Consider the following 57,671-nt stretch of genomic DNA (forward strand, 5'->3'; position numbering starts at 1 on the left):
ATGCTTAAATTATTTTACTCAAATCGTTATGAGGTGCTTACCACAGCGTTGCTCAGTGACCTGGAGCACATTGATCACGATCTATGGCGGCCGCAAACGATCATTGTACCGAATATGGCGGTACGCCGCCGACTTGAATTAGACTACGCCGACTGGTTTGGCTTATGCGCAAATATAGAATTTTGCTATCTTCCGCAGTGGTTATGGACACAGATCGCACGCGTTGAAGTAGTACACGCGCCGCAGGAATCTCCTTTCGTACCAGAGCGGCTCGTATGGATTCTTTACAAGCTACTTACCCAGCGCAGCACGATATGCAGCGGAGATAACCAAGATCTTTTATCTCGACTAGATCTATATTTAGCTTTAGCGGACCCAGTAATGATATTTGATCTAGCAAATCGTATATCTCATATTTTTAACCATTATATAATCTATCGCCCGTATTGGCTTTCCCAGTGGCTGACCGGAAAGTCTCTGTTTTCGCTAAATCAGCAGCTGAGCTGCGGTGAACAATGGATAGCCAGTGAAACTCCAATACAGCGCGCTGACGAATCCTGGCAAGCACAATTGTGGCGAGACATTCTGAAAGAGTTAGCGGGCGCCGGAGATGTTAGTCTCGATGTACTCGAACAGGTATCGCCACCTGCGCACCGCTTTTTAGAGATTATATCGAAATTAGATTTAGGTGATGTCGCACGAGCGAATTGGCCGGCGCAGGTCAGCCTATTTGCTTTACCGACAATACCATTATTACATGTGCAATTGCTAAGCGAATTATCGCGCTGGATCGACATACGGATTTATATACTTAATCCATGCCGAGAGCATTGGTTTAATATTATTAAGAATCAACATTCTAATAAGCTGCATGCAGTTGAGCAAATCGATTACCAGAGATTTAGGCACCCATTATTGACTGAGTGGGGGCGGCAGACACAGGCGCAACTCGCGTTGCTTCATGATCATATCGATTGTGCCGTAGCAAGCGTGCGTAGTAAATTCATTGAGGCTTCAGCTAACAGCTGGCTCTCCGTCCTACAGAATTCCATTCTGTCGCCTAAACATCCAGTGTCATTGTTCACCCGACCTGAGCTTGACGGTATTGAGGTGCACGTCTGCCATAGTCTAATGCGGCAGTTTGAGGTGCTCCATAATCGACTGTTAGCTGCATTTGACGCGGATCCAAGTTTGACGCCGGCTGACATACTGATCGTAGTACCCGACCTTATTGCTGCTGCGCCTATCGTGAGTGCAGTATTCGGTATGGTCACGCTGAATGACCCATGCCGGATCCCTTATCGCATCACCGGTTTGCCTCCGTACCATGCTAACGCACTTGCACGAACGCTACTGGATTGGTTGACCTTAGGTGACCGCACCGTTAACGCGTCTGCATTAATTGAATGGCTACGCGTAGATGAGATTGCGGCGCGGTATGATATCGACCCAGTGGCGCTAGAGACCGTGCAAAGGTGGTTAAAAAACGCCGGCGCTTTCCGGTCATTTTCGCCGAACGAACGGCGGGATGTCAATACACCTCGTACTTATCATACATTTTCGGACGCTTTGATGCGGTTATTTCTTGGATATGCTATGCCAGACAACGCACCACCTGTCGCCAATTGGCTTCCAATAGCAATACCCATCGGTTCTGCTGACGCTATGTTACTTGGTCGGCTAGCTCAATTTATTGACGAGCTCGATGCATTTGTGCTTGCATGCACAATACCTAAAACGATTACGCAATGGCGTAACCTGGTAAATAGCGCTATTAAGCAATTCTTTGGTTTTTGTAGCTCAAATTCTAACTCATTAAGTAAACTATTTGCCATACTTAATACTCTTTTCGTGCAAATAGAAGCGAGTGCACCGGACACACTATTACCTGCTGCCGTTTTGCATACGGCACTATTGTCCGCTATGTACGATCCCTCCGGCGGCGGAGTCCCATCTGGTGCCGTAACTATATCGTCGTTATCTAGCTTACGCGGCGTATCGTTTCGTATCATCTGTATAGCGGGCATCGATGACGGAGTGTTACCTACACGCGTGCGTTCGGACGAGTTCGATCTGATGGTTTTATTTGAGCAACTTGGTGACTGGAAATGTCGAGATGATGATCGCAACTTGTTTCTGGATCTCATATTGGCAGCACGCGATACTCTGCTGCTTAGCTATACTGGCCGCAATATCCGCGACAATAGCACGATGCTCCCATCAGCGTTATTAATTGAGTTGCTTGATTACCTCGCGTTATTGAAGTCTGGCAAAGCAGCAAGTGTCGAAGACATTGCATTGGCACATCGCAGCTTTATTACTGAACATCCACTACAGTCATTTGAGCCATCATATTTTTCGATCGCGGGTCCTTTATTAACCTACGACGAAGATCGTGCACAAACAGCTACGGCGATTGCCAATCATGCGTGCCAAAATCGCACTACATCACTGTTTTTTAGCGACGCTTTACCTCCTAATATGTGCGAGACGATAAGGTTAGAAAAATTAGTGCGATTTTGGCACCATCCGCAAAAAGTACTGCTACGTGAAAGACTGGGCATTGTCTTCCATCGCGCACAGACAAAACTGTCCGATATCGAGCCGTACGAGTTCAACTATGCAGCGCGTGATGCGCTTTCCAAGCGCATTTTGCCATTGCTGGTCGAGTCATCAGTATACATAGAGCGGGCATATGAGATTGCGCGCGCACTCCCAGAATTGCCTGGAGGCGCAACCGGACGCGCGATACAGGAGCGCGAGGTAATGACATTAAGTAGGCTAGCTAAAAAAATCCGAGATCGCTCCAGTAGCAAGCTGGAATCTGTTGAATTCTCATTTCGCGTTGCCCCACACTGGCCTAGACAACTTGAATCTGTATCGGAGCTGCTGGATCGGGTGCCGGCATGGAGTGAAACGGTGTTATTGCCGACAATATTGTCTGGCGTGCTAGATAATACAACACATAACGAATTGGTACTCTATCGCTATGCTAGGCCGACGGTCCGTGATTATCTTGATGCGTGGTTGCGCCATCTATGCTGGTGTGTCATAAATCCTCAAGCATCTCGACAGACACTATGGGTTGGACCCGATACACATTTCGTATTTACGATGCCGCAGAATCCGCACATATACTTAAGCGAGTTATGTGCGCTATATCGTGCTGGGTTGCGCGCACCATTGCGTTTTTTTCAAAAAAGTGGATGGTTATTCATGTCTAAGCATGTATCTGCTGCTAATCAAGCATGGTCGAATGACCGTACGGGTGGTGAGCTTGCTGATCCAGCAATCCGGCTCGCGTTGCGTGGCACTTCAATGACACTGGATAATATTTCTATAGTTATTGCTAAAACAGTATTCGAGCCACTGCTTGCACACCTACAGCTGGCAGAGGAACTTCATGACTTTCGACGCGCTTGAACTCGATGTCTTTACCTGCGAGCTTAATGGGGTAACCCAGATCGAAGCCTCTGCTGGTACTGGGAAAACCTGGAATATCTGTGCGCTTTATCTCCGCTTGCTACTCGAAAAGAACTTGCAAGTAGACCAAATCCTAGTTGTAACCTTTACGAAGGCAGCTACCACAGAGCTGCACGCGAGAATACGGTCGCACCTCATGCGGCTTGAAAAATCTCTCGTGCTAGGCGACCCATTTTTAACTGACCTCATCCGCCGTATAGTCGACACCAAAACACCGGAAATGTCTATACAGCAAGCACTAAAACAGATCCGGTGCGCATTGAATGGTTTTGATCAGGCTGCGATTTATACAATTCATTCATTCTGCCAACTTGCGCTTCAAGAATCTCCATTTGCTGCTGTAATGCCATTCGCGCTTGAGATTGAGACTGACGATACTGCGCTGAGATTCGATATCGCCGCACAGTTTTGGGGTGAGCGTGTCGAAACAGAGGCAGCGCGTTCGACGGGATTTGCATACTGGCTCGTTTCTCATGGCGCTGGACCCGCAGTTTTACAGGAGCTACTCGCTCAACGCTTGAGAAAGCCATTAGCCAAAATCATATGGACAGATCCAGTCTGTGATACAACGGTCGATATAACGATTGATTATTTTAAGCGGGCAGCTAATCTATGGCGCGCAGAGCGAAAGCAGATCGAACAGTGGCTTGTTGATTCCTCCGCTCAGTTAAACCAGCGTACACATAAACCCACTCAGATACAAGCTGCGCTAATGGCATGGGAACACTTTTTTGTTCGCGGCGATCGCTGGGCTCCGATTTCAAAGGACGCTTTAAAGTTAACCTCGTCTTCACTAATCGCCGCCACCAAGACTAAATGCAAGCCGCTTATACATGCTTTTTCAGACTATGCGAATGTATTAGTTGCTGCACTCCAGGCAGAGCATGCGATACATCTGCGTCTTTGGTTCTCCCTCGTTCGTGAGTGGTTACATATGGGGCCATTAATTATCGCTCAACGCAAGCGCACGGCACGCATCATGTCGTTCAATGATTTGCCGTCCAACTTGTATTATGCACTGCATGCCCGCAGTGGGCTCGTCGATGCCTTACGTGAACGCTATTCGGCAGCATTAATTGATGAATTTCAGGATACGGATCCATTGCAATTTGGCATCTTTAAAAAGATTTTTGCCCCGCAAGGTCCCTTGTTTCTTGTTGGCGATCCAAAGCAGGCGATTTATAGTTTTCGCGGTGCTGATTTGCATACATACTTAAATGCGCGTACTTATGCTAATGCTAGTTACACATTAGCTGTCAATCAACGATCCGATGCGACGATAGTTGCTGCATGTAACCGCTTATTCAGCAATAACTCGCGTGCTTTTGTGCTCGATGGACTGGACTATTGCCACGTGCGTGCCGGGATAAGGCGGCATCCAAAATTTTTGGATAGGCGAGATCCAATCTCTATAACTGATAGAACTAGAGCAGCTCTAAGAGTATGGTGGCTACCAGATCATCCTTTACTTAATAAGCGTGATGCGCAATACGCTGCCGCTGAGGTGTGCGCGGCAGAGATAGCACGGATAATATGTGACGCGCGTTCTGGAAATGCGACGATTGGCATCAGGTCTTTGACACCAGCTGACATCGCTGTACTCGTGCAGACGCATCGGCAGGGTATGTTAATGAAACAGGTATTCCGTAAATTTAATATCGGTAGCGTTGAATTTACTCAAACTTCCGTATTTAAGACGATTGACGCCGAGCAGTTCGAATACGTGCTTCTAGCAATCGATGCACCAGGTGACTTACAGCGGTTACATGCAGCTTTAGCCACAGACTGGATCGGTTTAGACGCTATGGCATTATGGGCCATGGAGCAAGCTGAGTCAGCTATGACAGAAGTTAATCAATATGATTCAACACACTTAAGTACAAATTCGTCAGCATGGGTGGAGCAGTTTTCTGGCTATCAGCGACTCTGGCAGGAGCATGGCTTTGCACCGATGTGGCGTATCGCGCTACGCGAGCTAAACGTCATAGCGCACCTAGCAAGCACGAACGATGGTGAGAGAAGGATAACCGACATAAATCATCTAACCGAACTAATTCAAGTGCGCGATAGAGAACATCCAGGCATTGCGCCAACTCTATGCTGGCTAAGCGCTAAACGATCGGACCCGGGTATCGGCGAAGATACACAATTGCGCCTCGCATCAGATCGCGATCTAGTCCAGATTGTCACGATTCATAAGTCTAAAGGGCTTGAATACCCCGTAGTGTTCTGTCCATTCCTCAACAATAGCGTATTAGGTGCAAGGCCTCTGTATACTAAATTTTCAGCAGCGCGCGAGTATTATTGCGATGATGGTCTTTCCATTTTGCACTTTGGTTGCGATGGTGAGGAAGCGAAGAGAATTGATTACAGCGTAATGCGCGAACAGGCTGCTGAGCGCGCGCGGTTGATCTACGTCGCAATCACGCGTGCGATATATCGGTGCTACCTTGTGGCCGGAATTTATACGAGCGGTGTTCATGGATCGACGAAGGAGTCGCGACAGAGCATTTTGAACTGGATCGTTGCTGGTGGAGAAATGCATTTTGATACATGGCTAAAGGAGCCTCCTAAGGCGGCTGTATTGGTGGAGTATTGGCAAGCATTGCAGAATGAGCAGGCTGCTAGTGTAATTATTATGCCGTTACCGACAATAGTCAGGCATGATCTACTGTTACCTCCAAGCGATATATCGCAAGTGCCAGTGCGCACGCGCGCGCTAAAGCGTCGTCTTTTTGAAACCTGGAAAACTGTGAGTTTTAGCTCACTCGCTATATCGCAACAGCAGTTATTACCGGATATTGAAAATATCTTGCATGTACGACCCGACCATGATGACCTAACTCAGGTTAATATACATACAATCACATCAGAGTCGGAGACAATGCTAGACAACAGTCAAATCGGACTGGATGCTGACGATATTCTGCGTTTTCCCCGGGGGGCGGCTGCGGGTAACTGTCTTCATCGACTAATGGAGCTCGCTAATCTGCGCGATCCTTTAAGCTGGCCTACTGCTATTGTACGTGCACTCACCGAGCGGCCGGTGAATTCGCATACTTTCAGTGACCCCCAGCTTACTGCTATGATGATGCGTCTTTTGCGGGATATTGCAAATACTCAGCTTGAATCAGACTTTATGCTTGGCGAGATGGATCCATCGCGTCGGTTAACTGAACTCGAATTTGTTTTTCCAATTACGTCGCTCGATATGCATCGGTTTTCAATAATGCTTAGGGAATACGGTATTGTCAGCGAGACTCTTGATCATGGCATGTTACATGGCTATCTGAGGGGATTCATTGATGCCGTGATTGAATTTCAGGGCCAGTTTTGGATTATTGACTGGAAATCAAATTATCTCGGTAACATAGCTAATAGCTATCGTACGCAAATGCTATCATCTTTAATGGATGCCCATGCATATCGACTGCAGGCACTAATTTATACGATTGCGCTGCACCGATATTTACGAGCACGATTGATAGACTACGATTATGAAATACATTTTGGTGCAAGTCTTTATCTATTCTTAAGAGGTGTTCGTCCGAATTGGCCTGGTTCTGGTATTGCTCGATTTAGACCGAGTTTTGCTGCTATTAAAGCGTTCGATGCATTGTTTACAACGAAGCCGAAGAATGCTTAGTTTCAGTAGGAACAAACGATATCTACCATCTCAAGGAGGAGTTAGTAATGTCTAGGACTATATTATCCCAGGCGTTTTCTCGTCGAGCAGCGGCGCTTGCTAAGCATTGCGGCAGCAGCTTCAGCGATGCACGTATCGCTGAAGCTGCTGCCGCAATGCTTAGTCAGGCGCTTTCTATTGGACATGTCTGCATCGAATTAATAGTGCTGGCGCAAAAATTTGGGCAACAGCTTGATATGATCCGTGCATCATTGATCGCAAGCGGTATTGCTATGTGTATTAATGATCATGATCTAATACCCCATTTACCTCTAGTGATTGACAACGATGATCGGTTATATCTTGGGCGTTACTACGAATTCGAGCGGAGACTTGCTAAAACACTGAGTATACGAGCGCGGGCGGAATTTGATAATACGTCGTCTCATGACTCGCATCGGTGGAATAACGTGCTATCTCGCTATTTCGGAAAAACGAGTGGTAGTAATATCAACTGGCAACGCGTTGCAGCAGCTATCGCCTGTTCTGGGCAGCTGACGATTATTAATGGGGGGCCGGGTACAGGCAAGACAACTACAGTCCTTGGAATTCTAGCGTGTTTGCTTAATGATCAACCGAATTTACGCATTGCGCTGGCTGCGCCCACTGGTAAGGCTGCACAGCATATGCTGGAATCATTGGCGCCCCGTAAAAACAGACTAGATAAAAATATGGCTGCTCAACTACCGACTATAGCATATACCCTACATCGGTTATTAGGTAGTACACCAGATGGGTGTTTCCGCTACCATCTACGCAACCCTTTGCCGTATGATGTTATTGTTGTCGATGAGGCTTCGATGATTGACATCGAACTAGCAAGCCGCTTAGTGGATGCCATTGCGCCACGTGCTCGATTAATTTTAATAGGTGATAAAGACCAATTATCTGCAGTTGATGCGGGATCGGTGTTTGCTGAACTGAATGCTTATCCATGCTACACGGGGGAGCGCTCTCAGCGTATTGCACGGATGGTAGGCTGTACAGCTAATAAATTACGAAACGAATTCTCCGAATATGTTTATTATAGCTCACTCAAATATGCTATTTCGTCATCTAATACAGTAGGTTACTGTGGTATGTCAGTCGATAGACGAAATCAATGGAATCGACCAACTACTTTACCAAACTCTAGTATCGCAGAAACGCTACCAATCAAGAAACCCATTAATAATCCGCAATATTGCCTGCCTACGCAAGCAATTAGCTTAATACAGTCTTCTGCGTCGGCGCAAGCTATTATCCCAGAGCAATTTACGGAATCCTCGAAAATTACTACATCGAGTCTGATTGAAGAGCCTAAACAGAGCAATCTATTTTTCGACGTCAACTTGACAGATAGAATAAACATCTATAAACCAGAACCAGATGCATCAAAATCAGTAGTCTGCTTACCGTCGCCCGTGCTTGCTAATTGCGTCGTCTGGTTGCAAACTAATTATCGGTTTAATCCGGACTCCTCAATTGGAAAACTATCCAGTGCAATTCGAAATGGTTTATCTGAAGATGTACTGGGTATGCTCGATAAGACAAATAATTGCGCAGGCTCATATTTTATTGAAGATAGTGGGCCAATACTCAGCCATAGGTCACGCGAATATATTATACAAAGTTTTACATGCTATATAGACTTGCTCATAGGAATGCTAAAAAGACAAAAAATAGAGGCAGAAGCTCTATTTAATTCGCTTAACGCATTTCGTGTTTTATGCGCTGTCCGCGCTGGCCCCTATGGTGTTGATGCTTTAAATAATTGGATTACTATAAAACTACTTCAGCTCGCTCGCTCATCTTTTTCATCGGATACTCAGTGGTTTACGGGCCGTCCGATTATCGTTACACGCAATAATTACGCACTTGGTTTGTTTAATGGAGATATTGGCCTTGCTCTTCCATCTAACGACGGTAGGCTACGAGTAGTCTTCGAACGAGGAGCTGGAAATTTCCAAAGCGTACCCCCGGAAATGCTATCATCACACGATACAGCATTTGCACTAACAGTTCACAAGTCGCAAGGTTCGGAATTTAAACGAGTTGCATTAGTGTTGCCACCTACATATAGCCAAACTTTATCGCGGGAATTAATTTATACAGCTGTGACCCGGGCGCGAACTCAAATAGCGATTATTGGTACGCGTTCTATTATAGAACGGGCTATTAGTACACCAACACGTCGTAATACTGGATTATCAGCTCGCTTGCGATACGCGGCTGTACATAACAATTAACCCCCCGTTATAACAACTTGTAATTTTATTATTTGCCTCAAGTAAATACTTCTTATTTTAATTCATAAAATCGAGCCAGAATACTAAGCTAGACTTTATATTAATACGCAAAAGTTGAATTAGCCTAGAACTAACTGAGATGATTAGTTAGATCGTATATTCTATAGCGTTTATTCTACAGAATATAGTCTGTATGACGACCTAATAAGTAATAAGAATAGAAAGAGTGACTAGTTACGTAGTGCAGTAAAATTAGGTTGATTGTCTTTTTTATGAAAATGAGTTATTTTAGTAGCCGGTTTCAGCGTAGATAAAAAGTTAACTTTAGAAATTTTATGCAATATGCAAGGCTTCTGGCAGCATTAATATTGTTATATATATAAAAATATAAGCAGAGCCTGTATAAGATACACAATTTTTATTACAAAACTTAGCGTAAGGTAGCTAATAACAGAAAAGTTTTAAGCATTTTTCATTATGCTGTTTTTCGCATGCTAACGAAAATATATACAACCGTCTTAAATAAAAGAACATTCTTAAATAAAAGAACATAAAAGAATGCTCACTATGTTAAAACATATTTGCTATAGCACCCCTTCGTAGAAGGGTGCTTAGTTTTTATTAAAATATCTCAATTATATTTGAGTAAATATAATTTACTTATAAAGTATATTTATACTTTATAAGTCGGAATCTATAAAACAGTAAATAATTTTTTGACAAGGAATCAAAAAAAGAGTAAGCCAACTACTTACTAGCCAAGTTAATTCGGGAGGTCTAAATAACCCCACCTAAAGCGCATAGTCTTTAAATAATAGACTTTTTAATATAATTAAACTTGTATACTGACTGTTACTAACATAGTAATATTATGCGGTAGAGTTTTTCATAGTTATTATATTTTTTAATAAACTATAGATTGAACATTTAGCACACAAAACCGAGCAGGATGGTACCTATTACTAGGCTCGTAGAATTGTTGATATCGGTCAATGTAGATTACTGTTTATGGTAAATCTTGGTACCCAAGTTTTTAAACTCATTCGCCTTGATTTCCATCCCTTTACGCAACGCCTCTGCTTCGTTAATACCTTGCTTTTTAGAAAAATCTCTTACATCTTGAGCAATCTTTATGGAACAGAAATGTGGACCACACATAGAGCAAAAATGTGCGACTTTGGAAGAGTCTTTAGGCAGCGTTTCATCTTGAAATTTTCGAGCTTTTTCTGGATCAAGCCCGAAATTAAATTGATTTCCTAGCGGAACTCAAAGCGCGCTCTTGATAATGTATTGTCACGCAACTGCGCACCAGGGTGTCTTTTTGCAGGATCAGCAGCATGTGCAGCTAGCTTATAAGTAATAATACCTTCTTTGACGTCATTTTTATTTGGCAACCCTAGGTGTTTTTTTGGTGTTACATAACATACATTGCCACTCCAATTCCTGAGGTAATATGATTATATCCTGGTGCAATATCGGTTGCTAATGGTCCGAGTGTATAGAATGATGCTTCGTTGCACCATTCTAGCTGCAAATCTATATTTTCCTTGATCAACTGCATCGGCACATGCCCTGGACCTTCTATCATAGTCTGTATGTTATGCTTCCACGTAATCTTTGTTAACTCGCCCAGTGTTTTAAGTTCGGCAAGCTGTGCTTCGTCGTTTGCATCGTAGATTGAACCCGGGCGTAATTCGTCACCCAGTGAAAAGCTTACGTCGTATGCCCCCCCATAATCTCACAGATATCTTCGAAATGTTCGCATAGAAAGCTCTCATGGTGATGAGCAAGACACCATTTAGCCATCATCGAACTACCCCGAGAAACAATTCCCGTCATCCTCTGGGCAGTCATCGGTATATAGCGTAGCAAGACACCCGCATGCACAGTAAAGTAGTTAACCCATTGTTCTGCTTGCTCAATCAGTGTATCATAGAATATTTTTCAGGTTAAATCTTCTGCCTTGCCACGCACCTTCTCTAGCGCTCGGTGAATAGTACAGTACCAATTGGTACTGTACTATTTCGGATTATCTACTCGCGTGTTTCTTACCCGTTGACAGGTCCATCACTGTATCGCCGCCCCAGCGAATTACCCATATCATCTTATCAACCTCTTCGCCGATTGATGATGTGACAACTGAGTTACCAATTTAGCATTAATCTTTATTAGAAAATAAAGTCCGATAATCATCGGCTCAGTTTCCGGATGATTAATATTAGCTGGAATAATTGCACGACTATGCGCAACCTCTTGGCGTACAAATTCTGGAGTGATTTCGAGAAGATAATCGATGCCAGATATCGACATGTCAAATCTTCTACCCCGATGTTGCTTTTCGATTAAATCAGCTAGTTTAACACCCTGTGGTCCGCTGGCATGTAAATTTTCTAGATATTCATAACGACGCTCGTTCTTGCGGATCGAAACAAACTCCATTTCTGGCGTGATAATTCCACGGCGCCCATAATGCATCTGGGTTATACTGACACTAGCTTTAGCTCGTCTAGGAGCGTGATGCAAGCCTGGAAAGCGAAGATAAGTGCTCCCTTAGTCAGCTATATAGTTTTGGAGATATTGGTTGAAGAATCCCTCTTTTAGCTGCTTAGTATCTCTACGCTCTTCAATCCATATCTTGCGTAGCTCCGGTAAGCTGCTACGAATATTAATATTCGCTTCTGGATCAGAATAGGGTCTAGAAGTATCATAGACCGCAATCGGTGGATTTTTTTCACCACCGAAAACAGCTAGTGTATCAGCCTGGCTAATTTCGCGCATCCGGAACCATCAGATCAAGTCGGGATCCCGTTACGTAAATCTTACGAGAATTTGGAAGCGGCATGACCGCCGCATTGTCCACATGTGCGGACTCAGATAAAAACTATGAGTTAGTGGCCATTGACTATCTCCTAGAGCAAGGGCTAAAGTAATATGAAAAATCGGGGAAATAGTAGTCTGGGACAGATTTAGTAACTATTATTAATTGACCTTAGACACTTGCTTGAGCTAGCATGATTTAGCCTAGGTTTAAAGGGTATTTTACCGATGATAAGTAAGTTACCTCTACACTGCAGAGGAGAGTAAAGGTATACCGATTTAAATGCATTTAGAAATCGACCTTCGTTATGCTATTAACTTATCCTTAATGTCTATCCTCTATAAAAAGGAGGGAATATTAATCTAAGTCAATTTCTCCTAAGCTATAGTAGCTAACTATATTGTTTCTTGTAATATCTGAATAATTTAAGACAGTAGCCTATAACATCACAGCTTGCTTTCTCAGGTGCATACAATATAAGTATATTAAATACTTTACTAACCGGGCACTATCCGTACTAGATAGTGATATGCTTATTCCCTTAGGGAGTGCCAAAAATAAGTTATTAATAACTTATTCTTAACTCAAATATAAATATAAGCCGAATTACAGATAAAAAGATGTATTTTATGCTAAAAAAATTATTTATTAAAATAATAAGTAATAAACACTAGAGTTTTTACTCTAAAATAGTATAAACTATAGTGTTTAAATTGCAAATTCACTTTTAAGTCTTAAAAATTTTTCAGGGTGGGCTAAATGTTTGTATTTCGAATACTACGATAGTATCGAAAAACAACCAACTATAATAATACGCAAGCTAAATAATCTAAAGTTAGTAGACTTTACTAGATGGAAAAGCCTCAAATCTTGATACAAGATACAAGAACTTAGAATCAATATTTACAGTTTATCTGCTATACAGTGGCATACATTTTTTATAAAAACCTCATACTTAGATAACATTTACGATTTTTGGCATTACTACTCTATAGTTAATGATAAATAATATATTTTTATTATTTATTGGAATTTATCTAGTTATTTAAAATAAATACACTGTGGCTATATTTTATATACAGCCGGCTTTGTAAGCTACTAATACGAAAGTATATAGTGGCGAGTCTGACTTTACTGTCGAAATATTTTAGTAGATTATCCTAGATAAATAAATTACCTGGTAATGCTATTTCTATACCTAACATCTGCACTAGACTTGCTCACTCGCCAGCCATATTTTTTAGTAAAACTTGCGAGGTGGTAAAGAGCGACGAATCTGTTTGCGCAACCTTGCTACAGCTGCTGCTTTTTTCCTTTTTCGCTCGGCAGTAGGCTTCTCATATGCTGTTCGAGCACGCAACTCTTTGATTAATCCAGTGCTCTCAATAGAGCGTCGGAAACGTCGCAGTGCAACTTCGACGGGCTCATTAGGCTTTGGGATGACAGTAGTCAAATTATTCCTTTAAATAAAATAAAAAGATGTTATATGCTTACAAGAAATATTAATTAAGGTAAGCAATAGCTTGTTTCTAAAACGCACGTTAACACTGCGCTATAACAACGAAAACCGCCAAACGCCCGGAAAACAAATATAAATCTAGAATAGCGTATTATACAGAAGTCATAGTAACAATTATCGTAATGATGTAGTTTTTACCTTTTTATAAAGCTTACACATTCTCCACTATATATGTAATATACTAGTATTACGCTATATCCTATGATCAATCGCAGTTAACTAACAATGTTTTTTATAACAGTGATCATATGTATCCGGTTTAATAGCGATATTAGCTAAATTTAAAGTAATACCTAATATTATAAGTCTTTATAATTTGCCCCACTCTTAATTTTTCCTGTATTTTATCTATTAAAATAGCGCTGTTGGTAAGTTAAATATTTTTAAATAGCTGTTTTAACTTTACTACTAAGTGAGATCTGTAATAGCATTCATATAAAATTTTTATAAAGTTGTACCCATTATAAATATTTAGGAAAAATGCGAAGATAAAAACTTGTCAAGAGTACGTTACGTACGTTCTGAGCAATTAAGAGATACAAGGATATTTGTTATAAATAAATATCCTATAATTTTTTTTAAAGAACTTGTTATAAGTCATAATAACTAATACCGCGATGCTACGGAACCTATTAGAAAAATTTCTATTGCAGAATAGTCTGCGCCTCTTTCTTTAAAGCAAATTTTATAGATTTTCGTACTTATATAAACTGCTTGAACATCAAACTTACTTCTAACACTTATTTGGATATAGTACCATATCTATAGGTACTACTACTAATTAGATAATTAGTAAAGTTCCAGATTTTTCAAGAAATCGTGGTCCCGGGGACCGGACTCGAACCGGTAAGCCGTGAAGCGGCGGATTTTCTTCACACTACGCTTTTCAGCGCCACCAACTTTGCAAAGGCCGATGTTTGTGTGCTGGACTATGCCTTCGCCATTGTACGCTACAACTTGTGACTTTCCGTACCGTGCATTAGGCGCCCTCCGTCTAGTCTCTACACCTTTTTATCAAGTTTAGAATGTTGACTATTTTGGCTCGGCGTTACCTCGGCCCATAACTTATAAAGCCAGGGGTTTCTCCGAATTTGAAGGGTTCTACATCAGCTGTTTCCGACTGTGCACTCAAATTGTTAAGTCCGCTATGTTTACCAGTTTCATCACCCCGGGAAAGAATTTCTTATTGTATCATGAAAATGCAAAATAAAGAAACTGCACTCAATAAATCATACTATAGATTTATAGATATACAAAACTTTATTTACCCTCAAAGGGGGCTTGGATAGAGAGAAGTATCTATTTATACAACGTAGATTGCAACTATAAATTGTGTTGTAGTTACTTGCTAAGTAATAAGTTTTTTTATAAAATATGTTTAATATTTATTAAAATCATCTTTTAAAAAATTACAGACCTAAACTGACTATATCTACAAAAAGAGTACATACAAGCTGATGTACCTAATTTAGGAACCTAGTGAACTGACATATCTTCGGTATTGGGCTAATGCTCTTACTCGACCGTTATCCTTATTAGGGACACATATTAACCTAAGATATTACTTATAATTATAAGATAACCAGATGAGATCGTAGCTGACAGGCTGTTACTAGCTTACTTAACTATTTCCACGAAGGTACTGTTAAAACTGCGGTGCCCCCCCCCTTTTTTCTATTCACATTATTTGTGATTATATGTATTGCTAGGGTAGATAAGTTGTTCGTAGTCTGCTGAGACTAACATGATTTTTATGCAAAGCTCTAAAGCTAAAATGTCGCGTGCTAATTCATGTGATTAGTCAAGGTAGAGCAAAATTATATTGCTAAATAGCATTCTCTTTTTTGATTGTGTAAAAGTAGACATAGTGTCTAAATTAGGATTTTACTTCTATCTACTGCTATTCGGATTGTTAAGCCTCAAGGCATATTGCTAGTGCCTAGCAGCATAGTATTTTTAATACTAAAATCAATAGCTAATCGGTTTCGCTCATAATAAGTGCATTCTTAATATATTCAAGTACGAATTGGCATGGTAGTTACCGAGGCTAGTAATCCGCTAACTGTATTCCCTGTACTACTAAATGAGTTATATACTGGGCATCATTACGATATCGATGCGTGATTTCTATTGATGTCGTTCTATCAATGACCGAATTTTACAGGAAACCGAAACTCGTGCTTGGTAAATGTCTAAGGTTATATTTAATTACCATACTAAACGTCGTAGTACTGACTTACAAGATTTACAAAAACAGTCAAATACTGTGCGTGCTCGGTAGCGACCTGCGGGTCGCCCCTTTAATAGTAATTAGCACCTTCAATCAACTAAGCTATGCTTAGTATTCGATACTTCCGCTTCACGGATAGCAAAATTTTATAAATAAGCCCTTTACTAATGATGGCCATTCGTTCATGCACTATATATATTTGTATTTGGTTTTTCTTATTATGATTTTAATGCTTATATGTAGCTCTGCTGCGCTTTTTAATCTATATGATTCTCTCAGATTGACGATCTTCGGGGTAAGCTATCGCTTTAGCTAGTTTAGTAACTAATGAGCGATATACGGCAGGGCCTTCAAGCGATAAAGCCTTACTTTTCTAGGATACTTTATGTTCGAGCACGTTAAAGCATTTCCCGGTGATCCAATCTTGTCGCTTAATGAGGATTTTCACGATGATCCCCGGGATAATAAAGTGAATTTAAGTATCGGAATATACTTCGACGCTTACGGTAATCTGCCAGTGATGGCTGCCGTACGCGACGCGGAGTATGCCCTGGCAGGGGAAATTGAACCTCGACCCTACCTGCCAATGGCAGGACTGCCAGACTATCGAGATGCAGTACATCAACTAGTATTTGGCAATGCATGCAGCGCCCATACTAAACAGCGTATTGCGACGCTACAGACACTGGGAGGCTCGGGTGCGTTAAAAGTCGGTGCAGATTTTCTACGACGCACCTTACCTGATGCGCAGGTGTGGATTAGTGATCCAAGTTGGGAAAACCATCGCGTAGTATTCGAACGAGCTGGATTTATAGTAAACACCTATCCGTATTACGATAGCGCTACAGGCGGTGTGCGCTTTGCCGCGATGCTTGATGCATTACGCGTAATTTCTCACCGTCACATTGTACTGCTACATGCATGTTGCCATAACCCAACAGGAGTCGACTTGGACCGAAATCAATGGCGCGAAGTGATCTCGTTAATTGAGAAAAAAGAGCTATTACCGTTCGTCGATATGGCGTACCAGGGTTTTGGAATGGACCTAGAGGATGATGCCTTCGCGGTGCGAGAGCTAACCGCACGTGGCATATCATGCCTAGTCGCGAACTCGTTTTCGAAAAACTTTGCGCTATATGGTGAGCGTTGCGGTGGTTTAAGTGTTGTATGCCAATCCGATGAAGAGGCAACACGCGTGCTCGGGCAGCTAACCGGCGCGGTACGGTCAAATTATAGCAATCCACCCACCTATGGCGCCAAAGTAGTCCACAGAGTACTTTGCACGCCGGCTCTACAAGAATCATGGAAATCAGAGCTCGCATCGATGTGTAGGCGTATTACAGTAATGCGCCATGCAATTTACGAACGATTACAGGGCCGTATTCCGGACGCTATATTATCACGCTATATTCAACAACGAGGCATGTTTACTTATACTGGACTAAGTGCTGAGCAAGTAGACCGCCTACGCACCGAGCATGGCGTGTATCTAGTCCGCTCGGGGCGGATGTGCATTGCAGGTTTAAATGAACAGAATATCCATGTTGTCGCTAACGCTATCGCGAGCGTTTAGCTTATGTAACGGGTTTTGGTCTAGATCTACAGATTTAATCTGACTGCTATAAAAATAGTTGCATATGTTGAGTGCGACTTACTATAAGTATAAGTAATACTACTATTACCGTAACAGGTGTAGATAAGATAGATATATTTAAAACATACAACGATTAAGACAACCCCTGAATTTACTCGAGGTTAAGCATGTTATGCACCGGTGGCATGTGGGCGGCTTAAAATTGTTTTGCGTACGCGTTGTATTCTAATAGTAAAGAGGATTAAGCGCGCTCATTTATATAAACATAGTCAAAACGCTATGCGCAACTATCGAGTAAAACTACCTTCATAACACATTTTTATATAGCTATATATAAATAGGCTCAGCTGAAAGTTATAGTTTTTTCTATTTCGCACCTTAGGTGATTCAGTGCAATTATCCTAATATCTTGATTGATTGGCTGCAGTGCTAATTTATGATATCTATTCAATTGCAAGGTCAACCTTGGGATCATTTATAATACTTAACCAGGTCGTCTATATAGACGACCTGGTTAAGTGGCACGTTTACTTTGAGTAAATTGCTCACTAACAAAAAGCATGTAGCTTTGTTGTTAGATTTGAAAATATTAAACCGTGTCAGCACTCTTTCAACATACTCTAATATTGGATACCACCATAGTGGTATCGATACTCCAGTTGTTACTAGGTTTAGCATTAAGTTAAACTAAATATAGTAAGTATTAAGATAGACTATATAAATATATTAGGTATACCATTTTCGGATCTATGTACATATTAAAAGCCTCATGGGCTAATAAGACTCAGCAGAGATCTACAATAAGTAATAGATAACGATTTAATATCGAGCATCACAAGGATTAGTATATTTTAATTCGTTTCACTACTAACATCTTATTTTGTCTTTTAACATGTTTTTTATAAAAAAAATTAGTGCTATGAAATTTTCAATAAAAAATATAACTAAAAAGTTAAGCAATATCTTAGGGATAAGTACCAAAATACTTGGTACTAAAAAAATTAATTGTAGTTTTTTGTGCTGTACAACAGCATTATAAAATATTTGGTTTAATTTTTAAAAAACCATTGTAAAAACTTTGTTTAAAAAGTATGTTTATAATTTATCTACGTAAAAAGTAAATAATCCTGATCTTGTGCTTGTTACGAAACTATTTTTAGTTTTCTTATATTTATTTTGTGACGCTGTCTTTTTATTAGACGGAATTTATATTCCGCTATCCTAGCTTACTTGCATGGTGCCTTTAAATATATACATGCTTAGCAAGCACATCAGCAATAAATTTTTCTCAAGAACTGCTATCGACTATTCACTTTAATAAAATCCAGCACTGCTTGATTAAATGCGCGCGGGTACGCTAAATTCATACCATGTGAGACACCAAAAATTGTTATTTTACAAGCACCAGTGATATGTTGATGCAACCATTTAATATTCCGATGAAAAGTGGAAGGACTCTTCTCGCCGACAACTAGCATTACTGGCAGTGTAATTTCTCTAGCATCGCATGTTAAAAAAACCGGCACCTGATCCATAATTTGCGGCCACAGAGTGTGTGCATTGTCTCGAATCATTTTCTTAAAACCATCCGGACTGCGAGCCCATGTCCCTTGACAGCTAACAGAGTCTACAAACAATGCAAGGCCCGCATCTGTCTCACCTTGACTGATTAATCCCATAACACGTGTATGTAGCGTCTTAATGCGACACATTAACGCATAGTAGTCCACCATCTCGTCATTTTGCACAAATCCGCTGGGGTCAGCGAGTGTTACACTACGCAACCGCTCTGGAAAACTACGAGCCAGATGAAATGCAAGATACGCACCACGAGAATGTGCAACTACATGTACGGGCTCGCGCACAATCTCATCTATAAACTGAACGATTTGTTGCACATGTGAGTTCCAGCTAAATGGGAGAGTGCGATTTAGTTCACGTGTTGGAAAGTAGTGCCCAAGACTGAGAGATAGTACGCGATGCATTGCTGCAAGCGGTATAAACTGCGGTCCCCAGTATCGGTAATCGCATAGCGAACCATGAATTAGAACTATTGGTTCCCCACTTCCCGCCTGCGCGAAAGCAACGCTTGAACAATCAGCTAGCTCAACAAGCTGAGTATGCGGCATTGGAATCATACGAGGCAATGCATAGATTATGGTTTTGTTTTTACCCTGAAGTGCTCAGCTGATTGCCCCGCATATACCGCCCGCTTAAGCCAATTAGGCATTTCTCCTTTACCATCCCATACGTTTCCATACGCATCACGAAATAAGATTGGCTGTATATTTTCAGCGAGCGCTTCAGACAAACGTTCAATGGAAATACCATATTCTGCCATTTGCCTGTGAATATACGCAATAATTTTCTGTCTCTTCTGTTCGTCCATAGGGTAAAGTCATTATGTGCGCGTCACGCTTTCTTTATCTGGCTTGTCATATAGCGCAGAGAAGATTTTTATTCCACGCCCCTTGCGAAATACAGATCAGACAGCTAGACGCTTAGAATTATAGTTTGTACTATAAAATCCACGACTGCTCTAAACACAATATAATCTCAGTCAATTGTGTAATAAACTACACCAGCGACAAATAATAATAAATATCGATGGCACGAAATCTAACTAAATTAGTAGTTTCGTCATTATAAGGCAGCTAAACACGCGAGCCGCACTATTGTTAGACGGTAAACGCACGTAACAGTTGGGAATCTCGACTCTAGCAAGCTTCTAGATTACTTTAATGGCTTGTCAATTGAGACTCGCGGATTTACTTATCTTTACACTCACACCTATTTATATGCGAGTATGGTGCGCATTTATTTACTTTGTAGTACTATTAATAATTTATGCGTAACCTATTCTATTGTTAGAATAGGTTATTCTTAGATACATTTTAAATGTATTATGATAATAAAAAAGTTCATTTACCATAGAAGTACATAGAAATGTTTCATTATATGAAACTGTTTTTAATTACATACTCACTATAAAATTAAAACAAAAATTTGAGTAATAAAATTTCGCAGCGACTACAAATTTTGTACCGACCTTATCAGCAATATTAATAGGCCACGACAAAAAACACAAACTAGTCTTTATGTCCAGGTTAATAGGAACTTATGTAAATCATGGCTATATTAATAATAGCAAAATCTCATTATAAATTAACCGATTTACTCAGTTGTACGCGAATTAGTTGTGCAATTTCCTCGAGCTTTTCTGGCTTAGCGATTACACGTTCACGTAGCCTAAGTTTTTTATTAGTGCCACGTGGAATCACATGGAAATGCACGTGCGGTATAGTCTGCCCGGCTGCAACTCCATTAAACTGAGCTACTAGTATACCATCTGGTTTAAATACAGCTTGAATGGCAATTGAAATTCGATGAACCATCCGGAAACAAGCTACACCCGCCGCATCTGATAAGTCAAATATCTTTGCTGCGGCCTCTTTTGGTACTACCAGTACATGGCCATCAGCTTTTGGCATTAAATCCATAAAAGCTAGAACGTCTTTTGTCTCTGACACCTTGATACAAGTTAACTCGCTGCGCAAAATCCGCGCAAATATATTATTTTCATCATAGCGTACTGTATCTTTCATGTCAAGTTGGGATGTATGTAGCATATAACGACTTCATTTATCTATTAGATTAGACTCGCATGGCAACTCTGGCTAGCATTAGCTCATATAAAAGCTCGCACACTTCGTGTGCTACTATTTGTCAGTAATAAATAAACGTATTATACGATCACTCTTATCATGTAGTTTGTACTATATTACAGCAACGTGGTTACTTTAAAAGTAAGTAATTTAATACCGCTCTATTATAGTAATAAATATTTAGAGGCGAGATATAGCTACTAATCTAGTAAATTTTTTGATTTTCATATTTTTTTCGACAGTTTAATTCTGTAACGCATTATATTTCAGCAAAATATAAATCGCTTTTAATTACTATACTTCATGGTATTTTATTTAATTTATATTAAATAAATACTTACGTTTTGATATAACGTTTGAGTTTAATAAATATTTATTAATGCATAAAAATTATAAAAATTAATGTGTTTTACCTGTTTCTATTTTTTGTATTAAAGTAAGTTTAAAACTTAAAGAATTTTTATATATATAACATGATTTATATTTATAATATATAAAATATACTTAGTATATTATCAAAAAAATTCTCTTTTGTGAATATATTTAAATCTTAATTAAAGTTAAAAACTAGCTTTCTGCTTATTAATATTTTCATATTAATTAATACTAATAATATATAAAATATTTATAAGAACATACTTTTTTATAACAATCTTACTAAGGCTTAAAACCTCTCATATAAACTGACATTATTGAGAATGTTTCGGTACTCTAATAGAGTACCGAATTTAGGATTTATGTTAACTATTAGTGTAGTACTACAATTTATATATTAGATTATAGTGTAAATATACCTACATTATCCTTAATGTAGGTATATTTACACTTACCTTACCATTATTGTTCTTTACTCACGGACTTTTCTACATGCTAGATGCCGCCCACAATCAAAAATTACACTTAAAATCTAGATATAGATCTTAAGCACGCGGTTACCATCCAAAGCTAGCACTAATTAGATAACTATTAACTTTCATCATGAATAAGATTGGCAGCATATGCTTCTAAATTAGAAGAATGCCGCGCTAGCCTAGAGCGGCATTCTATTCTATCAAAAGTAAATCATGTAATTTACACTTTGTGCTGACAGGCTGCATAATTAATCTAATTTTTTGCTGTTATTTATAAACAATTAAATATTACTTGGATAAGTAATATTTAATTGAATATAAAACGGCATCGAATACATTAGAAAAATTCTGGAAAAGAGTAAAAGCGCCCTAGGAATGCAGAATATTATATCTTACCGATTAGGTTTAACGATGGCTTAAGCGTATTAGCACCAGGAGTCCACCTAGCCGGGCATACTTCACCAGGATGTGATGCGATATACTGGGCAGCTTGTATCTTACGTAGTAACTCTTCTGCATTACGACCAATACCATTATCATGAATCTCATACATCTTAATCTTTCCTGATGGGTCGATCACGAACGTGCCGCGCTGCGCAAGGCCTTCTTCCTCGATCAGAACCTCGAAATTGCGTGCTAGCGTCGCTGTTGGGTCGCCCACTAGGGGATACTTGATTTTAGAAAGCGTTTCTGATGTATCACACCAAGACTTATGCGCGAAATGAGTATCTGTTGATACGCCATAAATCTCTGTACCGAGCTTTTGAAATTCGGCATAGTGGTCTGCTAAATCACCTAACTCGGTTGGACAGACGAAAGTAAAGTCAGCCGGATAAAATACAATGGCTGACCACTTGCCCTTCAAATTTTCTTCCGTGAGTGTTACGAAAGCTCTATTATGATAAGCGGTTGCTTTAAACGGTTTGACCTGCGTATTGATGAGAGACATTGCACTTTTCCTTCTTAGGTTAAAAATAACTACCCCCCCTGAAGCTTACGATAAGGAGTGTAAAATAGTAAAGTTGTTTGGTTCTAAAAACCAATAGATTAAATTTAAAGTACTTTAGCAGTCTTGCATAATGAAATAAAACACAAATATTTTATATAGCATGAAGAATTCATTTATCAGAGAGTCTATAAAGCTAAAACCACTAATCATCTAATGCGCTTGCATTAGCTAGATAGCTTTCAAAGTCAACTCGTTATTACTGATTCATAGTATTTTCTTTATATTTAGCTGAATAATACATTCGAATATCTTGCTTTACTGTACTTAAAAGCCATGTGAGTTTACTTGTCCAAATAGAGGATCGTTACTGGTCAAACCGATATTCGAGAGTTTATTAATTATGCCCCCATGCGTTTTCTATAGCGATTCGCCTAAACTGCTGCCCCACCCGCGGCAAGCTCTAATTAAATTGCGAGTAGATAGCATTAGCTAAGTTTACTATATTAGTCAACCTATCTTCGCTACTAAGAGATAACAAAGGCGGAAATCTAGAGCTAATTAGTAGCAGCTAAGATTATGGAAGTACAGGTACATCTAGTATAGCAAGATAAGTGAACTTGATCATGTTAACTACTTCAACTAACATACTTGTAGTTATTATCAATAATTGAGATGTATGAACACACTATTGATCCTAAAAATATAAATTCGAGGATCTTAAGATATCGTGTCAGCATGAAAGTTAGCATACATGCTTACCTGTATCGAATAAATACGATACAATCTAGCGGTAGTGTATCAATTTTTAATTTTATCACGATTTACGTACTTAAGTTATTAGCTAATCTAAAAGCATTGAGTTCTTAACGCATATACAGAAGTAATATACGAGTTCTTCCGCACATGTATTGGCATACTCAACACTACATTCCGCAGTCCTCCTGCTATCGCGGCACTGCCCGGTCTATCCGTGGATAATATTACGCAAGCGGTTCAACTCGCGCGCATGTACTGTCAGAAGCGTGGCGAACTGCTCACACCACTACGACAAAAAGTCTTATCGTTACTGCTGCAATCTGGCCGAGCAACTAAGGCTTATACGTTGCTTGATGAAATGCGCAAAATTCATTCAGGCTCTGCACCACCGACCGTTTACCGTGCACTTGATTTTTTGCAGTCTGTTGGATTAGTGCACCGAATTGAATCGATTAATGCATTCGCAGTATGTCATAATTTGACACATTGTCGGCAAGGAATCCTAATTGTTTGTCAGTGCGGCGCAGTTGCTGAAATCGATGCATGGGGAATTCATCACGTGCTAGTAGATAAAATTGCATCGACCGGCTTTACCCTGATCCAGGGTGAGCTGGAGCTCAAAGGCTTATGCGCAGAGTGCGTGATAAAATCTTTGTAATCTAAGAGATTTCATCTAAATAACGAATAAGTTCCTGTAACACAAGTGCGGTCTCTCCTCATAGGAGAGACCGCATACTAAGTCAGAGCTAGAGTCAAAGTATCAGTACTATACCGCAAGATTATTTTTACGCAAACAAAGAGGTGCCATGTTTTCTACTTGTATACTTAATATTTTATATATAAAAAAGTTATAGAACATGGTAATCAATACCGCTTTAGTCAGGTGGAGAAAAAGTCGCAAACGACATTAAGCCTACATATTAAGATAAGAGCACATCTAAAATATATATAGCACTTATCATACTTGTAATAAGCGCGCTCCAAAAGACGCAGTAAATCTATATTTAGCTCGATATGCTATCAACAACAATTTATTGTAATGTAACTACATACAATACTGACTCAAGCGCATATAAGACTATAATTTTTTTCTAGTTTTTTATATCTAACATTTGAGCAATCATTTTTCATGAATATTCTTTACTATGTAATAGTTTTATTCTCTAAATATTTAAATAATATTAGATTATTATGGTGGTATGTATAATTTTTTACTAAGATATAATGTATAAGGATAATTATCCAATTAAAAATTTATCTATAACTTGTAAAGTTATATCACAGACTTGCATTTCTTAATACATATCATTATTTATAATCTTGATATGTAAAATATTCATCCAATATTTGCTCTTTTAAATATCAATCAAATACACTCCACATCTTCTTACAAGACAGAAAGAGCTTACCTGTGTATCTTAAAGCTTACTATAGTTTATGCGCATAAAGTTTATAATTTGAAAAAATTAAAAAATAGTAAATTTTTAAAAAAAAGTCTTGATAAATATTAAGGAGTTTCAAGTGACAGCTAAAATAATTGCGGTTACTCAGCAAAAAGGGGGGGTTGGCAAAAGCACAATTGCAATGCATCTTGGTGCAGCATTACACGAAAAAGAAAAAAAAGTTTTAGTTGTCGATGCGGATGGACAAAATACATTAATTCACTGGTCTAGTACTACCTGTGAAGAGGTAGGCATTCCATTTTCAATTGTGAATTTAGCAGAAGCGGGGGGGGAAATTCATAAAGAAATAAAAAAATTTGTTAATGATTACGATCTTATAATTATAGATTGTCCACCATCAATTACAGAACAAATCTCTGGTATTGTACTTTTAGTAGCTAGTATTGCTATTATACCGATATCATCGTCACCAGCTGACTATTGGTCAAGTATCGGCCTAATGAAACTTATTCAGCAGGCACAGATAATAAATGAAGATTTAAAAGCTGTTTTTCTTCTTAATAAGACTGAAGAGAAACGAATGCTAACGCGCGAATTAAAGCGCTCACTTAAAAAACTCAGTTTTCCACTTCTTAAAACTCGGATCTCTACCCGAGAGTGTTATAAGCAAGCAATGGCACTAGGAAAAACTGTTCTACAAATGACAGACCGCAGTAGTAAGCTAGCAAGCGCCGAAATCCGAGCCTGTACTAATGAAATCTTAATGCTTTTAAAGTAACTTTTTATATTCAATTATATGAAATCTACTCAACTAGCCCGAGGTTTCCGGGCGCGGCCAGATGTAACAACTAGCGAAAAAAAAACATCGCTAGAGCGTCTTAATACGATCGATACCTGGGTCAAGCAGAAAAATAACCCTGATTTCTCTAAATCAGTTGTAATTAATAAAGACAATGATATTCAGTCTAGAACAACAAATTCTCGCGAATCTGCCGCTTACGCTATATGGCGCACTAAAACCGAATATACGCCAGGGCAAATTATTTTGTTACCCTTGAAAAGGATTAAACCAAGTCCTTTTAATCCACGTTATTTTTACTTAAAATCATCTATTCAGGAACTGGCTATAAATCTTGCTAAGCAAGGTCAACAGCAGGCTATTCATGTTATTCCCGACTACCAAAACCCTGGTACATTTTTTCTAAGCGATGGTGGTCGTCGGGTTCTGGCATTAAGAGAATCTAATCAGGAAAGTGTAAAAGCAATTGTCGTAGACTTACCAATTGGTATTGAGAGCTATAAGTTTGGTTACGATTTAAATGTTCAAAGGGACTCACAAACAGTCTTTGATAACGCTATTATATGGCAGCGCTTTCTCGATCAACAGTACTTTAAAAGTCAGCGCGAACTTGCTGAGAATCTTGGAATTGATGAGTCTACAGTTGCTGTCGCATTAGGCATTGCTAAATTGCCGGAAATTATTATGAAAGAAATGCTAACTAGACCCGACCGATTTGGATCTAATATGGCATACCAAGTTGCCCGATATCATTCGGAAAAAGGTGTAAATGCTGCGCTTAAATTAATCAATAAGATTGTCGCTAACGACCTGAGCACTCGGCAAGTTGCTGATATTATTAAATATAAATCACTATCAAGCAATATGCCCCAACCGCTTCGTCGTCAGCGTTATAAGCAACGAGTAGAAATTAAGGTAGATGGAGTAATCCTAGGTGACCTTAAATTATACGGCGACGATCGACTTGAATTAAAGCTTAAAGGACTAGTACCAAAAAAGCGAGACGAATTATTAACAAAAATCGAAGCACTTTTTTCCAAAAATATCAAATGCTAATATCCAGGAAAATAAATAATGAATTTTTATACTCATAAATAGCATATTAGCATTAGATTAATCTGTATCGTGCACATAATTTAATGTAAATGCAAGTAAATCACCATCCGTTGGCTCACCCCATGTTTTTAGCACAAACCAATCAAAAAAAGCAGTTTCAGCAATCTTTGATGAGGTACCACGCTTCCGCCATTCGTCGCGCAGATGCATTCCCAGGCTCGGTAACACCTCGTCTTCAAATGATTCTCGAATAAGCTCTTGATTAGCGTTATCTTGCTTATCATAAAACTTTTGTGCTTGTTTTCTACGATATGCAGCATATTCTGCCAAAAGTCGAGTTTTTGGATCTTGTACTATAGAATTTTTCTTAATATGTGGAAACATTTGCGCTGCCTCAACTGGCGGCGCGTAGCCTTTTTTTAGTGCATCCTTAAACAGTGCTGCAGCACTACGTACTATAGGCAACGTTGTGCTACGCATACGTTGCTCCGTCATTTGAAGTGCAGCACGAATACAATTCTCTTCGTTATCATTGTAAATTGTTTGCGCGTCTTTTAAAGGAATACCGAGCTTAACCATACGTTCGATCACTGTGCTATCAAATACGTTTCGATGCAAATCGATTTCTAGCATTGCTTGCTTTCGCTCTGCTACTTGGAACTGGATTTCTGATATTCTCCGTCCTTCACGATGTTCAATTAATTCGATATTAATATTGGTTACCGCATTCACTTCTGCCATAGCAGGACGAAGATAGTCTCGCTTAAAATATTTATATTCACGTTTAGCATTATCGCCGCCTTCCGAGTTAGGCGTTCCAGATAAGATGGGACGCCACCATTCCCAGGGCTCACGCATTGTAAGATGGCTTGGATTAGTTAAGTAACGTATACAGATCTCATAGAGCGCTAGCCCAGCACTACTACGTAGTTGGCTTTGGAACTGCAAGCTCAGGCGAGCGTATTGAACGGGATCAAGAAGTTTTTTCTTAATCTTTGGGGCAAACGAAAACTCAACCCATACACGCCGGGTAGCTGTATCCTCAAGAATTTCGGCATCCGCAATTAATGTTGAAATACCCCATTTGCGCCCCGGTTTTTGGCTCGATGTTCCGGTACTCCATTCAACTTGCACCGATACCATCCTACGCAAATGCTCTTTAATGAGCGCCGTGTCATGAGAGTCAAATGCGGAATTTTTAACAATATCCGAAAGCAATGCTCGGTAAGTATCACCTGACTCATCCGATTTCTGCGCAACCGCTAATAACACATTAAAGAGTTTGCGAGTCAGCAAAGTAATCTTGCCGCTTTTTGGTTGAATTGCGATAGCTTCAACGGCCTTGCGCAACTCTGCGGAGGTTTGGCTGACAACATCAGTTTTCTTCTTTGTAACACGGGTAGCCATACGTTAAATCTAGACAGTGGTTAATTAGAGCATACTGTAATAGTGAAGACTGTATATGTTTAACAACTCACTCATTATAGAGCAATACTATGAATACTTATTCACGGTAATACACCCCCCTGAAAAGTCTCACCTTTAACCTATTAAGCACTTATTGCGTCAGTGAAAAACTGACTATGTATTTTTATCAAAAAATTTAATTTAGATTAAAAAAATTTGTAAGGAATTTTCCCGAACAAACTCACCCCAAATGATCGTAGCTTTTGGCTACTAAAAGCTTTAATAAAATACCGGTTTTTTCTCTAAAATGGGCAAAGCTTTATAAATATTTGCTATCTAAAAGCAAAAATACAGTTCAATCAGTTATATAACATGTCCAGGCTTTTAGCACGGCACTTACTTTTAAACTGCGCCTCAGACTGCGTCTAACTTCTGTAAAGACTCACTTTGATACAGAAAATGCGTACTACTAAATTTAGATAATATTGCTTTAGCGTGCTTTTTAACGACCCGAAAAAGCTCACCTTTATAAGATAAAGCTCGTTATGTCGATACTTAAAATCTGTTATATATCATATAGTTATAGTATGTATTGCTTTTACTAATACGACTAAAAAGTACGAATAGCATAATAAAATAAACTCCTGCGAAGGCTCACTTAGTAGTGCTGTAATGTTTATTTACACATGAATATTCATTTTAATAATTTCGTTTAGGATGCGCCATAAAATGGCATTTTTATTCCCGTATTAACTCACTTTTACGGATAAAATCATCCCGAAAAACCTCACTAAACAGAAAAAAGAGTAGCGAAAGATAAAAGTAAGCTAAACGCTCTTCCCGAAGAAGCTCACTGAGTACTTTTCAGAGAGGAGTTTTAATGCATAAACTCTTTTTTAGCCTTAACTATCGTACATATATTCCTGTATTTTCTCACTTAAGTTGCTGGTACTTAATAATTTAAACCTGAATTCGCTCACTATAATTCCTGTATCTACTCACCTAATTCCCTGAACTCCGTCACTTTATTATCCTGTATGGCCTCACTTTAATTCCCGTAAACCTTCACATTAGTATTCGGAAAGCCTTGCTGGGTAAGGGATTGAGCTAATGTTAACGTTTTTAAAGTAATTTTTATGTTTCTTAATTAACTCAAGAAATTCTTGGAGCGAAAGATAAATTTAATTAATTTTTTAAAATTGGTATAGCCTCGGGTCTTTGAATAAATAAAAAGTTTTTGCTAAGGGGGGGGGCATATAGATAGTAAAATTATACTTTTGATTTTTTTATAAAGTTAAGTATTGTTAAGTTTTTTGCAATTTTTTAATTTTATTTAAAAATTCTTTATTTAATAAATTAAATAAAGAATTTTTAAATCTGTAAAAAATATTTTTATTAAATCTTCAGAAATTTATATTTTTTATAATATAATAAAATTATGTCAATAAAAATTTTATTTAAGGCTAACATCAATAAAAACAACATTCTTAAAATTTCGAGCTAAATAAAACTAACTTATATACGTATATGTTATATAACTATCCATAAATAAATATTCTTTACAAGAATAAATGTTTAACATGATAGTTCTAAAAATAGAACTCAATAGTTCTATTTTTACTTTAAGATACATACTTTGTTATGCAACAAATAATTAATTCATATAAAACTTTGTTCTTAACAAGTAACTCAAAACTTATTAATAATAATGTATTATATTACATTTTATGTATATATATCTAATAAACTATGCAGTAATTATTACTTAACTTTCTTTTACAAGAAAAATTCAAAATTTATTTAATTATACAAAATCTATCTTGTATCAAAACTTTTTATTAGAAAAAAATTTATTTAATATTAATAATTGATATTATCTAACATGCAATTTTAGCTTATTCACGACTTTTATACAGAGTATTTGATATAATCAGTGCTTAAATAGAGTTTATCTAATGTCACAGGAGTAATATTCTCTAAAATTACTAAAAAATATCCATCTTCACTAGTAAGAATTGAGCATACTCCACACCTAGTTCTTTATTGATTTGTAATTCAGAATTTTTCCTTCATCTGCTTATTTATACGCGCACATCACAACAAAATAATAGAGTACTTTACTTTTATTATATAGCTATAAACCAATGGTTATATATAATAACTGAATAGGAACAATTATTATATAAAGTGAATACTTTATCTCATTAAAGTATTTTGTTGTATACATCTGTAAAAATAAAACTCTTATTAGTGAAAATAAGATTAATGAAACTAAAATTTAAGAATTGATCTTAACACGCTAATTAATATAAAGCGTAACTAACGAACAAGATATCACATCTTGGATATGAGTGCATCGTAGTCTGAAAAATAATGAAATTATTTTATGAATAAGCTTTATCGAATTATTAATATAATTATATTAATAATTACTGCTTAAATTATTTAATAACAACTCCTTTATTTATACATATAAGCATTTATTTGATATAAATATTATATTAAATTAATATCAAATCAATATTTGAAATATTTTCAATCACATTAAATAGATTATATCAAGTGTTAATAACATTGAGGAAAGTTCACAATAAGTAAATAAAATCTATTAGATTGGAATAGTTAAACTCAGAAAAGTATGTTTTAAACATAGATCACAGATCTAAATTATTTAGATATAGAAATCGACTAATAGTGTTTTATACATTTCTGAAATTGAAATAATTAGATGGCATAAACTTATATAAGAAAGTGAATCTTATTAGATTCTAAAAGTAATTTCAATAATTAAATAAAAATCTACTTCACAATATTAGATAATATTTAATATTATCTAATACAGCCATATCAGTAAGCATGAACTGCAACACAGGGGAACAAATAATTATCATTCCACTTGTTTAGCGGTTGTTACTTACAACTTCTATTTTGTAAGTACATATAATATCAGGGTATATGTACTAGATAGACAACTGTTGCTATAATATAAAATAGCGCAGCTTTTTTAAGAATTTTTTCTATTTTATATCTTATATGATTTGAATCTTTGATAAAAATAATATTTTTTATTAAAGACGTCAAAAGTTATATACTATGTATTTAAATTTTATTTAGGTTTCCTAAAAAAATTATTCAAATAGAAAAATTTCAACATTTATCTTAAATCAAGAATTGAAAAAGTATCTCAATACAATACAGATATTATAGAAAGTGATATTGTGAACTATATGCCAGTCTTATAAAGACTAGTATAGTATATTTTTTATAACGCAATTTTTATAGCGCAGCATATACTTTATACATAAAAGATGGGCGAAGATGTAATTTATGCTAAGGGGACAACCTTACTAAGCTCTGCTGGACGATGGCCTAACGATGTGTTATTGTGGAATGTACGCATCCCACTTGCTGCCTCTACTGCATGGAAATTGCTTCGAGCGCGGTTGTCTGTTAACGAGCAGCAACGAGCACTGCGCTATCAACATGACGCAGATCGTCTACGTTTTGCTGCAACGCGGGCTGTGCTGCGAACGTTACTTGCTAAGTATACTGGTACCCTTCCGTTATCGCTGCGTTTTTCATTAGGGGCTTTTGGACGACTAGAACTTGCTGGCTACCAGGACAGATTATCGTTTAATGTGACACATGCGGGTCAGAATGCGCTGATTGCGCTCTCAAATAAGCGTTGTGTAGGCGTAGATATTGAGTGTGTCGAGCGTGTAATAGCTTGGCGAGCATTACTTAAAACGGTATGTACCACTTCTGAGCGGAATATCCTGCTCAGGAGCAGCCCCATGCGTGGTGCTAAGGGTTTTTTGCGGTGCTGGACAGCTAAGGAAGCCGTACTTAAGGCGTTTGGTATCGGTATTAGATATGGATTGCAACGGGTTTCCGTAGATCCTTTCGCTCCAGGTATACAGCATATTAAACTACCAGTAAAAGACAAATGGAATAGTATTGCTGTACTACAACTACACTGGATTGATGATCTTGTTGACTATCTCGGCTGCATCGCATTTGGACCGATTGGTAGTGTCAACGCACATTTGTGCTAGGAAAATTTTTAATTACATAAATTTTATGTTATCAATTATAACATTAAGTACGCTATATTATAGCTAAGCAATTGATACAGCTTCTTCCGCTATAACTGCCTTTGCTTAAAATTTTATCTACACCTAAATGGATGGCCGGAATCGATTATGTTTTTCGTATTCTAAAATTTTTATAAAAATTTATTATAATTTAATAATTTTTTATTACGACTCTATTTATAAATTCGATCTTATATAGTATCTAATGGCTAGATTCGCTGTGCGTATGCCGATATAAAAAGAAATTTTACTTTTAATTTCTTTTGTTTTAAGAAAATCCGTGTTTTAACGATTGATATAAAAATATTAATAATATATTTAAATGCAAAAAAATTTCCACTGTCTGATTTCGTAACTTTTTAAAACTAGCGACTATTTGTAGGTTATCTAACTAAAAAATATGTTTTTGCAGCAAGCGGGATAGCTTAAATTTATCTTTTAAGCGTGCTATTAAAGCTTGTACTAAGTACAGTAAGAGAATTTAATAAATTATTTTCTGTTTTTTTCTTAAGTCCATTCAAAGTCATGAGCGCGATATAGATTTGTATTAATTATTTCTAATAGATTAGGCATTAAATTTCCCAAAAAGTGCAAATTTTGCAATCCCTATTAGGAAGAATGATTTGTTATGCGATTGTTTGTGCTGAAAGTAACCTAAATAACTAGCTAGCTAGACAGAAATTTTCTTTAAACAATATCTGATTCTTATAAATCTCAAGCAGAAGAATATTTCTTCGTCAAGAATTTGTATTGATACGCATCGTAGTACTTCTGAATTTATTATCTTCTAAATTTTATTCGCATAAGGCGCTATAAATTCTATTAGCACGATATAGACTTTTAAATTATATGTTATATATAAGCATATCATAACTACTGCAATAGCAGAAACTGTGTTATAAGCATCGCGTTAGTATTCTAGAGTTGAGTAAGTGAATTTATGTCTGAAGCTAAATCGCCGTAATTTATTAGTATATTATTATTATAATTGGCACTATGTATAGAAATATCATCAGTAAATAATTCACATATGTTAGTAGCTATTAGCATGGAATTGTAGATCAGTCACCATATCTACAGATAGATACTCGCGCGTAGTAATATATTAATTCATAAAGATTATAAAAGCATTTTTTAGCAAAGTCTGTATTACAGTAGCTAAATTTATACTAAGGTAATTAGACTAGTTCTTTATAATCGCTTGATGCTATCATTAATTAATATAAGTAGCCAAAGTTTGAACTTGTATGCAATGCAGATTAATTGAGTACTAATATTCTAGTAATTAAGGTATGTATCTTATATATAAGATTTTTAATTTAAGGTAAGTAATAATATACAAAAAATAAAATTAAACTATTTGATTTTCCAGGGCGATGAGTTTATAAAAAGTATATCCATAATGATATGGGTAGAGATTTCAGAATAGCTGCTCTGCACCTAGTAATCACAAAGTGTCAGTCTATAGTAAGAAGTTATCGCTACATCTTAGTTAATGTATATCTTCTTTTATTCAAGAAATATGTTTTTTATTAAAAATATCTTAGCGTTCTGCGTATGGAACATATATTCCTTTAGCAGTTAAGTGCTATCCACAGAATAGTTAAGTAGTAATACTACTATTAGTTAGTACTGTAACATTACATATTTGTTGCCTATATTTTATTATTTGTATGTGACGCTTTCGCGATTTTCAAATAGAAGTTAACTAGCATAATATGCTATACTAGCATATTATAATTCAAGGTGAGTACTATTACATCGCTTTCTTCTATCTTAGTCATTATGGGATGTTTCATTTCGTTAAACCAACGTTTCTATTCGTCTATTTATAGACAATTTAGCCCCACTTATTCTACTATGCACTTGTTATAATTGATCTTAATAAATAGACGACCTGTAATGTCTCCACAATGCAGATACTAACTACAATTAGTTTGAGACTAAAAGGTCAATAATCGTGACTATGAGATTAGCTTAGTATCGATGGAATATAATTAGTTAATAGTATATGCATACTAGTATGCATACGTATATAATACATCGATTGCTGTTTTCAACGGCAGCATTATTGCAATGCCTGTCTTATGTCAGCAGACTTATCTGAGTAGTAATGTTGTGTGGAGAATTATAGTAAATAGAAAATTTATGGAGATTTATTTTTTTACTTAGTGCTTATAAAGCTGATTGTAATATTTGCCTAAATTTTGGCGTATTATCTAGTAAAATATATATCAAACTACATAAGTAGAAATGCGATTGTCATATGTGCTTTAGGATAATTAAGTACCTAGTGTTGCTACTGTAAGATCAGAGATGCTGTTACAGCAGTATCAGATTTATAAGTGCGGTGCGTGCCTAGATATTACATTTAACATAACACTATACTGGGGGGTAAGTTAGTGTTGGCATTTAATTTTAATCTAGACATCACGGTATTGTACTTGTATTATCCCGAAATGTACTCATAAAGTAACTGTGATTGAGCATTAGAAAAAACTAATCGTCCGTAATACAATGGGTCAAAAGTTTTATTTGATAGGTAAGTTGCTAAGGCAACTATTTCTTGATGGGAGACACCGTATAGCAAATGCTGCCTTAGGGCAATCTTGGCTTTTCGAAACTACTTGGACCGTTCGAGGATTTTTGTGGAGGGGGCGTTTAAATAAATTAAATTAGAATTTTTATAGACTATTTTATCAAGATTCATGATATCACATTTTCCAAAAAGCGGCATGCAAATATATATAAATATAGCAATATTAGCCAAGCTTTTATTTCTTTCTTCTAAAGACGTTGAGGTATGCTGCGACCGCAGGAAAATCAAATAACCTATGGAGAATATTAGATGAAACGACTAGCACTTTCGGCTATCTCTCTTGGCGTGCTCGCCGTCGTAGCTTCAGCAGCCCATGCCCAAAGCTCGGTGACGTTGTATGGCACTATTAATAAAAGTCTAGACTGCTTAAACAACGAAGATACCAAAAACCAGTGGTCTATACCTTCTGGAAGTGAGCGGGGATCGCTCTGGGGCCTGAGTGGATCAGAAGATTTAAGTAATGATGTAAGGGCAGTCTTCCGGCTAGAAAATGGATTTAATTTAAACGATAGCCTTTTAAATCGAGGTTGGCAAGAATTTGGCCGCCAAGCTTATGTAGGGTTGCAGAACGATACATACGGAACGCTAACGATAGGTCGTCAAAATGTTCCAGATACAGACCTGGTACAAAATCTCACGGCTGGTAGCTACTTAGGTGCTGCATTCGCAACGCCAGGTGATATCGACAACTACGACAATAGTATCCGAGTCAATCATTCAATTAAGTATAAAAGTCCAGTTTTAGATGGTTTGCAATTCGAAAGTCTATATGCGATCGGAAATCATGTAAAACCGCTTGATGGTTCCTATGCTTGGGGCGCTGCAATCAAGCATACAAGTGGCCCGATTTCGATAGCGGCTAGCTATCAGTACTACAATGGCGATAAAGACAATAAAGACAATAAAGACAAAAAAGACAATAAAGACAATAAAGACAATAAAGGTGCCAATAATGCCTCTGCTGCACTCGCAGCTTCGACTAAAATAATAAGTGACTCGATATTTAATAGCCCAATTAATAGTAATTATATTTCGGCTGCGTCTCTTAGGATTGCTCGTGTTGCTAGTCAGTACACAATAGGGCCAGTAAAGCTTGGTGTTGCATATAGCAATGCGCAGTATATGGCTGATTCTTCTTCATTATTTAGTCAAACGCAAAAGTTTAATACTGGAAACATATCTGCGATCTACCAAGCTACGCCTTCCTTCCTTACTGGAATAGGCTATAGCTACACAAAAGGTTCGGGTAACACATCATCTAATTATAGCCAGGTAAGTTTTGGTGCTAACTATAGCCTATCTAAGCGGACTGACGTATACCTAATTGGTGCATGGCAAAAAGCTACTGGCCAACAAAGCAGCGGAGGCGAAAAAGCTCAAGCTGCGATTGGTTCATACGGTTTTTCTAGTTTAAATAATGGTGCGCAAGGGTATGTTGCACTAGGCCTGCGTCATAAATTCTAAGCGGGGTAAAATTTAAGGGAGTAAAGTGTACTAGTTTAGTGCACCTGTTTATTGCAATACGCAGTGGTTACAAGAAAAGCGCAGGCTAAACCCTGCGCTTTTCGAACGCCCCCTGCTGTGTTAGTAGCTGCCTATGCTATATTTCTAATACTATTATCGTAGATTATTTTATTTTAAATAGATGGGCCGTCTTAGTATTACGGAAGCTTATTTTTCAAAGTATCAAATAAATCGCATTAATATACAACCTTGTATATTTACTCGAAAGTAAGCGGTTTATTTTCCTTGAAAAACTAGATTAGTTTGACTAGGTGGGGTATATTCTCGTTTTCGCTAAAGCACTGTTCATGGTAAAGCTGCTAGCAACTAATTTATCTATTCTAATTTATATAATATATTCTTGCGCATAATGCCGATTATTTAATATATCTGTAGGTTAAATAAGTATTAAGACTTAATATAAACAAATTTTTAGTTAAAATTATATGCGCAGTATAAATGTATAATGCGAATGTGATGAGTCTAGATTACTATTTTTCCAGACTTTTTCTAATATTTGTTTTATAATTTTACGAATCACTAGCTTGACTGGTGTCTAATATTTTCATTATTAAGCAAGATGAAGCAAAAAATATAAAAAGTACGGCTAAAGGTAACATACAAAATAATCTAATATTATGGATACGACGCAACTATTTGTTATGTAGCTAAGATCTATCTAAATAGAAGTTTGCAGTGCAGGGCTAAAAGTTATAGATATAATCTATCCACTGAGTGGGTAGTGCAGACAACGATTTTACGGTTTATATAAAACAGTAAAATTTTAGAGAAGATTCTTGGTTAAGGCACGAGGGTGCGAATATTCTAAATACAGCTTTTAAGTAAATAGTACTAGCATATGAATAGTCATTATTAACTTTAGTACATGTACTAAAAGCTTATATATAGTATGTTAGGATAACATTTTCGACAAGATTCTACAAAGTAGAATCAATTTTAAATACTTACATCGAATCATCGAGTTTACCCACACTAATCGATGATCGAATTTGATTTAATATATCAAAATTAATATTCACTTTTGTGAATAGCGCAGTTAAAAGTCTCTCATTATGTATAGTTTAAAAATAAATAGTATCTAGTTATAGTTACTATAAAATAGTAAACCGATTTCAAGTTGTTACTATGTTACTAAATGACGTGTCTAGACTAAAAGAAGAGGCGCTCGGCAGTATTAAGACGGTTTTAAAAATAATTGAAATAAAATTCACCTAAAGTTATGGATTGTAGGGTTTATAAATTAACAATTTATATTAAGAATAAAGCTTAATCAGCTATTACAAGATACTGTTTTTTGGGAACTATTCTTTTCCCTTTTTAAGAGAAAGTATAATTTTTCTAGCATATGAGAGGTTAAAGCTGACTAGCTATCAAGCTCATAATTTTTATGCTTAATTAGCTATTTTAATACGTTTATCCCCAGGGAGCGATAAGCCCCCCTATATTATCAAGAATCGTATAATCTTATACATAAATTCTTGAAGGAGTTGCATGCCGCACGACATCAGCCTTATCACTCTAATTGCAACCGGGCTTGGGCTCGCGATGATCCTTGGCTACGTATCATCGTGGCTTAAAATGCCTCCACTGGTTGGTTACCTGCTAGCTGGTGTACTATGCGGACCCGGAACGCCAGGTTTTGTCGGCGATCTAGCGCTTGCTAGCCAGCTTGCTGAGATTGGTGTGATGTTACTGATGTTCGGCGTCGGGCTGCATTTCTCGCTTGACGACTTGCTTGCTGTCAAGCGTATAGCTATGCCCGGCGCTATTGTCCAGATCGTGGTGGCGACAGCGCTTGGCATGGGAACAGCAATGTGGTGGGGATGGCCGATGGGTGTATCGCTTGTCTTCGGATTGGCACTTTCAGTGGCTAGCACAGTCGTATTACTGCGTGCATTAGAAGCTCGTGGCCAGCTTGATTCAGCTAATGGTCGTATTGCAATTGGTTGGCTAGTTGTTGAAGACCTAGTTATGGTACTCGTTTTAGTATTGCTTCCACCGTTATCTGGACTGCTTGGTGGTTCGCTACATAACAATTATATTGCGGAATTAACTCCAGTGAACACTACTATGCCACAGCCCAGCTTATGGGTAATGGTTGGCGTCACCTTTGCAAAAGTCACTTCTTTTATTGTATTAATGCTAGTTGTTGGCCGTCGTGTGTTTCCGCGTCTATTATTCTTGGTAGCCCGTACTGGTTCGCGTGAGCTATTCACACTATGCGTAATAGTTGCTGCAGTCGGAGTGGCTTATGGCTCAGCACGTTTATTTGATGTATCATTTGCTCTAGGTGCATTTTTTGCTGGTATGATGATGCGAGAGTCAGAGTTTAGCCATCGTGCTGCAGCGGAAACGCTGCCGTTACGCGACGCGTTCTCGGTTCTGTTTTTTGTATCAGTAGGGATGTTATTCGATCCCTATGTTTTAATCAACGCACCATTACATGTGCTTGGTGTGGTTGCAATTATTATGGTTGGCAAGACTTTGGCAGCGATAGTGCTAGTACTAGCCTTCCGATATCCACTGAATAGTGCCCTAACCGTGGGGGCGAGTCTTGCACAAATCGGCGAGTTCTCATTTATTCTAGCTGAACTCGGAATATCTCTAGGCTTATTGACGAAAGAAGGGCAAGACCTAATATTGTCTGGCTCGCTAATTTCTATTGCGTTAAACTCACTTGTATTCACTGCAATCGAGCCAGCTCAAACATGGATCCGAAGTCATTCTAGCTTAGCACGACAGATGGAGTGCCGCGAGGATCCGCTGTCGGCACTGCCGATGACAGTGCCGACAGCGGATCTGACGGGCCAGGTCGTCATCGTCGGCTATAGCCGTGTCGGACGCCGTATCGCACATATGCTGGCTGAGCACCGGGTTTCATTTGTGGTAGCCGAACAGCATCGAGATATCGTCGAAAAGTTGCGAGCAGAGAAAACACCAGCCGTATGTGGTGATGCCTCCGATCCTATGGTACTAGTTCAGGCACATGTCGCTCGTGCTAGGATATTAGTGGTAACGGTGTCAGATACTTTTAATATTCGTAAAATTGTTGATACTGCTCGCATATTAAACCCCTCTATTGAGGCTGTGTTATGCACTGACAATGATGATGAAGCTGCATTACTTAAATCAGAGAAAATTGGTACGGTATTTATTTGGGATAGTGAGTTAGCGCGCGGTATAACCTCTCATGTTTTATCTAGAATGACGATCTCTATGACTAATAGTAGTGTCCCTGAAATCAGATTATCTACGCATCTAGAATAATAAAAATCAATCATAGATATTAATCGCATATCCTAAATTAAATAATTATTTAAAATATAAATAAAGTTATCCAAAGAAACTGTAGACCTGTGATAAATTTAGTAAAGTATTAAGAAATCTGTAATTTATATCGTCATACATGCATATAGTATGCGTTTATTAGATAAAATCTAAGCTAGATAGCTTAGAGCCCTATAGGTTAAAGCTGATGCTGCTCACCATCGTTAATACGCATTACGACTGAGTGCCTCTCTATTTTTATCAGAAAATATGCTCTCTAGAAAGCATCGCGAACTACGAATTATAGTATCGTATTAACTTGATTAGTTAGATAGTCATGTATTAAATAAAAAAAGCTTTTTTAAGAAAAGCGCGATAATTTTCGAATTCAAAAATTCTTTCTTCAGCTCAAAATAAATCATAGTACTTTTTAAAAAAAGTAGTTGTTAACTCACACTAGCGATAGCAGTCTCTGCTGTAGTAGTTGCTGCCAATACATCAAACTACTAATATGAATATAAGTATTCATATATAATAAATCTCGACTCTCGGCTAGGTTATATAAAAAATATGAAATCAATATAACAGAGTATATCAATCATTCGGCAGTGTCTATCGCGTAAGACTCAGTTGAGTTTTTAGTATTTTAATAATTTTGTTTTCAACGAAACTAATCCTAAGGATAGATAAGCATCCGGAAAATATCGCTGCGTTCACAACGTATAGCTAGGCGTGGTCATATTCTTAATAAAGCGCCTATATTATTTATATAGATATCGCTTATGTAGAATTTTTTAGGTAATTTCTGTGGTAGGGCAGTGTAACTATAGCGATAAATTTTTTGTTTCAAAAAAATTATTGATAATAGCATTTATTTTTTTATCTAGATAGGAATGCTAAATAAGAATTATTCTTACGCAGCATCTAAATACGTAGTATTACGAAACTATTATGACTATATCTATACATATTATTTTCATGGTTAGTGTGGCGTAGCTTCGATAAGCCACGTATATAGGCGAGAGCGTATACGTCTTATTCTAATTTTGTTAAACATTAGCTATTGTTAGTTAAGTCAACAATTACAGAATTATCGCTTATATTTTATATGGTTATATGTTATATAACATCAGATCCTGATCTTGAGTCTAAATATGGTGATAGTTATTAGCTAATAGTTATTAGTTATTAGCTAATAACTATTTAAATCATTAAATCTAACGCAATGATTCTTTTCAGTGCGTTTTCATAGTCTATTTCCTAGAAAATACCTAACTCCGTATTAAAAAATTAGTACTTACCTAAAACGTACCGTTGAAAACATAAAAGCTGGCTTTTGTTCCAGCAATAGTGTCTTTGATATAAGCTTTAGTATCAAAGCATATTTTTGCACTACAGATATCAATCATTTTTTGATGCTGATAGTTTTTCTTGCTAGTATTACCTCAATTAAGTGCGATAAAGCCCCTAGATATTATCTAAATAAGATTTATTAATCTAGATCTATGATCTTACACTTGGTTACAAGATTTTCAGATGCTATTGGTGAGTTTGTAATATTAAAAAACCGTATTTTACTTTTTTGTATTTAGTCTATGAAAAAATTCAATTAGTATTACAGCATATATTATACTGCTGCTCCAGAGGCTGGCCTGCATATCTAGGTATTACGTTCTTCAATGATTTTTATTAAAAGAGCATTACGTTAATAACGTAGCGTAGTACATTACGCTAATAGCTTAAGTGTTACTGTAAGGACTTAGATTCTCCTGACGGAAAGTTAGTTATTTTTCGTATGGAAGTTTATATAAATAAACTCATAGAAATTCGTGACTCTAATATATTATTTAGGTTTGCTTTTTTAAATTTAAATATAAATTGTCGAAATACACTAAAATCTATACACTTATTTTAATATATAGACCAAACAAAAACTAGTCGAATTTTATAAAAAAATAATTAAATATACTACATTATAGTAAATCTATGTTAGATAAATGCTATCATACTATATATTATAATATAATTTTTTAAAATAAAAAAACTGCTCATGTTAGAACTCTTATCATTGTAAAAACTAATTTCAAAGGCAAAATAGATTTGCATTAATGAAATTAATAAATTTCTATATGGCGATATATGTATGGTAAGCCTAATGACAGGGGTAGAATATTAATAATTGATTAGTAATGACTAGACTGCTTCGTTTACTATGCTCTGCCTTTTTCAAGGCTCAGTCCTTTAACAACATCAAAACCAACAGGGATATCCATGGATGGCTAAATATATTTTAGCTTTAGATCAGGGAACTGCTAGTTCGCGTGCGATCGTGTTTAATCGTGCGGGCGAGGTTATATCGATTGCTCAGAAAGAATTTTGCCAGATTTATCCTCAACCTGGCTGGGTTGAACAGAATCCGCAGGAAATCTGGTCAACCCAGGCGGGGGTTGCTGTTGAGGCTGTTGTACGTGCCGGACTTAATAGCCGGTCAATTTATGCATTAGGCATCACAAATCAGCGTGAGACGACAATTATATGGGATCGCGATACTGGGCTACCGATTTACAATGCCATTGTTTGGCAGGATCGGCGGACTGCTAAGTTTTGCGATGAGCTTAAAGTGCGTGGACTTGAAAGCGCTGTGCGCGCGAAAACTGGTTTGCCGATCGATGCTTATTTCTCTGCCACGAAAATCCGATGGATTCTAGACCATGTTGATGGCGCTCGTATGCGTGCTAGACAGGGAAAATATGCTTTTGGTACTGTTGATAGCTGGCTAATCTGGAATTTTTCTCATCATAATATGCACGCGACTGACGTGACTAATGCATCCCGTACGATGCTATTTAATATCCATACGTTAGATTGGGATGATGAACTACTAGATGAATTAGAAATTCCACGCAGTATGATGCCGCAGGTTATGCCGTCCTCAGCGCTGTTCGGTGCTACTAAGACCACTATGTTTGCGTCGCAGATCCCAATTTCTGGTGTAGCTGGTGATCAACATGCCGCGCTGTTTGGGCAAATGTGTACTACACCCGGTATGGTTAAAAATACATACGGTACAGGTTGCTTTTTAATAATGAATACCGGTGATAAGCCGATTGAATCGCACAATAATCTTGTAACAACAATTGCATGGCAAATCGACGGAAAAATTACCTATGCGCTAGAGGGTAGTATTTTTATCGGGGGCGCTGTAGTGCAATGGTTAAGAGATGGGCTTGGAATTATTAAAAAAGCGGCTGATATTGAGGCGCTAGCTAAGTCTGTACCACATAGCGACGGTGTATTTCTAGTGCCAGCTTTTACTGGCCTAGGCGCGCCGCATTGGAATCCGTATACACGCGGTGCATTATTTGGTGCTACGCAGAGTACGAGTGCTGCACATATTGCTCGCGCCGCTTTGGATAGTATTGCACATCAATCATTTGATGTACTTAAAGCGATGGAGGCCGATGCCGGCCAGCGTATTACTGAATTACGTGTTGATGGGGGCGCGGTTGAGAACAATCTGTTAATGCAATTTCAGTCGGACCTCCTTGGTGTGGATGTTGTGCGATCTTCTGTGTCAGAAGCTACGGCGCTTGGCGCTGCCTACCTCGCGGGTCTAGCAACTGGATGCTGGGATAGTATCGATGAAGTTCGAGATCAATGGAAATTAGATAGGCGATTCACCCCAGCATTAGAGTCAGAGGAGGTAGCGCGGTACCGAACTGGCTGGCATCGAGCAGTGTCGGCGGCGATAATGTGGGCATCAGCTTGATTAATAACACTAGAAATTATTATGCATACCAATGCCTTGATTGCTGAATTAATTGGAACTACTTTGTTAGTATTGCTTGGTGATGGTGTTGTTGCTAATGTAATTTTAGGGCGCATGAAAGGCTATAATAGCGGTCTGCTTGTGATTACAATAGGCTGGTCAATGGCTGTATTTGTTAGCGTTCTTTGCTCAGCTACTTATAGTGGAGCCCACCTGAACCCAGCTATATCTGTAGCGCTTGCTGTGGTCGGCAAGTTTGCTTGGACTCAAGTTCCAGCGTATGTGGCTGCGCAATTGCTTGGCGGCATGTTTGGCGCGTTCTTAGTCTGGTTTATTTACCGTCAGCATTTCGAATTGACAGATTGCCCGGACACAAAGCTTGCAGTATTCTGTACAGGTTCGGCGATTCGCAATACTCTGGGAAATTTAACATCGGAGATTATTGCTACTTTTGTACTTGTATATGCGGTTCTACATATGGTTGCGCCGTCTGTGGGACTGGGCTCAATTAATGCATTGCCAGTTGCGTTGGTTGTGCTAGGAATCAATGTATCGCTTGGCGGAACGACTGGTTATGCTATGAATCCGGCGCGGGACCTAGGTCCACGGATTGTGCATGCACTTTTGCCTATACCAGGCAAGCGCGATAGTGAATGGAGCTACGCATGGGTACCAGTTTTCGGATCATTGATCGGCGGTATACTGGCGGCAGTGATTTCTGTGTATCAAGGATAGATGACAGATAACAAAGAAGTCTCAGCTGTTTTATTATCGCATTAGTATGAGCATAGTTAACTCAATCTAAAGTAAAATATATTTACTCATCGAATAAGCTGATATCCCTAGTCTATACTGTTATTTTTTATGCTTCTAGATTGTGAAAATTATTACATTCTGTATATTTTACGTTTCTCTTAAGTTTATAACTTATTTTAAGTAAGTGTTTTAAATTGGTAAATTATTTCCATATGCATACTTTCAGTGCTTAACAAAAAACTATTTATGTTGAGCACTACGCTTTTAGTATTCTGGTAGAATTCTAGAAAACTATATATAAAATTATAATATATATTTATACTAATAAAATAATTAGTGCAATTTAGAGAAATTAAATATTTTGAATTCTAAAGTATGTTAGGTAGTTTTCTTAGAAAGAACTATTTAGTCTGTTCTCATAATATTTTCGTCATGATGACTCTTTTGATGTAATACGTAATTTATATTAATAGCAGTTCGCTCCTAATAATATTTAGTTAACTACGTCTATCTTATGTATATAGTACAAGAATTTTAAAAAAATTCAGAAAATTTAAAAATATGCGTTTATAAGTATTCAGTAGTAAGTACTATTATGTTTCTCAGTATCAATTGCTTAAGCTACTACATTACATGTAATCACCCATCAAATTCTAAAATTCCTCGTAGGCCTTCAGATATAATTTACCCCCAGATTAGGTGTACTCAAGTGTACCCATGCTAAATATGAGAATAGAGCCCCCCCCCGCTACTACATTACATGTAATCACCCATCAAATTCTAAAATTCCTCGTAGGCCTTCAGATATAATTTACCCCCAGATTAGGTGTACTCAAGTGTACCCATGCTAAATATGAGAATAGAGCCCCCCCCCGGGGGGGGGGATAAATTATATTTTTGTGGAAAAACTTTTTATTTTTATTAATTGGAACGTAAAATTAAAAGATAATTGATCGCAATAAATCCACATTTAAAAATCTCGCTGGAAACGTTCGTTATTAGAAACTGTCCAAGCGCTGTAGTAATTAAAAAAAGATTGATCAGTATTTGTATTTCTAATAACGAACGGTTCTTTAATAAGATTTACCAAAATAATCTGATAGATCTTCTATAATACTTGATATTAACGATGATGCAGCGCCATTGTTAGTTGCTTCGATAGAAAATCTATACAGTCGCATTTTACAAAAATTTATTTTAATCTACAACAGATGCAAGTGTATATATAACTCGCTTCAGAACAAATGGTATACCGATTGAGGTAGCATAAAAGTGCATGCGCTAATATTAGCGGAATATTTAATTTAGTTATATATATATGAAGCGGGCTGCATCAGCGCAATATTTAACAAAACTTTAAAGTATTTTATTCCATGGTGTAATCTACAAGATATAGATTGTGCGTGACTACATTAGTTTTAATAAATAGATATTATCTAACAAATATCGGTAAGTGACTAGAGCAAAATATGTTTACAGATACTTCGCAGGCGGTATAAAGATTTTAGTAATAAGTAGTTAACTATAGTAACGACTGAGAAGTTATACTTACTTGCTGAATTCTGCGAGTTTTTTAGATAGAGACGTCATCTGTGCATTTAGACTAACTGTGCTCGCAATACAGTAGAGGTAAGCGATCTAGAAATTAACAAATACTTTAAAACAAGGATTTTTATAAAAACTAAACGAATTTTTATTATTTTGTGTATGCGATGCAGTATTTATAAGAACGTCGGAAAAATTTTTTTATATGGAATTAATTTGTACATGGTACGTATACTAAAAATTAGTTATTAGTATAAAGTTTTTATATTTTATATGCCATTTAAATAAGCAGAATAATAACTATATAAATTCAGTAATAACTATAAATTTATTTTTTTTAATACTATAATGAAGTGTGTTTACTTTGTTTAAAAACGGCTGTCTATAAATACAAATTAAATATATCAGATAATAATTATTATTATTATCTGATTCTGCATTCTCATCTAATCTAGATAAGAATAATCTATTAAAGTAATACCAGATAGTGATGCGTTTTTGATAATTTTATCATACTATCTGAAAATTGCTAATATACTTTTTTTTAAAAAATTATATAAAATTGAGTATGCATATATTATGATAATGTGCCATAAAGATTTTTGCGATGTAAATAGACATAAAACGCGAATAATTTCTCTTTATGGAGGTCACTATTGATAGATGAGTTTTCTATTGATGTCGAAGAGTATCGTCGTGCGCTCAGTGCGTTTTTTACTGGTGTTACAGTCCTGACGACATTACAGTTAGATGGTACACCGCGTGGACTCACTGCAAATTCGTTTACGTCGGTATCACTTAATCCGCCACTAGTGTTGATTTGCATTGCGAAGCAAGCATCAAGTTATACAGTCTTTGCCAACGCAGGGCATTTCGCGGTCAGTATTTTAGCTCAGGAGCAAGAAAGTATTGCAAAGCTATTCGCATCGAAGGCTGTAGACAAATTTTCGCAAACAAAGTGGTATCCATGTTGCAGCGGTAGTCCAGTAATTTGGGGCGCAGCAGCAAGCTTTGATTGTCAGATGTATAAATTTATAGATGCAGGAGATCATGGGGTCTTAATCGGTCGGGTATTAGATTTTTCACACGCCGAGGAGGTACCATCGCTTGGGTATTATCGCGGCTCTTATATGAGTTTTAGCCTTACGCAAAACGCGATTGGTACATCTAAAGAGTCTTCTAATAAACTACGATTTCAGAACATCCATGTAGATTGATGCTATTAATACCTAAATAAATTGTATATTGCATCCAGTAGATTAGATAATATAGGCACCAGTCGTAGACGGCCTACGAAGGCTATTCTAGATCAAAAATTAATTTTTTCTTTCTCGTGAGTTACTTAATTAAGTAAGCGCTAATATCTAAATTTATTTCCGTAATTATATGCTAAGCTATATATAGCTATTCTCATAGATTTTAGGATAATTTAGGAACCCTATAATGTTTATGGGTTGATTTATAGGTTCATAAGTTTTTCTTTTAAAAATAACTATTTAATAAAACATTATTAAATAGTTATTTCATCAAAATACTTTAAATACAATAATAAGAATTATGGTATTAAACATGGGAGCCTGTAAAATTTTCGATTGATAATAAAAATCTAGTGCGAACTGGTCATGGAAATTAGTAATGATATTTAATATAAAAAAACTGATTATCTAATTATAGATAAGATTTAATAAAAATTTTCTAAAATCAAATAGCGTACTTTACGAAATAGTTATATATATTAACATAACCTTTTGTCTAATAAAGTAGAGTACAAGGTATTCGATATTTATCGTATTAAAAATATCTAAATAATTTTGTTGAACATATTAAATATTTACGTAGTATGTACTTATTTTTAATAAATTTATATCTTATAAACGTTTTAAAAAACGTATGATATAAAAATATATATAGTAAAAATTATGTATATATATAAATAATATAAATTATTTCTTGGAAAGATATAAAATTATTACCTATAATATAGAACATCTGGATTTTAGGTAGACTTATTATATAGCTATGCGCAAGTTTTAATATAAGGTGTAAACTACCTCTAATAAGTGTAGAAATGACTACACGCTGTTTATGATATGAATTTGTAATGCCCGTAGGCATTACGTACTCCCTATGTAAACGTTTTTATTCAAATTTTGAATTAGTTATGGTAAATATTTTACAACAACTTCCGTGCAACCAAAAGGTTGGTATTGCGTTCTCAGGTGGCTTAGACACTAGTGCAGCTCTTCATTGGATGCGCATTAAGGGTGCGATTCCGTATGCTTATACAGCTATCCTTGGTCAGCCAGATGAAACTGACTATGATGATATTCCGCGTCGCGCCAAACAGTATGGAGCAGAAAACGCAAAGCTCATTGATTGTCGTGAGCAGCTTGTTATGGAAGGTTTTGCCGCGCTACAGTGCAGCGCCTTCCATATTAGTACTGCCGGCGTTACCTACTTTAATACAACGCCGTTAGGTCGTGCAGTTACGGGCACGATGCTAGTGGCGGCAATGAAGGAGGACGGTGTTAATATCTGGGGCGATGGTAGCACATTTAAAGGTAATGATATTGAACGTTTTTATCGTTATGGGTTACTTATCAATCCAATCTTACATATTTATAAACCATGGCTAGACCAAGTATTTATTAACGAACTTGGTGGCCGGGCTGAAATGTCCGAGTTTATAAGTCGGGCAGGATTTGATTACCGAATGTCGGCTGATAAAGCATATTCAACTGACTCGAATATTCTTGGCGCTACACATGAAGCTAAAGACCTTGAGCGGCTTGACAGGGGTGTACGAATTATTGACCCAATTATGGGGGTCGCATCGTGGCGCGATAATATGACAATTACCCGTGAAGATGTAACTGTGCGATTTGATCGGGGTTTTCCGGTGGCAATTAACAGCATCGAATTTAATAGTAATGTCGAACTTCTTCTTGAGGCAAATCGCATCGGCGGACGGCATGGATTAGGTGTAAGTGACCAAATTGAGAATCGGATTATCGAGGCAAAAAGCCGTGGTATCTATGAAGCACCAGGATTATCGTTACTATATATCGCTTATGAGCGCTTGGTTACAGGTATTCATAATGAAGATACAATTGAACAATATCGTGCAAATGGTCGTCGCCTTGGTCGACTATTATATGAGGGTCGCTGGTTTGATCCGCAGGCGATTATGCTCCGCGAAGCATCGCAGCGTTGGGTTGCGCACGCTATTACTGGTGAGGTAACAATTGAATTACGTCACGGTAACGATTATTCAATCGTTAATACTAAGTCACCGAATTTAACCTATAAACCTGAGCGGTTAACAATGGAAAGGGGTGATTTATCGTTCTCACCTCTGGATCGTATAGGCCAGTTAACTATGCGAAATCTTGATATTACTGATACCCGAGATAAGCTGCGTATCTACTTAGAATCTGGTTTGCTTAACTCAGAAGGTAAGATCTCACTGCCACAGTTCGATTAAAGCGAGAGACAATACGGTAAACTGTAAGAAAGTATGTGCTTGCACTCCATCTTTTAGGATGGGGTGCAATAACTTTCAGTTTACCGTACAAGATACCTAAATTTTTATAGATAGTTGGTAGTTTAATTTTTCATGCCTCTTACAAATTAAGAGAACAATGCGATTACTATAGTAATTTTACAATACATATAAATATTTATTAGATCTTAGAGTTAACATCATACTAATGATAGAGATATTACGCTTATATCTTGGTAAGAGTATATATCAAAAAAACTTTAAAAGTTTCTAAAATTAGGATCTCGTATTTAATCTAACGATAGCAACCTTCGTTTTTATTTATTATCTATTTTATGGTTTGAATATATAAATAATGCTTATTATCTAATAAAATTTCAGATTTTTTTAAATAAAAGCAGATACTATCTAGTTATTAGCATAGTTATCAACAAGATTAATCGGAAAGAATTTAATATTAGAAAGCCAGAACAATATAATAGATTATGGTAAATAGTTTCAAAGAATAGATAATTTAGTATTATATGTCTTTTCGTGCATCTTTTAACTAAATTTAATTACGTGCGGCATATACTCTAAACCGTATATAATTCTATATACATAAAATGTAGGTACAGGGCAAGATTTTAGCTACAGATTTATTAGTAAAATATTTATTTTTATAGATTTTATCTAATAATATTAAAATATCCCGAGTTGACTTAAATTAATGCTTTTAGAAAATTACAGAATTAAAAACAGTAAGTTTTTAAAACTACTAACTAATATTCACTGATATGTTTAAAAACTAATAAGTCGAATTATCCAAGTATGAAAATTAGTTTTAATACATTTTATGTAAATAAATAATCCTTTAATTTAATAAGATTTAAAAAATACTTTTATTATTTCTATTGCTACTTCCTTCGGGAGTGCGTGAAATTTAATTAATATTATTAGAATGTATAGTTAAAGTGCGTAAAATACTTTTACAGAATGTAAACACCGTGGAATGCGCGGGGTTTATAGCCCGCGCATTATTTAGTTAATCGTCGTGGCGTGATGTACGACGATCGTCAGCGCGATAACGCGCTGACGATCTCAAATCTGAAAAACTAGTCCGTCTGCGGTTATTAATTATGAGAGCGTCACCGGACGCCTTTCGATATCCGCTTTCGCGACTATTTCCACCTGAACTGTTCCGGGGATTTCCGTAACCCTTATTTATTCCTCTTCCTTGATATACGGAAGTGCCGCGCCCATGGCTTCGTGTCGGATTACTACGACGTGCTAGTGTATGCGTAGATGGTGTGCGCTTTGGTTCGAATCCAGCAATTACGCTAATAGGTAAGGGTGTGCGTACAAATCGCTCAATTCGTTTAAGAATGCCAATCTCAGCATGATGTACAAGGCTGATAGCAATGCCGCTACGCCCCGCACGTCCGGTCCGACCGATTCGGTGCACATAGTCTTCTACAAATTTTGGCAAATCGTAATTGAATACATGTGTAATACCAGGTACATCGATTCCACGCGCAGCGACATCTGTCGCAACTAATACGCGTACTCGTCGTTCACGCAATGCGCGTATTGTCCGATTACGCGCACCTTGCGGTAAATCCCCATGTAATGCTGCGGAGGCAAAACCATCTTCGGATAGCTTAGCGGATATTAAGTCCGCGTTATTTTTTGTTGCAGTAAACACAATAGCTTGATCAAGTGCGCTATCAGCCAACAGATGCGTTAGTAGCCGATCCTTATGAGCGCGATCGTCAACATAATGAATAGACTGCGCAATATTTGCGCGTGACTCTGGCTCATGACCGATTTCTATTCGTTTAGCATTGCTAAGAAAGCGCTGCGCTAGCGAACCTACTTTACCGTCAAGAGTTGCCGAAAATAGCAGAGTTTGCCGTGTAATTGGGGTGTGATTAATTATAGTCTCGATATCTTCGATGAACCCCATGTCCAGCATGCGATCGGCCTCGTCAAGCACTAACATTTTTAACTGGGACAAATCAATGCGTCTATGTTCGAGATGATCAATAAGTCGGCCAGGAGTAGCAACTAGGATTTCAGGGTTCTTAGCCAATAGCATTAATTGCTGGCCATAGGGGACCCCCCCTAAAATACTAACTGTATGTAGTCGCCGTAGGTGTTTTCCATAGGTAGTTGCTGCAGTAGTAACCTGCATTGCAAGTTCACGCGTTGGTGTAAGCACTAGCAGTGCTGGTTTGGCGATAGATTGCTCTCGGGTATGACGACGCGAGCCTCTATCGCGATCACTACGTTGCATTTGGTGCACAGGATAGCTCGCACGCTGACCTAGCGTGCCGGCTTTCTGCATTTGTGCAAAGCGCTCGATTGCCGGCAGCATAAATGCTGCCGTTTTGCCAGAGCCGGTTGGACTTGATACTAAAAGATCATAGCCAGCGAGTGCAGCGGGTATCGCATGCTGCTGTACAGGCATTGGCGCCTGATAGCCAACAGCGATCAATGTAGAGACAATTTCTGTAGACAGACCAAGTGCCGCAAAGTTATTGCTATACAAAAGAGTATTATTATTCACCGCACCCCCCTTGACTGTGAAATTTTGATAGCTATAGGCGATGAAGAGTAAGGATGTGCGACTATTACATTAGGCACTCGAATAGTATCGGATAGGTCGCCCGCCGTTGTTAGAATAGTTTCAGAGGCCAGACTTTGTACTGTCTGTAAGTTATTCTGCATCATACTTGGGATATTGTTATCGAAAAATTCACAAGCAGGCACATTAAGTGAAGAGGGGGGATTCGAGGTCATGAAGATCCTATGAGGTTCAAGCCTATAGCACGAACCAGTCTGGAAAAATGCGAGAGGCGCCAATCGGCAGCCACAATCGTCGAATGCGATGAACGACACTTGTTCATCAGATCGAAAAACGGGCATGGCTCGCAAAATGCGAGCTGATGTTAGAACCTGTGGACGCGCGGACCGCCTAGCGCGGAACCGCGAACCTTTCTGGGTCTACAAGCGCACCCAAATTTAGCAAAGGTGGGATGGAGACAGTTTCTAAACGGGGATTGGAGCAAAGCGCCGAAAAACCGCGCGATTTAGGTAAGTTATACATTAGCCCGTGAACACGCGAGCTTTGATTGTATCCGAACTTTCTACTTGGTGCTAGCTAATGTAAGTAAGGACTGTATTATATTTAGTAGTACAGATGGATACAACCGCAGAAAGTAGGATGCTGTATTATAGCTAGTAGCTAATTTCGTCTGAAATGTGTTTTTCAAAGTATTTTAAAACATTGCGTGTCTATTCAATATCATGAACTAAATTTTCTTCTGTGTATTAGATTTTGTAGATTGCTAGATAGTTTGTGAAAATATAAATTCTTAATTTCACCACATGTATAAACTGACTACGCACTATTTTAGATATTTGATTATGCTAAGTTGCTGCAGTACAGTCTGGGCATGTCAATATGTTCCGAAATTGACTTCTTAAACAATTTAATGTGGGTCACGTAGAACAATAAAAAGCCTTATGTCACAAGTCTTGCTCGCCCTTGATACCTCGACCGATTTTTGCTCAGTCGCTGTGTTTTATTTCCCTCGTGCCGCTAGTTCTCCATGCGTAATTAGCCGCCATGATCGTACTGGACCGGTTTCTAGTGAACGTGCGCTACCTGCGATATGCGAAGTATTGGAGGAGGCGAAGCTCACCTTGGATGATTGCTCTGCAGTCGCCTTTGGTACTGGTCCAGGCTCATTTACTGGCCTGCGAACAGCAGCGGGTGTGGCACAAGGCCTCGCGTTTGGGCTTAATATTCCGGTGGTACCAGTAAGCACGTTACTTGCTTGCGCAGAACGCGCACGATTTTCGGATCCAGATATTCGACGCGTGCTTGTAGCAATCGACGCTCGGATGGGGGGGGTCTATTGGGCCGACTTTGCATGGGATAACACACTCGAGGATTGGCGGGTACATCATTCTGCGGCGCTTTCCCCACCCACCTGCGTACTAGTTCCAGATGAGCCATTTACACTTGCTGGTAATGCATCATCCGTGTTTGGCGATATGCTACCTGCAGTAACGCGAGCTAGTGTGATCGATACCTTAGCGATGCCACACGCTCACGCTCTATCGCTAGTGGGGTGGTGTTCTTTTATAGCTGGCCGTACGTTACCTGCACATTTGGCTGTGCCAGAATATGTGCGCGACAAGGTAGCCCTAACTACCAGAGAAAGAGCCTGAGTTGTATACATTTTTGAAGATCCCGAAAAGGAGGTCCTAATGAGTTACGGAGTTTCGAGTTGATGACTCTGTGTTATCTAGAGCTGATGACTGATAGCGATCTTGATAAGGTTGTGGCGATCGAGCGTAATGTATATGATTTTCCTTGGACAAGAAGCGATTTCGAGGACTCGCTACGAAATAACCAATTAGGGCTTTGTTTAAGAAAAGCCACGGGGATGTTGGTTGGCTATTGTGTACTAATGCTCAGCGTGGACGAGATGCACTTACTGAACTTATGCGTAACGCCAAGTGCTCAAGGTCAAGGATCTGGGCTAACTTTGTTGTGCGAGTCAGTACGAATCATGCGTATGCAGCAGCTTAGATGCATGTTACTTGAGGTGCGTCAATCTAATTGGCGTGCTATGCGTCTATATAATCACTTTGGATTTATTAAAATCGGTAAACGCAAGAATTACTATGCTGAACGACATTCCGGTCGCGAGGATGCAATTGTAATGCGTTACAGAGTACATTCTGAGATGTTAATTAAACCGCCAGTTACTATAATAAGACACGACAGTATAGCTAAGTATCGCTTTCTATAGAAGACTGTTTTGTTGTATAGCTGGCTACTATAAAACAGGTGATAAATATGGAAAATCACACGGTGCATGACGAGAATGGAATGGAAGCGAGCTTATGGCGCAGCTTAATATGATTTTAGAAGAGCTTGGCATCACTTCTTTGTGGGTATTCCGTGACTCGAGGAATACACGTATTCAAGTAAATCATAGGTTGATTAACGACTTACGATCAAAAAGCAATATATTAACGCTCAAGGATAGCTTGACTGGGCAATCAAGTAAAGCTTGTAAGGCAACTAAAGTTAGTGGAGTAATTGAAAGTATTAATACACCTGATAAAGTTAAAAACGTAGTAAAAGTGCTAAATGCGCCGAGAGAATTGGCTACACCCATTATTTCAGCCAGGAACGCCCTCGTTGGGTTGCAATCTGCTTACTCATTATCTCAAACCGCAATGAGTAAGCGGAATAGCATGGCTATCGGATCGACGCTAGAGGCTGTGTCAGGGGTAGAACCTGTACAACCTGTGTCGATATTGGATTGGGAGGCGTTAAAAACGCGGGTAGCAGGTTGTATGCTGTGTCGTCTATGCGAACGACGCACTAATACAGTTTTCGGAGTTGGCGATGAGACAGCCGATTGGATGCTAGTCGGTGAGGCGCCAGGTGAGCTTGAGGACAAGCAAGGCAAACCGTTTGTTGGGCAGTCTGGAAGACTATTAGACAATATGTTACGAGCACTGCAACTATTGCGCGGTGATAATCTCTATATCGCGAATGTGCTAAAATGCCGTCCTCCAGGCAATAGAAATCCAGAGCTCCAGGAAGTAATGCAATGCGAGCCTTACCTGAAAAGACAGGTGTCACTACTCAAGCCAAAAGTAATTATTGCACTCGGGCGGTTTGCTGCTTATAGTCTTTTGAAGACTAATGCGGATATGACTTCGCTAAGGGGGCGGATACATAAGTATGAAGATGTACCGGTGATTGTTACGTATCATCCAGCGTATCTACTGCGCAGTCTAGAGGATAAGCACAAAGCATGGAGCGACTTATGTTTGGCTCGCGCAGTCTATCGGAAGCACTCCACTATGTATGAATCATTATAATCTAGCTTGATCGTATTTGCTGAGTTCGAGTGTGTGATCAAGTTAGGTCTCGGTAGCTCTGCAATCGTTTTCTGCTGTGTTCTATCGTACGATTATGGTGAGCTGTCTAACTCTAAACAATATCCATGTTACTCTTGTAACTTTATCATGTTTAGGGTATCCTGTGAGGATTTCTTCTTCTATCGAAACATTTACCCCAATGTGCGGAAGTGGGGCACTGGACCGGGACCTAGTCCCACTGAAAGTCGAGTACTGTGAAGTAATGCTTGGTTTATATAAATCTTTGCATTACTAACAGCGTCAGTCTAGTCTTGATTCTGTAGACGAAGTGCGGCAATCACGGTGGATAATGTACAGCCGGTTCCATGTCAGTCGAACGCTAGACAGCCGTGTATGGCCACTTGCTTCAATAAGCCAATCTGGACTGTAGTTACCTAAATGCCCTCCCTTGATTAGTACCGCTTGCGCTCCTAGCGCGTGTAGTAAATCTCCTTGGTGTGTCATCTCTCTACGCCTCATCAGTAGCGATTGGCTGGTTAAGCAGTGCTGCTGCCTCATGTAAGTGAGGCGTTATAATGCTAGATAGTGGCAGTAATCTCTCGTGTAGCGCAGTTAATGCATAAGGCTCCAGAAATTCGTATCCGCTAGATGCGCGTATATAGTATCAAGCACCACATACGCAGTTTTATACCGCTTTATTGCCGAAGCAACTGTGAGTACATTAGTCACATTCGCTAACATTCCTATTTTAACTGCATCGATTTGCAGATCATTGAATACCGCATCTAGTTGCGCAGCAACGATATGATCAGCTACTGGATGCAGTGCTATAGCGCCTTGCGTGTTTTGAATGGTCAAGGCTGTAATCACTGTAGCGCCGTACACCCAATGCAGAAAGAGTTTGAAGATCAGCCTGTATGCCAGACCCTCCGCCCGGATCAGATCCAGCAATTGTTAAGACATTAAGAATTATATACACTCCACAATAAAAATATGATTGGCATCCGCCCTTTACTATATAGACAGCATGCGTATGCTATATCTTTTAGATAAAGTAGTATTTACTATGCAGAATACTATTGTCATAGTAAGAAAATGCATTGATACTATCTATAAAGCATTGTTATCCATCTGCATAATTCCCACAGACTGCCCACACTACAGATAACATAGAAGTACAAAATGCTGAAGCACTTTGCAGAACTAAGGGGCAGTCTGATTAGAAATATAGCTAGTGCATATATATGAATAATCACAATAATCGTGCATTATAATGTTATCTAATCAGATGATAAATAAAATAAATCAGTTATAAGTATATTTAACTAAACTAATCAGCGCTACCTATGACACCACCTTCAGGTGATAATTGATACTTACTGTAGAAATCTAGAACTGAATGTTTACAAGTCAATATAACCAAACAGCAATAATTTTGTTCGTATTAGCCAAAAAATAGCACATACTTTCGTGCTGTAAACATATAAAGTATCAATCAGACAATCGGTATGACGTAAAATGTATATATTTGAACAATTTTCTGGAGGCATCGTCATAGAAGCTATTGCTTAAACTCTTTTCAAAAAAATCTATATAAACTATTAGAAGTATCCTATTTGGAAAAATAAAAGATCTTTTTCATTTGAGGTTAATATGGATTTATATTTTGCAGTCGCTATTGAGCTAATCTACGAAATGAGCTTTCTTAATGCTTAATATTAGTTGTGTATATGACCTTATAGTGCGGAACTATAAAAGTCCAAACTAATAATTACGAACTTAAATAGTTGATTCGCAGCGATATTAAGGCACCTAAATTTATGCCTCGCCCCCTCCTTGCTACAATTCACACTACAGCGCTTTCTAACAATCTTGCCGTTGCTCGCGGTTACGCTTCCAAATCAAAGATTTGGGCTGTTGTTAAAGCCAATGCTTATGGGCATGGTTTAGAGCGAGTTTTTCCTAGTCTGCGTTCCACGGACGGCTTTGCTCTACTCGAGCTCGAGGACGCGGTTAAGTTACGTAAATTAGGCTGGGCTGGGCCAATTTTATTATTAGAGGGGGCAGGGTGTTCAATAGACATTGATACAATTGACCACTATGGTCTGATAACCACTGTGCATTGCGATGAACAGCTACGGATGTTAGAGACAGCACGTCTCTCGAAGCCGATCAATATCTATTTAAAGATGAATAGTGGTATGAACCGGCTGGGCTATGTAGCTAGTAAGTATTATGCCGCATGGAAACGCGCAAGAGTGTGTAGTGGCATCGGGCAGA

At 38.0% G+C, this 57,671-nt stretch carries 28 protein-coding genes and 4 pseudogenes (1 of these 32 running past the window's edge); 19 read left to right on the top strand and 13 right to left on the bottom strand.

The features are described 5' to 3' along the window. The 3 genes from GKR41_RS00005 to GKR41_RS00015 are packed head-to-tail and all read left to right on the top strand — an operon-like array spanning nucleotide 1 to nucleotide 9,396. The gene (locus GKR41_RS00005) at nucleotides 1–3,423 is read left to right on the top strand and encodes an exodeoxyribonuclease V subunit gamma (protein WP_226809545.1); all 3,423 of its coding nucleotides are present in this window, start codon (nucleotides 1–3) and stop codon (nucleotides 3,421–3,423) included. Then, on the top strand, nucleotides 3,404–7,129 hold the full coding sequence (gene recB / locus GKR41_RS00010) for an exodeoxyribonuclease V subunit beta (protein ID WP_226809546.1): 3,726 nt from the start codon (nucleotides 3,404–3,406) through the stop codon (nucleotides 7,127–7,129). Before GKR41_RS00005 ends, recB begins: the two co-directional genes overlap by 20 nt. 47 nt (nucleotides 7,130–7,176) lie before the next feature. Continuing rightward, a complete protein-coding gene (locus GKR41_RS00015; RefSeq protein ID WP_226809547.1) occupies nucleotides 7,177–9,396 on the top strand; it encodes an AAA family ATPase in 2,220 nt (739 codons plus the stop codon). 999 nt (nucleotides 9,397–10,395) lie between these two features. On the opposite strand, the gene GKR41_RS04000 is transcribed toward GKR41_RS00015, so the two are convergent. The 6 genes and pseudogenes from GKR41_RS04000 to rpsU form a co-directional block, all read right to left on the bottom strand. Further along, on the bottom strand, nucleotides 10,396–10,593 hold the full coding sequence (locus GKR41_RS04000) for a hypothetical protein (protein ID WP_420885641.1): 198 nt from the start codon (nucleotides 10,591–10,593) through the stop codon (nucleotides 10,396–10,398). Between the two features lie 59 nt (nucleotides 10,594–10,652). Then, a pseudogene (locus GKR41_RS04005) lies at nucleotides 10,653–11,101 on the bottom strand (phosphomethylpyrimidine synthase ThiC). Between the two features lie 8 nt (nucleotides 11,102–11,109). Beyond that, nucleotides 11,110–11,283 carry a phosphomethylpyrimidine synthase ThiC gene (locus GKR41_RS04010; RefSeq protein ID WP_420885640.1) on the bottom strand — a complete coding sequence of 58 codons (174 nt, stop codon included), beginning with the start codon at nucleotides 11,281–11,283 and terminating at the stop codon, nucleotides 11,110–11,112. Between the two features lie 142 nt (nucleotides 11,284–11,425). After that, nucleotides 11,426–11,835 (bottom strand): annotated as a pseudogene (locus tag GKR41_RS04015) (phosphomethylpyrimidine synthase ThiC). Next, nucleotides 11,809–12,238 (bottom strand): annotated as a pseudogene (locus GKR41_RS04020) (phosphomethylpyrimidine synthase ThiC); the annotation flags it as partial. The pseudogenes GKR41_RS04015 and GKR41_RS04020, both read right to left, overlap by 27 nt. A gap of 1,216 nt (nucleotides 12,239–13,454) precedes the next feature. Continuing rightward, on the bottom strand, nucleotides 13,455–13,667 hold the full coding sequence (gene rpsU / locus GKR41_RS00025) for a 30S ribosomal protein S21 (RefSeq protein WP_225721845.1): 213 nt from the start codon (nucleotides 13,665–13,667) through the stop codon (nucleotides 13,455–13,457). A gap of 2,681 nt (nucleotides 13,668–16,348) precedes the next feature. Between rpsU and GKR41_RS00030 the strand changes: the two genes are divergently transcribed. Continuing rightward, entirely contained in the window at nucleotides 16,349–17,536 is a 1,188-nt protein-coding gene (locus GKR41_RS00030; RefSeq protein ID WP_226809548.1) for an amino acid aminotransferase, read from the top strand. Between the two features lie 1,319 nt (nucleotides 17,537–18,855). Here the strand turns inward: GKR41_RS00030 and GKR41_RS00035 are convergent. The 4 genes from GKR41_RS00035 to ahpC form a co-directional block, all read right to left on the bottom strand. Next, nucleotides 18,856–19,695 (bottom strand): alpha/beta fold hydrolase, encoded by an 840-nt coding sequence (locus GKR41_RS00035; protein ID WP_226809549.1) that lies wholly within the window; start codon nucleotides 19,693–19,695, stop codon nucleotides 18,856–18,858. Between the two features lie 17 nt (nucleotides 19,696–19,712). Beyond that, nucleotides 19,713–19,946 carry an H-NS family nucleoid-associated regulatory protein gene (locus tag GKR41_RS00040; RefSeq protein ID WP_226809550.1) on the bottom strand — a complete coding sequence of 78 codons (234 nt, stop codon included), beginning with the start codon at nucleotides 19,944–19,946 and terminating at the stop codon, nucleotides 19,713–19,715. 769 nt (nucleotides 19,947–20,715) lie between these two features. Beyond that, entirely contained in the window at nucleotides 20,716–21,186 is a 471-nt protein-coding gene (locus GKR41_RS00045) for an HIT family protein (RefSeq protein WP_226809551.1), read from the bottom strand. Between the two features lie 1,272 nt (nucleotides 21,187–22,458). Further along, on the bottom strand, nucleotides 22,459–23,022 hold the full coding sequence (gene ahpC, locus GKR41_RS00050; RefSeq protein ID WP_226809552.1) for an alkyl hydroperoxide reductase subunit C: 564 nt from the start codon (nucleotides 23,020–23,022) through the stop codon (nucleotides 22,459–22,461). 946 nt (nucleotides 23,023–23,968) lie between these two features. Here ahpC and GKR41_RS00055 point away from each other — a divergent pair. The 3 genes from GKR41_RS00055 to GKR41_RS00065 all read left to right on the top strand — a co-directional run bounded on the left by GKR41_RS00055 (nucleotide 23,969) and on the right by GKR41_RS00065 (nucleotide 27,036). Next, on the top strand, nucleotides 23,969–24,436 hold the full coding sequence (locus GKR41_RS00055; RefSeq protein WP_226809555.1) for a transcriptional repressor: 468 nt from the start codon (nucleotides 23,969–23,971) through the stop codon (nucleotides 24,434–24,436). A gap of 863 nt (nucleotides 24,437–25,299) precedes the next feature. Further along, nucleotides 25,300–25,959 (top strand): ParA family partition ATPase, encoded by a 660-nt coding sequence (gene parA, locus GKR41_RS00060; protein WP_226809556.1) that lies wholly within the window; start codon nucleotides 25,300–25,302, stop codon nucleotides 25,957–25,959. 18 nt (nucleotides 25,960–25,977) lie between these two features. After that, nucleotides 25,978–27,036 carry a ParB/RepB/Spo0J family partition protein gene (locus GKR41_RS00065; protein WP_226809553.1) on the top strand — a complete coding sequence of 353 codons (1,059 nt, stop codon included), beginning with the start codon at nucleotides 25,978–25,980 and terminating at the stop codon, nucleotides 27,034–27,036. A gap of 57 nt (nucleotides 27,037–27,093) precedes the next feature. On the opposite strand, the gene GKR41_RS00070 is transcribed toward GKR41_RS00065, so the two are convergent. Next, the gene (locus GKR41_RS00070) at nucleotides 27,094–28,443 is read right to left on the bottom strand and encodes a replication initiation protein (RefSeq protein WP_226809554.1); all 1,350 of its coding nucleotides are present in this window, start codon (nucleotides 28,441–28,443) and stop codon (nucleotides 27,094–27,096) included. A 3,308-nt stretch (nucleotides 28,444–31,751) separates the two neighbouring features. On the opposite strand from GKR41_RS00070, the gene GKR41_RS00075 reads away from it, so the two are divergent. The 7 genes from GKR41_RS00075 to argG all read left to right on the top strand — a co-directional run bounded on the left by GKR41_RS00075 (nucleotide 31,752) and on the right by argG (nucleotide 49,481). Beyond that, entirely contained in the window at nucleotides 31,752–32,498 is a 747-nt protein-coding gene (locus GKR41_RS00075) for a 4'-phosphopantetheinyl transferase family protein (RefSeq protein ID WP_226809531.1), read from the top strand. Between the two features lie 2,887 nt (nucleotides 32,499–35,385). After that, the gene (locus tag GKR41_RS00080; protein ID WP_226809532.1) at nucleotides 35,386–36,600 is read left to right on the top strand and encodes a porin; all 1,215 of its coding nucleotides are present in this window, start codon (nucleotides 35,386–35,388) and stop codon (nucleotides 36,598–36,600) included. Between the two features lie 1,551 nt (nucleotides 36,601–38,151). Continuing rightward, a complete protein-coding gene (locus tag GKR41_RS00085) occupies nucleotides 38,152–39,927 on the top strand; it encodes a cation:proton antiporter domain-containing protein (protein ID WP_226809533.1) in 1,776 nt (591 codons plus the stop codon). A gap of 2,275 nt (nucleotides 39,928–42,202) precedes the next feature. Then, nucleotides 42,203–43,696 carry a glycerol kinase GlpK gene (gene glpK / locus GKR41_RS00090; RefSeq protein ID WP_226809534.1) on the top strand — a complete coding sequence of 498 codons (1,494 nt, stop codon included), beginning with the start codon at nucleotides 42,203–42,205 and terminating at the stop codon, nucleotides 43,694–43,696. A gap of 21 nt (nucleotides 43,697–43,717) precedes the next feature. After that, nucleotides 43,718–44,431 carry an MIP/aquaporin family protein gene (locus GKR41_RS00095; RefSeq protein WP_226809535.1) on the top strand — a complete coding sequence of 238 codons (714 nt, stop codon included), beginning with the start codon at nucleotides 43,718–43,720 and terminating at the stop codon, nucleotides 44,429–44,431. Nucleotides 44,432–46,653: 2,222 nt separating this feature from the next. Beyond that, nucleotides 46,654–47,214 carry a flavin reductase family protein gene (locus GKR41_RS00100; RefSeq protein ID WP_420885639.1) on the top strand — a complete coding sequence of 187 codons (561 nt, stop codon included), beginning with the start codon at nucleotides 46,654–46,656 and terminating at the stop codon, nucleotides 47,212–47,214. 944 nt (nucleotides 47,215–48,158) lie between these two features. Continuing rightward, a complete protein-coding gene (gene argG, locus GKR41_RS00105; RefSeq protein WP_226809536.1) occupies nucleotides 48,159–49,481 on the top strand; it encodes an argininosuccinate synthase in 1,323 nt (440 codons plus the stop codon). Between the two features lie 1,042 nt (nucleotides 49,482–50,523). Here the strand turns inward: argG and GKR41_RS00110 are convergent. After that, nucleotides 50,524–52,047, bottom strand: coding sequence for a DEAD/DEAH box helicase (locus tag GKR41_RS00110; RefSeq protein ID WP_226809537.1), 1,524 nt, complete (start codon nucleotides 52,045–52,047; stop codon nucleotides 50,524–50,526). Nucleotides 52,048–52,368: 321 nt separating this feature from the next. On the opposite strand from GKR41_RS00110, the gene GKR41_RS00115 reads away from it, so the two are divergent. From GKR41_RS00115 to GKR41_RS00130, 4 genes are all read left to right on the top strand, one after another. Beyond that, a complete protein-coding gene (locus GKR41_RS00115; RefSeq protein ID WP_226809538.1) occupies nucleotides 52,369–52,506 on the top strand; it encodes a hypothetical protein in 138 nt (45 codons plus the stop codon). A gap of 500 nt (nucleotides 52,507–53,006) precedes the next feature. Next, nucleotides 53,007–53,717, top strand: coding sequence for a tRNA (adenosine(37)-N6)-threonylcarbamoyltransferase complex dimerization subunit type 1 TsaB (gene tsaB / locus GKR41_RS00120; RefSeq protein ID WP_226809539.1), 711 nt, complete (start codon nucleotides 53,007–53,009; stop codon nucleotides 53,715–53,717). A gap of 62 nt (nucleotides 53,718–53,779) precedes the next feature. Continuing rightward, the gene (gene rimI, locus GKR41_RS00125) at nucleotides 53,780–54,304 is read left to right on the top strand and encodes a ribosomal protein S18-alanine N-acetyltransferase (RefSeq protein WP_226809540.1); all 525 of its coding nucleotides are present in this window, start codon (nucleotides 53,780–53,782) and stop codon (nucleotides 54,302–54,304) included. Nucleotides 54,305–54,398: 94 nt separating this feature from the next. Then, nucleotides 54,399–55,391 carry a uracil-DNA glycosylase gene (locus GKR41_RS00130; protein ID WP_226809541.1) on the top strand — a complete coding sequence of 331 codons (993 nt, stop codon included), beginning with the start codon at nucleotides 54,399–54,401 and terminating at the stop codon, nucleotides 55,389–55,391. Nucleotides 55,392–55,582: 191 nt separating this feature from the next. Here the strand turns inward: GKR41_RS00130 and thiD are convergent. Next, nucleotides 55,583–56,364: pseudogene (gene thiD / locus GKR41_RS00135) on the bottom strand (bifunctional hydroxymethylpyrimidine kinase/phosphomethylpyrimidine kinase). An 847-nt stretch (nucleotides 56,365–57,211) separates the two neighbouring features. Here thiD and alr point away from each other — a divergent pair. Then, nucleotides 57,212–57,671 carry the 5' end (the start) of an alanine racemase gene (gene alr / locus GKR41_RS00140; RefSeq protein ID WP_226809542.1) on the top strand. 611 nt of this gene lie beyond the right edge of the window, so the window shows 460 of its 1,071 coding nt (coding positions 1–460); it begins with the start codon at nucleotides 57,212–57,214; the stop codon falls past the right edge of the window.

Source organism: Candidatus Vallotia laricis (assembly GCF_020541325.1).
Lineage (GTDB): Bacteria > Pseudomonadota > Gammaproteobacteria > Burkholderiales > Burkholderiaceae > Mycetohabitans > Mycetohabitans laricis.

Excerpts from the sequence above, each read along its gene's own strand:
- GKR41_RS00005 (WP_226809545.1), top strand. The coding sequence starts at position 1 with ATGCTTAAATTATTTTACTCAAATCGTTATGAGGTGCTTACCACAGCG.
- recB (WP_226809546.1), top strand. The coding sequence starts at position 3,404 with ATGACTTTCGACGCGCTTGAACTCGATGTCTTTACCTGCGAGCTTAAT.
- GKR41_RS00015 (WP_226809547.1), top strand. The coding sequence starts at position 7,177 with ATGTCTAGGACTATATTATCCCAGGCGTTTTCTCGTCGAGCAGCGGCG.
- GKR41_RS00030 (WP_226809548.1), top strand. The coding sequence starts at position 16,349 with ATGTTCGAGCACGTTAAAGCATTTCCCGGTGATCCAATCTTGTCGCTT.
- GKR41_RS00035 (WP_226809549.1), bottom strand. The coding sequence starts at position 19,695 with ATGATTCCAATGCCGCATACTCAGCTTGTTGAGCTAGCTGATTGTTCA.
- GKR41_RS00040 (WP_226809550.1), bottom strand. The coding sequence starts at position 19,946 with ATGGACGAACAGAAGAGACAGAAAATTATTGCGTATATTCACAGGCAA.
- GKR41_RS00045 (WP_226809551.1), bottom strand. The coding sequence starts at position 21,186 with ATGCTACATACATCCCAACTTGACATGAAAGATACAGTACGCTATGAT.
- ahpC (WP_226809552.1), bottom strand. The coding sequence starts at position 23,022 with ATGTCTCTCATCAATACGCAGGTCAAACCGTTTAAAGCAACCGCTTAT.
- GKR41_RS00065 (WP_226809553.1), top strand. The coding sequence starts at position 25,978 with ATGAAATCTACTCAACTAGCCCGAGGTTTCCGGGCGCGGCCAGATGTA.
- GKR41_RS00070 (WP_226809554.1), bottom strand. The coding sequence starts at position 28,443 with ATGGCTACCCGTGTTACAAAGAAGAAAACTGATGTTGTCAGCCAAACC.
- GKR41_RS00075 (WP_226809531.1), top strand. The coding sequence starts at position 31,752 with ATGGGCGAAGATGTAATTTATGCTAAGGGGACAACCTTACTAAGCTCT.
- GKR41_RS00080 (WP_226809532.1), top strand. The coding sequence starts at position 35,386 with ATGAAACGACTAGCACTTTCGGCTATCTCTCTTGGCGTGCTCGCCGTC.
- GKR41_RS00085 (WP_226809533.1), top strand. The coding sequence starts at position 38,152 with ATGCCGCACGACATCAGCCTTATCACTCTAATTGCAACCGGGCTTGGG.
- glpK (WP_226809534.1), top strand. The coding sequence starts at position 42,203 with ATGGCTAAATATATTTTAGCTTTAGATCAGGGAACTGCTAGTTCGCGT.
- GKR41_RS00095 (WP_226809535.1), top strand. The coding sequence starts at position 43,718 with ATGCATACCAATGCCTTGATTGCTGAATTAATTGGAACTACTTTGTTA.
- argG (WP_226809536.1), top strand. The coding sequence starts at position 48,159 with ATGGTAAATATTTTACAACAACTTCCGTGCAACCAAAAGGTTGGTATT.
- GKR41_RS00115 (WP_226809538.1), top strand. The coding sequence starts at position 52,369 with ATGAACGACACTTGTTCATCAGATCGAAAAACGGGCATGGCTCGCAAA.
- tsaB (WP_226809539.1), top strand. The coding sequence starts at position 53,007 with ATGTCACAAGTCTTGCTCGCCCTTGATACCTCGACCGATTTTTGCTCA.
- rimI (WP_226809540.1), top strand. The coding sequence starts at position 53,780 with ATGACTCTGTGTTATCTAGAGCTGATGACTGATAGCGATCTTGATAAG.
- GKR41_RS00130 (WP_226809541.1), top strand. The coding sequence starts at position 54,399 with ATGGCGCAGCTTAATATGATTTTAGAAGAGCTTGGCATCACTTCTTTG.